46 protein-coding genes and 1 pseudogene (1 of these 47 running past the window's edge) are annotated in these 57671 nt (G+C 46.1%); 14 read left to right on the top strand and 33 right to left on the bottom strand.

Annotated features, from left to right (window positions below; translation table 11 throughout):
- From rsmA to EHQ17_RS07990, 8 genes are all read right to left on the bottom strand, one after another.
- A protein-coding gene (gene rsmA, locus EHQ17_RS08025; RefSeq protein WP_135591435.1) for a 16S rRNA (adenine(1518)-N(6)/adenine(1519)-N(6))-dimethyltransferase RsmA crosses the window boundary here: on the bottom strand, nucleotides 1-78 show its beginning. Its footprint begins 822 nt before the window's first position; only the first 78 of its 900 coding nucleotides appear in the window; its start codon is at nucleotides 76-78; the stop codon falls past the left edge of the window.
- Nucleotides 41-1984, bottom strand: a complete 1944-nt coding sequence (locus tag EHQ17_RS08020) for a ComEC/Rec2 family competence protein (protein ID WP_135591437.1) — start codon at nucleotides 1982-1984, stop codon at nucleotides 41-43. Before EHQ17_RS08020 ends, rsmA begins: the two co-directional genes overlap by 38 nt.
- Before the next feature lie 67 nt (nucleotides 1985-2051).
- Entirely contained in the window at nucleotides 2052-3020 is a 969-nt protein-coding gene (gene trpS, locus EHQ17_RS08015; RefSeq protein WP_135591439.1) for a tryptophan--tRNA ligase, read from the bottom strand.
- Nucleotides 3017-4843: a hypothetical protein gene (locus EHQ17_RS08010; protein WP_135591441.1), complete on the bottom strand. Its 1827-nt coding sequence runs from the start codon at nucleotides 4841-4843 to the stop codon at nucleotides 3017-3019. The genes trpS and EHQ17_RS08010 overlap by 4 nt, the downstream gene beginning before the upstream one ends.
- Before the next feature lie 5 nt (nucleotides 4844-4848).
- Nucleotides 4849-5442 carry a LolA family protein gene (locus EHQ17_RS08005; protein ID WP_135591443.1) on the bottom strand — a complete coding sequence of 198 codons (594 nt, stop codon included), beginning with the start codon at nucleotides 5440-5442 and terminating at the stop codon, nucleotides 4849-4851.
- A gap of 254 nt (nucleotides 5443-5696) precedes the next feature.
- A complete protein-coding gene (locus tag EHQ17_RS08000; protein ID WP_135591445.1) occupies nucleotides 5697-6656 on the bottom strand; it encodes an electron transfer flavoprotein subunit alpha/FixB family protein in 960 nt (319 codons plus the stop codon).
- Nucleotides 6657-6667: 11 nt separating this feature from the next.
- Entirely contained in the window at nucleotides 6668-7429 is a 762-nt protein-coding gene (locus tag EHQ17_RS07995) for an electron transfer flavoprotein subunit beta/FixA family protein (RefSeq protein ID WP_135591447.1), read from the bottom strand.
- 82 nt (nucleotides 7430-7511) lie between these two features.
- Nucleotides 7512-7814 (bottom strand): LIC10362 family protein, encoded by a 303-nt coding sequence (locus EHQ17_RS07990; protein WP_135591449.1) that lies wholly within the window; start codon nucleotides 7812-7814, stop codon nucleotides 7512-7514.
- An 80-nt stretch (nucleotides 7815-7894) separates the two neighbouring features.
- On the opposite strand from EHQ17_RS07990, the gene EHQ17_RS07985 reads away from it, so the two are divergent.
- Both EHQ17_RS07985 and EHQ17_RS07980 read left to right on the top strand, forming a co-directional pair.
- Nucleotides 7895-9079: an acyl-CoA dehydrogenase family protein gene (locus tag EHQ17_RS07985; protein ID WP_135591451.1), complete on the top strand. Its 1185-nt coding sequence runs from the start codon at nucleotides 7895-7897 to the stop codon at nucleotides 9077-9079.
- The gene (locus EHQ17_RS07980; RefSeq protein ID WP_135591453.1) at nucleotides 9076-9771 is read left to right on the top strand and encodes an O-methyltransferase; all 696 of its coding nucleotides are present in this window, start codon (nucleotides 9076-9078) and stop codon (nucleotides 9769-9771) included. The genes EHQ17_RS07985 and EHQ17_RS07980 overlap by 4 nt, the downstream gene beginning before the upstream one ends.
- A gap of 202 nt (nucleotides 9772-9973) precedes the next feature.
- Here the strand turns inward: EHQ17_RS07980 and EHQ17_RS07975 are convergent, their stop codons facing one another.
- The 6 genes from EHQ17_RS07975 to EHQ17_RS07950 form a co-directional block, all read right to left on the bottom strand.
- Entirely contained in the window at nucleotides 9974-10684 is a 711-nt protein-coding gene (locus EHQ17_RS07975) for a hypothetical protein (protein WP_135591455.1), read from the bottom strand.
- Nucleotides 10685-10974: 290 nt separating this feature from the next.
- Entirely contained in the window at nucleotides 10975-11892 is a 918-nt protein-coding gene (locus EHQ17_RS07970) for an ankyrin repeat domain-containing protein (RefSeq protein ID WP_135591457.1), read from the bottom strand.
- 145 nt (nucleotides 11893-12037) lie between these two features.
- Complete coding sequence (locus EHQ17_RS07965; protein ID WP_135591459.1) at nucleotides 12038-12595, bottom strand: hypothetical protein; 558 nt, start codon at nucleotides 12593-12595, stop codon at nucleotides 12038-12040.
- A gap of 161 nt (nucleotides 12596-12756) precedes the next feature.
- Nucleotides 12757-13281 carry an LIC10415 family protein gene (locus tag EHQ17_RS07960; protein WP_135591461.1) on the bottom strand — a complete coding sequence of 175 codons (525 nt, stop codon included), beginning with the start codon at nucleotides 13279-13281 and terminating at the stop codon, nucleotides 12757-12759.
- A 206-nt stretch (nucleotides 13282-13487) separates the two neighbouring features.
- Entirely contained in the window at nucleotides 13488-14648 is a 1161-nt protein-coding gene (locus EHQ17_RS07955) for an LptF/LptG family permease (RefSeq protein WP_135591463.1), read from the bottom strand.
- A gap of 73 nt (nucleotides 14649-14721) precedes the next feature.
- Complete coding sequence (locus tag EHQ17_RS07950; RefSeq protein ID WP_167881188.1) at nucleotides 14722-17043, bottom strand: M48 family metallopeptidase; 2322 nt, start codon at nucleotides 17041-17043, stop codon at nucleotides 14722-14724.
- Between the two features lie 200 nt (nucleotides 17044-17243).
- On the opposite strand from EHQ17_RS07950, the gene EHQ17_RS07945 reads away from it, so the two are divergent.
- Together EHQ17_RS07945 and EHQ17_RS07940 are read left to right on the top strand one after the other, a co-directional pair.
- Nucleotides 17244-17717 carry a HEAT repeat domain-containing protein gene (locus EHQ17_RS07945; protein WP_135591465.1) on the top strand — a complete coding sequence of 158 codons (474 nt, stop codon included), beginning with the start codon at nucleotides 17244-17246 and terminating at the stop codon, nucleotides 17715-17717.
- 194 nt (nucleotides 17718-17911) lie between these two features.
- Nucleotides 17912-18250: a helix-hairpin-helix domain-containing protein gene (locus tag EHQ17_RS07940; protein ID WP_135591467.1), complete on the top strand. Its 339-nt coding sequence runs from the start codon at nucleotides 17912-17914 to the stop codon at nucleotides 18248-18250.
- On the opposite strand, the gene EHQ17_RS07935 is transcribed toward EHQ17_RS07940, so the two are convergent.
- The 4 genes from EHQ17_RS07935 to EHQ17_RS07920 all read right to left on the bottom strand — a co-directional run bounded on the left by EHQ17_RS07935 (nucleotide 18232) and on the right by EHQ17_RS07920 (nucleotide 23533).
- The gene (locus EHQ17_RS07935; RefSeq protein WP_135591469.1) at nucleotides 18232-19581 is read right to left on the bottom strand and encodes an LA_0442/LA_0875 N-terminal domain-containing protein; all 1350 of its coding nucleotides are present in this window, start codon (nucleotides 19579-19581) and stop codon (nucleotides 18232-18234) included. The two genes, EHQ17_RS07940 and EHQ17_RS07935, sit on opposite strands and share 19 nt — an antisense overlap.
- 278 nt (nucleotides 19582-19859) lie before the next feature.
- Entirely contained in the window at nucleotides 19860-20399 is a 540-nt protein-coding gene (locus EHQ17_RS07930; protein WP_135591472.1) for a DUF1564 domain-containing protein, read from the bottom strand.
- A 165-nt stretch (nucleotides 20400-20564) separates the two neighbouring features.
- Nucleotides 20565-21620, bottom strand: a complete 1056-nt coding sequence (gene lpxK / locus EHQ17_RS07925) for a tetraacyldisaccharide 4'-kinase (protein WP_135591474.1) — start codon at nucleotides 21618-21620, stop codon at nucleotides 20565-20567.
- Between the two features lie 23 nt (nucleotides 21621-21643).
- Entirely contained in the window at nucleotides 21644-23533 is a 1890-nt protein-coding gene (locus tag EHQ17_RS07920; protein WP_167881187.1) for an ABC transporter ATP-binding protein, read from the bottom strand.
- Here EHQ17_RS07920 and EHQ17_RS07915 point away from each other — a divergent pair.
- Nucleotides 23533-25098 carry an ABC transporter substrate-binding protein gene (locus tag EHQ17_RS07915; RefSeq protein ID WP_135591475.1) on the top strand — a complete coding sequence of 522 codons (1566 nt, stop codon included), beginning with the start codon at nucleotides 23533-23535 and terminating at the stop codon, nucleotides 25096-25098. The genes EHQ17_RS07920 and EHQ17_RS07915 overlap by 1 nt on opposite strands.
- Here the strand turns inward: EHQ17_RS07915 and EHQ17_RS07910 are convergent.
- Together EHQ17_RS07910 and EHQ17_RS07905 are read right to left on the bottom strand one after the other, a co-directional pair.
- Nucleotides 25076-27505 (bottom strand): transglycosylase domain-containing protein, encoded by a 2430-nt coding sequence (locus EHQ17_RS07910; protein WP_135591477.1) that lies wholly within the window; start codon nucleotides 27503-27505, stop codon nucleotides 25076-25078. The two genes, EHQ17_RS07915 and EHQ17_RS07910, sit on opposite strands and share 23 nt — an antisense overlap.
- A gap of 165 nt (nucleotides 27506-27670) precedes the next feature.
- The gene (locus EHQ17_RS07905; protein ID WP_167881204.1) at nucleotides 27671-29527 is read right to left on the bottom strand and encodes an OmpA family protein; all 1857 of its coding nucleotides are present in this window, start codon (nucleotides 29525-29527) and stop codon (nucleotides 27671-27673) included.
- Nucleotides 29528-29640: 113 nt separating this feature from the next.
- Here EHQ17_RS07905 and EHQ17_RS07900 point away from each other — a divergent pair, with 113 nt between their 5' ends.
- A complete protein-coding gene (locus EHQ17_RS07900; RefSeq protein ID WP_135591479.1) occupies nucleotides 29641-31275 on the top strand; it encodes an ABC-F family ATPase in 1635 nt (544 codons plus the stop codon).
- 427 nt (nucleotides 31276-31702) lie between these two features.
- Nucleotides 31703-33907 carry an adenylate/guanylate cyclase domain-containing protein gene (locus EHQ17_RS07895; RefSeq protein ID WP_135591481.1) on the top strand — a complete coding sequence of 735 codons (2205 nt, stop codon included), beginning with the start codon at nucleotides 31703-31705 and terminating at the stop codon, nucleotides 33905-33907.
- Between the two features lie 131 nt (nucleotides 33908-34038).
- Here the strand turns inward: EHQ17_RS07895 and rdgB are convergent, their stop codons facing one another.
- Both rdgB and EHQ17_RS07885 read right to left on the bottom strand, forming a co-directional pair.
- Nucleotides 34039-34632 carry an RdgB/HAM1 family non-canonical purine NTP pyrophosphatase gene (rdgB, locus tag EHQ17_RS07890; protein WP_135591483.1) on the bottom strand — a complete coding sequence of 198 codons (594 nt, stop codon included), beginning with the start codon at nucleotides 34630-34632 and terminating at the stop codon, nucleotides 34039-34041.
- A 13-nt stretch (nucleotides 34633-34645) separates the two neighbouring features.
- Nucleotides 34646-34984, bottom strand: a complete 339-nt coding sequence (locus EHQ17_RS07885) for an STAS domain-containing protein (protein ID WP_100746916.1) — start codon at nucleotides 34982-34984, stop codon at nucleotides 34646-34648.
- Nucleotides 34985-35227: 243 nt separating this feature from the next.
- Here EHQ17_RS07885 and EHQ17_RS07880 point away from each other — a divergent pair, with 243 nt between their 5' ends.
- Nucleotides 35228-36337, top strand: coding sequence for a catalase family protein (locus EHQ17_RS07880; RefSeq protein ID WP_135591485.1), 1110 nt, complete (start codon nucleotides 35228-35230; stop codon nucleotides 36335-36337).
- Between the two features lie 2 nt (nucleotides 36338-36339).
- Here the strand turns inward: EHQ17_RS07880 and EHQ17_RS07875 are convergent, their stop codons facing one another.
- Entirely contained in the window at nucleotides 36340-36810 is a 471-nt protein-coding gene (locus tag EHQ17_RS07875) for a nuclear transport factor 2 family protein (protein ID WP_135591487.1), read from the bottom strand.
- Nucleotides 36811-37048: 238 nt separating this feature from the next.
- Between EHQ17_RS07875 and EHQ17_RS07870 the strand changes: the two genes are divergently transcribed.
- Both EHQ17_RS07870 and EHQ17_RS07865 read left to right on the top strand, forming a co-directional pair.
- Nucleotides 37049-37990: an MBL fold metallo-hydrolase gene (locus EHQ17_RS07870; RefSeq protein ID WP_135591489.1), complete on the top strand. Its 942-nt coding sequence runs from the start codon at nucleotides 37049-37051 to the stop codon at nucleotides 37988-37990.
- Nucleotides 37991-38029: 39 nt separating this feature from the next.
- Nucleotides 38030-39091 carry an SDR family oxidoreductase gene (locus tag EHQ17_RS07865; RefSeq protein WP_135591491.1) on the top strand — a complete coding sequence of 354 codons (1062 nt, stop codon included), beginning with the start codon at nucleotides 38030-38032 and terminating at the stop codon, nucleotides 39089-39091.
- A gap of 146 nt (nucleotides 39092-39237) precedes the next feature.
- Here the strand turns inward: EHQ17_RS07865 and EHQ17_RS07860 are convergent, their stop codons facing one another.
- From EHQ17_RS07860 to EHQ17_RS20140, 9 genes are all read right to left on the bottom strand, one after another.
- A complete protein-coding gene (locus tag EHQ17_RS07860) occupies nucleotides 39238-40302 on the bottom strand; it encodes an SH3 domain-containing protein (protein WP_135591493.1) in 1065 nt (354 codons plus the stop codon).
- Between the two features lie 86 nt (nucleotides 40303-40388).
- The gene (locus EHQ17_RS07855; RefSeq protein WP_135591495.1) at nucleotides 40389-40772 is read right to left on the bottom strand and encodes a hypothetical protein; all 384 of its coding nucleotides are present in this window, start codon (nucleotides 40770-40772) and stop codon (nucleotides 40389-40391) included.
- 36 nt (nucleotides 40773-40808) lie between these two features.
- Nucleotides 40809-43928: an efflux RND transporter permease subunit gene (locus EHQ17_RS07850; protein ID WP_135591496.1), complete on the bottom strand. Its 3120-nt coding sequence runs from the start codon at nucleotides 43926-43928 to the stop codon at nucleotides 40809-40811.
- 6 nt (nucleotides 43929-43934) lie between these two features.
- On the bottom strand, nucleotides 43935-47000 hold the full coding sequence (locus EHQ17_RS07845) for an efflux RND transporter permease subunit (RefSeq protein WP_135591498.1): 3066 nt from the start codon (nucleotides 46998-47000) through the stop codon (nucleotides 43935-43937).
- Between the two features lie 43 nt (nucleotides 47001-47043).
- Entirely contained in the window at nucleotides 47044-48588 is a 1545-nt protein-coding gene (locus tag EHQ17_RS07840) for an Ig-like domain-containing domain (RefSeq protein ID WP_246057465.1), read from the bottom strand.
- Complete coding sequence (locus EHQ17_RS07835) at nucleotides 48585-50171, bottom strand: Ig-like domain-containing domain (protein ID WP_135591500.1); 1587 nt, start codon at nucleotides 50169-50171, stop codon at nucleotides 48585-48587. Before EHQ17_RS07835 ends, EHQ17_RS07840 begins: the two co-directional genes overlap by 4 nt.
- The gene (locus EHQ17_RS07830; RefSeq protein WP_135591502.1) at nucleotides 50168-50827 is read right to left on the bottom strand and encodes a tetratricopeptide repeat protein; all 660 of its coding nucleotides are present in this window, start codon (nucleotides 50825-50827) and stop codon (nucleotides 50168-50170) included. Before EHQ17_RS07830 ends, EHQ17_RS07835 begins: the two co-directional genes overlap by 4 nt.
- A complete protein-coding gene (locus EHQ17_RS20145; protein WP_246057463.1) occupies nucleotides 50817-51473 on the bottom strand; it encodes a hypothetical protein in 657 nt (218 codons plus the stop codon). The genes EHQ17_RS07830 and EHQ17_RS20145 overlap by 11 nt, the downstream gene beginning before the upstream one ends.
- On the bottom strand, nucleotides 51470-52027 hold the full coding sequence (locus EHQ17_RS20140) for a tetratricopeptide repeat protein (RefSeq protein WP_246057461.1): 558 nt from the start codon (nucleotides 52025-52027) through the stop codon (nucleotides 51470-51472). Before EHQ17_RS20140 ends, EHQ17_RS20145 begins: the two co-directional genes overlap by 4 nt.
- Nucleotides 52028-52267: 240 nt before the next feature.
- Here EHQ17_RS20140 and EHQ17_RS07820 point away from each other — a divergent pair, with 240 nt between their 5' ends.
- The 3 genes from EHQ17_RS07820 (at nucleotide 52268) to EHQ17_RS07810 (ending at nucleotide 55833) form a co-directional block, all read left to right on the top strand.
- Entirely contained in the window at nucleotides 52268-52882 is a 615-nt protein-coding gene (locus EHQ17_RS07820; RefSeq protein WP_246057459.1) for a lipoprotein, read from the top strand.
- Nucleotides 52883-53027: 145 nt separating this feature from the next.
- Entirely contained in the window at nucleotides 53028-54341 is a 1314-nt protein-coding gene (locus tag EHQ17_RS07815; protein ID WP_135591506.1) for a TolC family protein, read from the top strand.
- Between the two features lie 13 nt (nucleotides 54342-54354).
- Entirely contained in the window at nucleotides 54355-55833 is a 1479-nt protein-coding gene (locus tag EHQ17_RS07810; RefSeq protein ID WP_135591508.1) for an efflux RND transporter periplasmic adaptor subunit, read from the top strand.
- Here EHQ17_RS07810 and EHQ17_RS07805 read toward each other — a convergent pair.
- Nucleotides 55830-56237, bottom strand: coding sequence for a hypothetical protein (locus EHQ17_RS07805; protein WP_135591510.1), 408 nt, complete (start codon nucleotides 56235-56237; stop codon nucleotides 55830-55832). The genes EHQ17_RS07810 and EHQ17_RS07805 overlap by 4 nt on opposite strands.
- A 740-nt stretch (nucleotides 56238-56977) precedes the next feature.
- On the opposite strand from EHQ17_RS07805, the pseudogene EHQ17_RS07800 reads away from it, so the two are divergent.
- A pseudogene (locus EHQ17_RS07800) lies at nucleotides 56978-57671 on the top strand (hypothetical protein); the annotation flags it as partial.

Below are 57671 nucleotides of genomic sequence, written 5' to 3'. Positions count from 1 at the left end.
CAACGGGGCCGAGGATTTGGACTCCAGAAATTTCCGGATCTCAGAAACTTTCCGAAACGGGTATTCTCTGGAGTTCATGTTTTTCCAGAAACACCCAACCTTCTCCCAACCCAAGCAGTTTTCGATTTCGATTCCAGATCCGCGAATTGTCCTTACTGCCGAAAGGGGTTTCCAATACGATCCAGCCCCTCCCTTTCGCGGTTTTACGCACGAGTTCCGTTAGGGAATCGTGTTTCGTGTGGAAAAGTAAAATTCGGGAATTTCCGGGTAGTTGGATGTCGCGGAACCTTTCCGATTTTCGTATATGTTTCGGATCTTCCGCTTGCACACGTTCCGCGTCCTTTCCCGAATACGAAATCGGAATTTTGGAATCGGAGCGGATACAACGCATCGCCCATTCGAGACAGGATCGGTCATCGACGAAAATTCCGCTTACGTCGATCCCGTTTCGTCGATCGCAAAAAAGTCCGCGTGATCGATAAAACGCTTCCGAAAGTTTTTTATATCCGTATTTGCATTTTCCGGAGAAGTATAGGGAGTTTCGGTTTCTCAACAGAAAAAAATATCCGTTGTTTACGATCCGATTTGTTTCCGGAAAATAATCCGCGGTTCGATATAAAACCGCGTGTACGAATATCATACATAGTACGGAAAACGCTCCCACGATGAAGGCGTTTTTTTTCCGGAAAAATCCCGGTTGTTCGGGAGGCTTCCATAGATCGATTCTGATATCCGAAAGTCGGTTCCTTTTTTTCCGCGAAACACAACGTTCCGAAACATACGCCGCGGCAAACGTCCAAAAACAAAGGAAGATCCATCCGATCATTCCGATCCAAATCGTATTGCCCATTTCCTTATAAAATCCGAGAGGCTCCGCAAGAGTATCGGAAATGCGGAATAGGATTTCGATCATAAATTCGGATACGTTCCAGCAAGGTCGAACGATCCAATCGATTCCGGTTTGTTGCAAGAGAAGAGAAATATAAATCGAAGGTAATACGATTCCGGCGAGAGGAACCACCATCAGATTGAGAAGTACGGAGCCGAAACTGAAGGAACCGAAAGAGTAGAGTAGAACGGGCATCGTTCCCAAACCGGCCGAAAAAGAAACGGAAAGATTTTCCTTTAATATCGAAATAAAACGGTTTTCTTCGTTCATAAAATTAAGAACGAGTTTGGTCGGATTAGAAAAAAGGAATATTCCCGCGACGGCCCCGAAGGAAAGACAAAAAGAAACCGAATGAAACCGCAACGGATCCCATATCCATAAAATCCACGCCGTATTCAAAAGTAGATCCGCAGGTCTAAGTTTCCTCAAAAACACTCCCTGCAAAAGGATTAAACCCGCAAAAACCCAAGCCCTCGCGAGAGAAACCGGATATCCCAGAGCCGAAAGATACAGAAATCCGGTCAGAAGAGGGACGATTCTTGCGATCACAAACGGAAGTCCGGGGATCCGTTTTAAGATCTGAAATTGAACCCCCATCCATATTCCCAAGTGTAATCCGGATGCCGCAAAAAGGTGTAATATTCCGCCTTGTTTGGCCTTTTCTTTGAAATCTTTGGAGAGACGTTTGGATTCTCCAAAAACCAAACCCAGAGCGATTCCTCGCGATTCGGAATCGAGTTCGGCGTTTTCCAGATCGGATCCTATTTTTTCCCGGAAGGATTTTTGAAAGTCCCGTTCGGTTTCCCCGAAGACGACCGTTTCCGTCCGGATTTTTCTTTTAGATTCTTCGATTTGGAATCGTTTCGGATTAAGAAAAATAATAATCGAAAAAAAGAATATTCCAAATAGTAAATATTCTAATTTTTTAATATTATTGTCCGATATGGCCCAGGAAGAGACCGCAAACAGTAGGATTCCCACGGTTAACGGCGATTTTCCCGGGAAAATCGCTTCTAATACCACGCCCATTAGGTTTCCCAGGGCGAATTTCGATACCGCCGAACAAGGCAACCAACCTCGTAAATGTCTGCTCATACCGGACCGGTTCCGGGATGAGTTCGAAAGTTCTAAAAAATCGGGATTTTTTCGACGAAACGTCTATTTAAAATCGATAGATTCCCAGTTCGTTGCGGACTCGATCCAATACGGAGGAGATCGTTTGTCGGGCCTTGTCTCGTCCCTTTTTAAGCGCGTCTCGCACGTAGGTCGGATCCGCGGCGATTTTTTCCCGCTCGGCTCGGTACGGAGCGAAGTAGTCCAGGATATTCTGCAGAAGATTTTTTTTGAGATCTCCGTAGCCGTTTCCAGGAGTCAGAAAACGTTCCCGTAGTTTCTGTTTTTTCGCGTCGTCGAGGAATAAGGAATGGATAGAGTAGATATGGCTTTTATCGGGATCTTTGGCTTCGTCCACGCCGGCAGAATCGGTCATGATGGACATTACGGATTTCTTAAGTTCTTTTTCGGAATCGAAAAAGTTGATCGTGTTTCCGTAGGACTTCGACATCTTTTGCCCGTCCGTTCCGGGAACCAAGGCGGTGGCCTCGTCGATTTCCGGTTCGGGGATTTTAAACACGGATCCGACTTCCCGATTGAAAGCCGCGGCGATATCCCTCGCGTATTCCAGATGTTGTTTCTGATCCTTTCCTACGGGAACCTTATCGCTGTCGAAGCCGAGTATGTCCGCTGCCATCAACACGGGATAAAAGAAAAGTCCTCCTCTCGGATGAAATCCTTTGGCGATCTTATCCTTGTAGGAATGCGCGAGCTCCAACTGATTGACGGAAATAAATTGACTGAGATACCAGGTCAATTCCGCCACTTCGGGAACTCCGGATTGAAGCCAAAACGTACATCGATCCGGATCGATTCCCAAAGCGAGAAAATCGCATACCGCGTTGTACGTGTTGTCCTTCTGTTTTTCCTTGGAGGAAAACGTAGTCAGGGAATGAAGATCCGCCACGAAACAGAATAGATCCGTAGTCGTCTGGTATTCCTTCAGTTTTCGTATGACCGAAAAAAAATTTCCTAAGTGAAGTTTGCCGGAGGGTTGGACTCCCGTCAGAATCCTCATGCTTCCTCCGATCTTGTGGTTTCGTAGGATTTACCGGCCAGCCGTTCGTATTCTTTCATCAATGAATTCAATTCCGTATCTATCTTTTTATGAAGCGTCAGTTTCGTAATCGTAAATTTGTCTTTGTATATCACCGCGTAGTTGTAGAGAAGTTTGGCCATTTCCAAAAACACGAAGTCCAGGGTTTTTCCGTTGAGTCTGTTTCCCGAAACGAGCGCGGAATCGCAGTAAGGTATGAAACGGTGGAGAATCTTGATTTCTTCGATCACCTTCTCTTTGGAAACGAGAACTCTCTCGTTCAACTTTCCGGTGGATTCGTATTGTTTTGCGAGCAGATGGTTTTCCACGAGGATGTTGATCTTTTCCGCGAACTTTCCCATAAACCCGGCAGCGTCTCCGAGAAGTTTCAGGAGGTTTTGCGTGATCTGATCCTCGACGCCTGCGGTCGAAGTGGTGTGTTCGTTGTACGTCGCGAAACTGTATTGGAAACTCGGATACTTTTTGTTAAACGCGTCCAACAAACGGAGCAGGTTGTTGATCTGTTCGATTTCGCTTTTAAAAAGTCCGGGTAACATGATGATCACGTCGCGGCTTTGGTTTTTCGTCCCGATTTTGACCGTTCCTTCGAGAATGGGAGCGTACGAAGCCTGAAAATCCCGAAGAAGAAGATACATCAGTTTGTGCGGGGTTCCCTTAAACGCGGATTTGATGGAAGCGGATTGCATGTTTTCGGGAACGTGATTTTCGAAATAGTCGTCTACGATCAGATTGAGAAAGTCGAAATTCATCCTTCCCTTGTCGTCGATTTTGAAATAACGTTCCCGGAGATTTTGCAGTTCCTCTTTACGGTTGAGTCTGGTTTGTATATCGTCCGCAAGACGGATTAAGGTCGTTTCCACTTCCTTTATGATGTCGGAAGAACCCTGGAATTTCATTTCGTTGATCGGCGGCACGTTGAGTTGTTGTACGATCTCTTCCCAAGTAATCATCCGTTTCGTGGCTACGATATGAAACGCACGAATCGCATCGGTCATTTTCGGTCTTCCGTTTTCCAAGTTGAGGCCGTACGACAAACCGGCCATAATCTGGGGAAGTTTTGGAACCAACTTTTCGTCCTTTTTGATCAGTTCCGGAACCTGGGTCATGATGATATCTTTGGAATCCTCGCGGCTCAGATGTCTGGCGTAGTATAACTCCAGTTTGGTGGCGCGATTGAGAAATATTTCCGGGGAAATCTCGTCGATAAAAAGGCTGTCGAGCGAGATTATGCTGTTTAATAGTTTATTAAAATTTAATACTACGTTGTAGACGAGCGGTTTCCAATATCTCCAACCTTGTTGTTCGCAAAAACGCAAGGCTTGAATCGTCGCGATAATCTGATCCTCTTTCAGAAATTTGAACAGGTTTTGAACGCTCGGAGCGATTTGCAGTTTTCTTCCTAAAAACCCGACTTCGATCGTCCCCGACTCCCTTGCGAACTTGTTGATAGCCGGATTTCCTCCGAAGAGGTTCGCCAAAAATCCGATTCCTGCGGAAGGGGGTTCGTTCCGTTTGGCGGTCGTCGATTTGGCTGCGGTTTTGACGGGTGTGGAACTTTTTTCGGAAGAGCGTTTCGATCTTTCTTCTTCTTCGGACTTTTTGTTTTCTTCCTGCTTCTTCTTGTCGAACTCTTCGTCCACCTTCTTCATCAAATCGATACGAATGAAAATATCGTTCGATTTCTGGATGACTTCGTCGATTTTCTCCTGATGTTCCGGACTTCTCTGTTTACGATATAAGTCCGCGAAAATTTTGTGAGCGTCGGTCCTAGAGTTGAAAGACAAGCCGTTTATTCCTTTTCGTTCAACGGATTTTCCACGATTTGTGCGCTGGAAGGCGCGCTGAAGTTGAACAAAGAAGCGGATAAACCGACGTTCGTCTGCACACCGGAAAAACTCACGGAAGTGTATTCTCCCGATCCTCTGTGTTTCATCCGTAAAGATTTTGGGGTATTGTCAGGGTTCATCGTAACCACGATTTCTTCGTATGTTTTTGTGGAGGATTTCAGCCGAATCGAACCGCCGACCTGAGTCACTTCTTCGTAGCCGCTGAGTAAACCGAAAACTCCGCCGGAAGTCCCGCGTAGATCCTGTTTTCCTACGATCGCTCGTGCGGGTGAATAAAACCAAAGAAATCTTCCGTTGGAGGATACGACCCTTCCGTCGGAAAATTTGACGTGTAAATAGTTAGGTTTCTTAAAAGAAAGTGTTCCGGAAAGTTCGTTATTGATCGTTACGCTGGCTCGTAAGGAGGAGATTTCTCCCATTCTTCCCAAAAGCGCGCCCAATCTGTCTCGTCCAGGGTCCCCTGAAACAGAAATGCCGCAGACCAAAATCAGTGCTGCGGCAACCCGGAGGATTCTCCTGATGTTCAAAAATGCCATAGTTTCAAACTATGGGCACAGGTTGATTATCCAAGTACTTTTTTTGAATAAAAACTCATGCTCAACTTCCTCTAACGCGATTTCGCTAATATCTCGCTTCCTAAGGGGCGCTCGATAGATCGCGAAATTCTCAATTCTGAGAATAACCAAAAATTACGCTCCGCTATTTTTGGTTTATTTCGCTCTCTGAACTCAATATCTCGCTTCCTAAGGGGCGCTCGATAGATCGCGAAATAGGGCGTTTCGCAGATTGATTATCCCAGTACTTTTTTGAACTCGGCTGTCACCGCAGGAACCACTTCGAAAAGATCACCTACGATTCCGTACGTCGCAACTTTGAAGATAGGAGCGTCTCCGTCTTTGTTGATCGCTACGATATACTTAGAAGATCCCATTCCCGCTAAGTGCTGAATCGCGCCGGAAATTCCGCAAGCGATGTAGCAGTTCGGAGATACGGTTTTTCCGGTTTGTCCGACTTGGTGAGAATGGGAAATCCAACCCGCATCCACGGCCGCGCGAGAAGCTCCGAGAGCCGCTCCGAGTGTGTCCGCAAGTTCTTGGAGAATCGGCCAGTTTTCCGGTCCTTTGATTCCGCGTCCGCCGGATACGATGATGGAAGCCTCGGTAAGTTGTACCTTAGATCCTCCACTCAAATCGGAAGATACGATTTTTACTTTCGCATCGCCCGCGGATGGAGAAGCCGCTTCCACCGCGCCCGCGCCCGCTTTTTGAGTGATCTCTTGGGAGTTCGGACGAACGGTGAACACTTGAATCGCGCTCGTAACTTTAAAGTTTGCGTATGCTTTTCCGGAATAGATCGGTTTTTTCGCCACGACCTTTCCTCCGTCCACGGAGAATCCGACCACGTCGGCGACGATTCCCGCGCCTACTTTTACGGCAACGCGAGGAGAATAATCCTTTCCTTGGGAAGTGTGCGGAAGAAGAACCACGGCAGGGTTTTGCGCTTTGATCACTTCGGCAACTTGATTGGAATAGGTTTCCGCGTTGTAATCACCCGAGTTTACGGTGATGATCGTATCAGCTCCTACCGCGGCCAATTCGGGAGCGTGTTTTTCCACTCCGCTTCCGATCAGAAGAGCTACAACTTTTCCTCCGATGGAATCAGCGATCTTTCTTCCTGCGGAAGTGATTTCTCTGGAGATTTTTTTCAGTTCTCCGTCTTTTAATTCGCCAACAATTAATACGTTGCTCACTGGTGTTCTCCTTATATAACCTTAGCTTCTTCTCTAAGAGCTTTTACGAGTTGAGACGCGAAAGCGTTCGCATCCGCAGCTTCCAATTTTCTACCCGGAATCCGAGGTGGAGGAGGTTCGAGTCCTACGACTTCGATCTTGCTCGACGGATTTCCGAGATCCGCGGCGGATTTCGTTTCCACCGGTTTTTTCTTAGCGGTCATGATTCCTTTGAGAGAAGGGTAACGAGGTTCGTTGAGTCCTTTTTGAGCGGTCAATGCGACCGGGGTGGAGGTTTCGATGGATTGTGTTCCACCTTCCACTTCTTTCGTAGCTTTTACCGCGGTTCCGTTGATTTCCAAACTTACCGCAAATGCTACGTGAGGAATGGAAAGAAGTTCCGCGACTTGAACTACAACTTGAGAAGAGTCCGTATCGATGGATTGTCTTCCTCCGATGATCACGTCCGCGTTTTCGCCTTTTGCGAAATTTGCGATCAGTTCCGCGGTGTTGTTCGTGTCGAAAGGAACGTAGTTGTCCACTTTGATATGAACCGCACGATCGGCGCCCATTGCATAAGCGGTTCTCAGAGCTTCTACGACTCTGTCCGGTCCGAGGGAAATCGCGATCACTTCGCCGCCGTGTTTTTCACGAAGCCTGATTCCTTCTTCGATGGCGAATTCATCGTAGGGAGAGATAATCCATTTGATTCCGGCTTCATTGATGGATTTATCGCCTACTTTAATGCTGGTTTCGGTGTCAGGTACCTGTTTCACTAATACGATGATTTTCATTTAAATGGGTACTCCAAAAAATTAGTGCTGTTAACACAAAAATCTTGTGTCTACGTAGTGCAAACCACTTTTTTGAGCGGGTTTACGCGCTCTCCGAGGATGTGAGAAGATATTTCAACCAGTAATAGGTCCAGATCATAAATCCGATTACGATCAGAACGTTCGCGTCCGTTTTTAAGAAGAACGCAAGTCCCCAAAACAGGGGAAGTAACATCCATGCGAAAAGAGACAGAAGTAGAAAAACGGAATTCCTCCGAAGAGGGAAACGAAAAGCGTTCTGAAACGTCGGACGCAGAGAAGACAGTTTTTTCGGTCCCTGAAACTCCTTATAAGATAGAACGAAAAAAAATCCGCAAAGGATTGTCAAAATCAGAGCGTAGATCATAAGATAGTTTTTGGAAAATAAAGATTCTCTGTCGAGCTTGTTTTGAGTGAAGGAAGAGGATACTAGAGAAGAGGATATCGATGAAAGCGTTGCTTGAAAAACCGAATGACTTATACAACCCGACCGAGAATCATCTCGCGCTTCGGGAAACCGTCGCAAAGTTCGCTAAGGAGAATATGGATGCCCAGGCGAAAGAAAACGACGAGCACGAAACCTTTAACCTTCCGCTCTTTCGCAGAATCGGCTCGGAGTTGGGACTTTTCGGAGTCACGGTTCCCGAAGAGGACGGAGGAATGGGAATGGACGCGGTGGCGGCCGTCATCATTCACGAGGAAATGTCCGCGTATGATCCCGGATTTATGCTTTCTTATCTCGCTCACGAAGTACTGTTCGTAAATAATTTCTATCACAGTTCCAATGCGGTACAAAGGGCCAAATATCTTTCCAAAGTGATTTCCGGGGAATGGATCGGCGGAATGGGAATGACTGAACCCGGAGCCGGAACCGACGTGCTCGGAATGCGGACGATCGCCACCAAAAAGGGCGACAAATACGTGTTAAACGGTTCCAAACAATACATCACCAACGGAAACACGGGAAGCGTTTTTCTCGTTTACGCAAAGCTGAGTAAGGATTCCAAAAAAACCACGGCGTTTTTGGTCGAGAGTTCGTTTCCGGGATTCAGCGTGGGAAAAAAAGAGGAGAAGATGGGAATGCGTTCTTCGCCTACGACCGAACTCGTATTCGAGGATTGTGAAGTTCCCGCGGAAAATTTACTCGGTCAGGAAGACGGTGCGCTCGTTCACATGATGCGAAATCTCGAAATCGAAAGGATCACTCTTGCGGCGCAATCTTTGGGAATCGCAAAACGTTGTGTAGACGTGATGGCCGATTATACGATTCGTCACCGGGAAGCCTTCGGAAAAAAACTCGCGGAGTTCGGTCAGATCCAAAGATTTTTGGCGGAATCCTACGCGGACTATCAAGCGGCGCGCGCGCTCGTGTACGACGTCGCTTCTAAGATCAATCCGGAGAATCGAAATTCTTTGGGAGCGGCTTCCGCAAAATTAGTCGCCACACAAATGGCGGAGCGCGTGTCCCGAAACGCGATCCAAGCTCTCGGCGGTTACGGGTATTGCAGGGAATATCCGGTGGAACGATTGCATAGGGATGCGATCCTTCTTTCGATCGGAGGGGGAACCAACGAAGCGATGCAGAAAAATATCGTCGCGGATCTCAAAAAGATTTACGGAGATCTCGGCTGAGTCGGAAGAACATTCGACTCACCGAAAAACTGGAAGAGTATATCTTCCGTAATTCCGTTCGCGAATCGCCCGCGTTCCGTAAGTTGAGAGACGAAACCGGAACGTTGGCGCAAGCCAACATGCAGATCAGTCCCGAAGAAGGGCAGTTTCTCGGCTTACTCGCCAAACTTTCCGGAGCGAAACGGATTTTAGAAATCGGAACCTTTACCGGATATTCCTCGTTGTGTTTCGCTTCGGCTTTGCCCGACGACGGAGTTCTTCTTTGTTGCGATATCAGCGAAACTTGGACGGATATCGCGCGCAAGTATTGGAAAGAGACCGGTCTGGAGCATAAAATCCGTCTGAGGCTCGGTTCCGCATTAGAAACTTTGCAAATTCTACTCGATTCCGATTCGTTTCCTGATTGGGCTTCCGGTTTCGCGTTCGGACGGTCCTCGATCGATTTGGTTTTTTTGGACGCCGACAAGGAAAATTATCCGCATTATTATCCTTTAATATTAGAACTTCTTAAACCGGGTGGGCTTTTGATCGTGGATAACGTGCTTTGGGACGGCAGCGTCGCGGATGTTTCCCATCAGGAACCTTCCACGATCGCGATCCGTAAACTCAACGAGACGATTTTTCGCGACAATTCCGTGGACATCAGTATGGTGCCGATCGCCGACGGAATTTCGTTGATCCGAAAATTATAGACGTGTTTCGATCCGCTTGATCGTTGTGCGGACCGCCGCAACTTCGTAAAGATCGCGGATGACGACTTCGGACGAATCGCGGATTCGTTCCGGCGGAAGAAGGTTTTTGTTCGAAATTTTTTCGGGTCCTCGCGGGGGTTAAGTTATAAAGAAACGTCCCAAACGATTTAAAGATTCATTTTCGAAATCTTTATCGAATTCTTCAAAAGCTGAAACCTACATATGGATAAAACATCTGAAAATATTCCATCGTTCCGAATCTTTGTTCGAGGTATTTTTGGTAGGCCCATACGTCTAAAACGCTTGCGGATGCGCCTAAACGAGGTTCGGTGTATACGAAAAAATCGACCTTTTGTTCCGCGTAATAACGGATGAATTGAACGCCTAAATAAATTCCGTTCGAAAAAACCCAGCGAAATCCGATTCCCAATCCGATCATACTCGCGCGTCTCGGAGTCGCGGTATAAGCGTAAGGACTTTCCTGAATCACGGATTGATGATTCAAAGGATTGACGGTCAGATATTCGTGAGCGGTGACTTTAAACAGTTGTTGTGAACCGATCAATCCGGTAAGATGCATCGGAATTTTATCGAAGGGAAACCAGTCTACACCCACCGAGGAGAAGTTGGCTTTTGCGTTCCATTCGGATTTTGTCTCCACGAGCGAGTTCGTATTGTCGTCGAAGGAAAGTCCGGTGATCGTTCCTCCGCGAAATGCGGCCGCGGTCAAAAATACGGATAGATTGGAAGTGAGATTATAGTTTATCCTCAATAAAGGAAGTTGCGGAAAAAAAATTCCTCCTACTTGGAGCCGCCTTTGCGTTCTTCGTTCCGCTTGCGCGGTTTCGGTAGGTTGTTCTTTCTCCTGTGACACGGCCGAAATGGACGGATAAACTACGAGAAGAAATAACATTATAAATTTTGAATATTTTGATTTGTTTGCGAATCGGAACATGGGTGATATTTACGAACTACAACCGTTCGAGTAAATGAAAATTCCGCAAAATCCGGAGGGAGCTGAATCTCTTTCTATAAGTTTGTTGTCGATTTTTAAGAGGGGAGCCGAATTTGGGACGCGTAATATCGTAAGGGCAGCTTGATCTTTGTGCGGACCGCCGCAACTTCGTAAGGATCGCGGATGACGACTTCGGACGAATCCACTTCAGACGAATTCTATGAATTGCTCGAAGTCGTTTTATCGTATTATTTTTTAGGTTTTTCTAATGTGTTTGTCGCGGCTCTTCTTTGGACGATCCACTCGGCGAGATTTTGACCCGACTCGGTCCATTCGAATTCCTGATAATGGAAGTATTCCTTTTCTTCCGCGCAGAACGTACGATTGCTGACGCGTTCCGGTTCCTTATACGCCGCTTCGAACAGATTCTCCGGCATGGAGGTTTCGTGTCCGCCGGCTATGTGTCTGTACGACGGATAGGTTTTGTTTTCTATCTTCTTGAGTGCGGATTTGGAAAGATCCAGATTCTTCAATCCCTTGGATTTTAGATAGGAGAAGAAGGAGAGGGCGGCTTTGTTTTTCTTATCTGACGTCAGCATGGTCTCGAAGACGTTCGCTCCGGTTTTAGGATCGTATTGATTTACGTTCGCACCTTTTTCGATCAGAAATTTAGCGAGGTCGTATTTTCCGTTGTGGATCGCGTTGTACAGAGGGCTTCTATAATAGGTGAATCCGGTTCGCTGGTGGTTGTTGTATCTGTATCCTCCGATCTTTACGTTCGCTCCGGCGTCTACGAGTAATTTGGCGGTTGCGACGTCCGCGACGAAAGACAACGGAGTGAATTTATCCCGCACGTATTCTTCGTGGTGTAATACGAGCCCTCCGATGCTCATAGTATTTTCGTAATCGCAGTCTTTTCCTCGAATGTTCGGGTTTGCACCTTTGGACAACAAGAGTTGTACGAGTTCCTTGTTGCCGGTCGCCGCCGCGGCTTCGAGCGGAGTTTCGCAATCGGATACGTCGTTGGGGTTTGCGCCGTCGTTGATCTTTTGGATAACGGCGGCGGTATTTCCGGACTTGATCATTTCCGCTGTGCTCGTGCAATTTGCGAAGACGATGGTCGTGCAGAAAAGAATCGTCGTTGTTACGGTTTGTTTGAATGTCATGGTTTTTCCTTTTGTATAAAAGATTCTTTGTGTATCGGGATCGGTCGTTTTTACGACCGTGCCCGATCTTGATTCGCGGAGTTTCGTCGGAATTCCGACCGGAGACTTACGACGAAACTCCGCGAGTTCCAATGCCGGCGGATTTTTAAAAAACCCGGAGCGTCACGTCTCCGGGTAAGGGATCTCCCACATGGAGGCCGCTCATAAAAATGATTCCGTCGAAGTCCTTTGAAAAATTAAATTCGACGCTCGCCTGAGAATTTGCGTTTACGTAAATTTGGGTGGAAGAAGCGAACGCGCTGTTTGGTCCGATAAACGAAATCGAGGATCCGTGACAACCGCCTTTGATGAAATTATAACCGAGTCCGCTTCCCACGCCTTGGTATTGGATATCGGTCGTAATCGAAGAAACCCGTAAGGTCTGCCCCGTCTTCGCCACCAGGCGGAGGATCGCTTTCGGTAGTACAGTGGAAGTACTCGACGAATTTGAATATTGCGGTTTATACACGAATTCCACGATGAGCCCGTTGTATGTATCCGAGATGACGTCGTTTCCGGTCACACAATCGTATTTCGTAAACATATCGATCAAAAGACTGTTTTCGATGTATGTGCTGAGTTCGTTTTCTTTTTTCTTCTCGTCGGGACAAGCTGTGAAAAAGAATAAAAGTAGGCAAAGAAGAAAAAGATATTTAAATTTCATTCCGACAGAGAGCGTTGAAGCGGTAGAGCGTCCATCGAAAATCGAGGAAAGGGAAGGGCAAAATATAATATGATGATTATCTTATATGGAAACGATCTTTCTCGAGGTGGATCAGAGGAACGGAAAAATAGGGGGAATTAGGATTCGAAATTCCCCGATTCTTATTCTTTAATCAGTCGTTCTATGGTTTTTTCGGAGAATTCTTTCATGGGGACACCTTTACCGACGATCGTTTCCAAAGACTTGGAGAAATTCTCCCGTCCTTTTAACATTCCCACCGAGAAGATGTTTTCCGATTCCACTTCCAGATTTCGGATCGAATCGTTGAGATGATTCTTTTTTTCCTGAATCTGTTGTTTGAGAACGGCTCGATCCATATCGGGAGTTTCGGTCAATTCCCGAAACAAAGGGGTTTCGCCGAAGAGGATGTTGATCAATTCGCTGTTAGGCGTATTGCCCTCGTTCAGAATACCGAGTTTCATCTGTTCTTTGGAAAATTCGCCCTGTAGTCCGGAAAGCGTTTCCTGTATTTTTAGGTAACGTGCCGTGAGTGCCGAAGAAAATTCGGTTTTATCCAGACTTCCTTGTCCTTCCGCATTCGTTACGGATTTTCCGGAAACGGAAGACCGTTTATCGCGGATGAGCTTTTCCGCCGAGCTGATTAGATTCGTGAGTGGAACTTCCATGTTCTTTCCTCCTCTCAGAATTTGAGATCCGGAAAGAAAACCCGTTTCGGTTTATACGGAGAAGGGACTTCTTTCCTGAAATACTCTATGTCGCATCAAAGATCTTACTTCTGGAGACAATCTATACTAGATATCGGACGGTATTCGGGAAATAAATGAATTTTTTTTTCCCATTTGGAAAAAAATTTACGAAATGACTTAAGATTTTATAGGTTCATGCGACGAAACATCCAGAAGCACAATCCCAAAAACAATCCGGGTGTGATCCAAACTCCCGCAAAAGCCGGTATTACGGCGTTTTCTCCCAAGGACTTTCCCGCCGAATTGAATATATAATAAACCAATACGACGCCTATCGTGATTCCCAGAGAAGCCACACCGGCCGTTTTTTTGGTGAAATACCCAGCGATCGTTCCGATCAAGGTTACGATGATGGTCATCATAGGAGTCGCGAACACCGCGTGTTTTTCCGTGAGCACGTCCCCGTAGGCGAGGCCTTTTTGGATTCTACGTTTTTGTTCCTCTTCGAGTTGGAAAAGATTCATTTCTTCGACCGAACCTGCAGGTACTTTGAAGTATTTCGGATCCTCGGGAAGTTCGTATTCCTTTTCCAAAAAGGTTTCCTGCGATACGAGTTTTAAGTCGTTGTCGAAATGCCATTCCTCCACCTTTTTCATCTTCCAGAGTTTGGTCTCGTAGTTGTACTTCGCCTTTAAGGAGGAGATTACCGTTTCGGGAGAGCCGTCCGGTCGCAAACGAATATAGTTGAACCCGCCGTTGATTTCGTCCTTATCCGGATCGTAGAAGTATAAGTAATAGAAGCCTTCCTTTCCTTTTACGTGGAATTGATATACGCTGTTGGCAAGAGTTCCCATTCCTTCGGTCAGCGTGTCGTGTTCTATCTTGGCCAATTTATTGACGGGACGTACGATCAATTCCGTTCCGAGCAGCATAAAGATCCACATCAGAATTCCGAAAGCGATCAAAGGAGTTACGATTCGGAAAAAGGAAATTCCCGCGGCCATCATAGATACGAGTTCCTTGTTCACGGAAAATTGTCCCACGGTGAAACAGATGGAGAACATCAAAGACATCGACACGACGGTGGTGGAGATGATCTTGGGAAGACTGTACAAGAGGAACAACGCGATATGATAACGGGGCGCTTTGGTCGTGGTGAAGTTTCTCATGTTGTCGTTTACGAGGGATAACAACATGATTCCCGTAAGCAGAATCACCGTTCCGATGAAGATTTTGAAAAATTCTCCGAAAAGATATCGATCCAGAATCTTAGGCGGAAAAAATTCCTCCTTCCACTTTAGCAGGTAGGATCTGATTTCACGCGGCTGGAAAGAAATTGCGGACATGTTTTCGGGAACCCGAGAACCATTCTGAAAGGGTTTCCGCAAATGGCAACCCCTTCCTTCGTCGCCGATTCGATCATCGAAATACCGCGAAACTCGTCAGATATAAGGCCCCGCCTATGATTCCCGCCGCCGCGATGAATCGTAAAAGCCCAGGCAATAATCCGTCCGCGGTTTGGAATCGATCCCAAAAATCCAATTTGGTCTGAAGTTTTCGTTCCTTTCCCGGAACGAGTTTCGGATATTCGGGCGCAGGTTTCGAAGGCGCGGGTGCGGTTCCGATCGTATATTTCGGATCGCGGATTTGTTCGGCGACTTTGGCTTCCGCAGCCAACAACGTTTCAAGGCTTTCCCTCTGTAAAGCGTAGAAGGCTCCGATGGCTTCGTCGATCCAGGAATCCACCACTTCCAACCATTGTTGCATGTTGTCTTCGGTGGCCGCCGTGAATCCGAATTCGCTGAACGCGGCGGACCATTCCGTCAGTTCCAGGCGGGAGAGTAGTTCGGAATCAAGGATTACGTTTTTCTTATGTTTGTGAATCAAGGCGAGCGCGTCATAAACTTGGTTTCCAGCGGAGACGAGACGTTTTAATTCCCGTTCGCTTACGTGGCGATCCGCGGTGACTATCGTATAAACGTTGTTCAGAAGTCCGCGCGCGTCTTCCAGGTCCGCCTGCGTATGATCGGCGTAGTGCAGAATTTCCAAAAGTCCGCGCAGGTATTCCGGCCAACCGGCGCCTATTCGTTCCGCGGCGCGTAGATGTGCGGTTCTACAAAGTCGATCGTGTTCGAATAAAGATCTTCGTTCCGTTTTACATTCCTTTTCCAGGTCTTCGATGACGACGGAAAGTTCCTTCTTTTTTAATTCGTTTCCTCGGAATCGTATGATTCCGTCCGGCGGAGTATAAAATCCGTCTCGGAGCGCGCTCAATAAGTTTTTTTCCTTTTCCAAAGAGCGTATTTTTTCCAGACGTTCGGATAAACTTTGCGGATAGATCGCATCTAACGTTTCCGGGATCGAATCGATTTCGGTCTGATAAAATTCTTCGGGAGATGACGCATAACGTGTGAACGATCGACCCAGATAGGAGCCCTTGTAACGGCTATTTAGATATTCCTTGGAGTAAAACTTTTCCACGGAAACCAGGATTTCCGGGTCGTGCTCGAATTCCGTCTGGAACTTGGAAAGAATTCGGTCCGTGAATTTTTCGCGTAACGATTCCGGGTCGTCGAAAACGAGCCAACTGCTTCGGTCGTCCAAGTCCGCGCGCACGTATTTTTTTTTGGCGTTGGCTTCCCGTTCGTGATTGTACGGATGCGTGGCCCACATACGAGGAGGTTGCGCGATTTCCGAGCTGAAGACTCTGTGTTTCTCGGGATTTTCCGCGGGAAGTTCGGGGACACGTCCGTAACTCGGGTTGTTCAAAATTCTACGCGATTGATCGATCACTTTGGTATGGATCGGAAAAATATCCTTCGCTACTTTTCCCGTGCGAATATGATCGAATAAGAATCCTTGTGTGGTTTCCCATGCTTCGTCCGCGGCTTGCAATTTATGTAATGCATGAATCAACGCGTCGCTTCCCGTTACGGAAACCGCGACCAAGTCAGCTTGAAATTCCATTTCGCGGGAAAGGGCGCGTTGCGCCAATACGATCAGGTTGAAAAAGGATTCCAACGCGGAACGTAGGGACCAGATGACGAGGCGTAATGTCCAACCGATCCACGCGACGCGGATATCGAATCGTGATACCGATGCAAGAAACTTATCGAGCGCGTCGCGTTTGCCGATCAAATGCGCGGCCACCTGTTGCGCGATGTAAACCCAATTTCCCACGGCCATACTACGTTGTGCGAAATGTCCGAACTCGTGTGCGAGGACGGCTTTGAGTTCGCTTATACTCAGAACGTTCACGAGCGCTAGGCCGATTTCGAGATTCTTTTTAGAAGGAAAAAAGAAATTGAGGACGGAAAGGTCGTAGAACACGCAGGCGTTCACCTGAGCCGACAAGAAAACTCGGTGAGGTTTCGGTGCGCCCGTTTCTTCGGCGAGTTTATGAAGGAAATGGAAAAGTTGCGGTTGGTTTTCCGCGGTGATTTCGAATTCGTCTTCCAGGGTTCCCTTTTTTACGAAGAAGAGGGCTTTGATCATGAACAACGCGACAAGACCGGAGCCGATTCCTGTGATTAGAGAATAAAATTCCGGACCGCGACCGGAAAACCCGAAACGGATCAGGGAATAACAAGCCCATACGAACCAACCGCTTAACGCGAGATATACGAGTATAAAAAACGTCAATCCCAGAACCGTCAGCCATAAATTTCGTTTGTGGGCCGGGCTGGGGTTTCCGAAATCGAAGGGTACGTTCACGGGGCTTGCTGGGTAAATATGATCCATTCGTCGGTGTCCTTTTCTTTCGGGATTGTTTCGAGTTTCGTATTTCTAGTAAAGTCGGAAAACGGACAGATTCGGACAAATCGTTTGGAAAAAACGAGGGATTTGAATGGGTGGTTGGTGCGCGCGCCGCAATTGAAGGAATATTTGGATTGACGGTTCCGTTTCGGCGCGCGATTCTTCCGAAGATAAAGGAGTCGTTCATGAAATTTCGTTCTATTCTTATCATTGCGTTTTCCGTTTTCGTGACTACGGGAACTCTTCTTGCCGAAAAGTCCACAGAGGAACATATCAAAACCTTATCTTCCGGATCCGATTCGGAGAAATACGAATCTGCGGTTGCTCTTGGAAAAGGTAAGGAGAAATCCGCCATCCCCGAATTGATCAATCTTCTCAATAGAAATAACGAACCTAAGATCGCGACCGCTGCGGCCATTGCTTTGGGAAGGATCGCGGAGTCAGGAGATTCCGCCATCGCTTTGAAAAATAAAATCATTTCCTCCGAAAACGGAGACATCGTTTACGCTTCCTTGGCTTCCCTTCTCAACATCACCACTAAAAACGAAAAGTTGGAGGATTCCACAAAAGAAGCGTTCGAGTTTGCGGATAAAAACAGAAGGGGGGACGAATACGTTTCCGACTTCCTGGATTTGATCAAAAAGAAACTCAAACTCTAACACGACGCTTTTCTCTTCGTCGATTTCTGAATTTAATCTTTTCGAGTCGTTAAACAAAGCGTGTTTTTCGTTTCGTGGTCGCGCACCGAGCACCGCCCGTCGTAGACGGGCGGCTTTACCCAAATATTTTCCTAGTCCTTCTTCGGCAGAAAACGGATTTTCCTAGGAGATGTCGTCCCGTCTTTCGAATGAATATGAGTAAAAAAGAATATTCTAAATTAGATTCCGGATATATGGAACAATCCGATATTTTAAGGGAATTTCGTTCCCTTCCCGGAGTCGGTAAGTCGATCGCAATGGATTATTGGAATTTAGGATTTCGCAGTTTGGACGAGATCAAAACCGCCGATCCGGAGAAGTTGTATCTTCGAATCTGCGAATACCACGGGACCCACGTCGATCGTTGTATGCTCTACGTTTTTCGTTGTGTTCATTATGCGTTGAACGTGAAAAAGCCGGAATCGGAAAAGTTAAAGTGGTGGAATTGGAAAGACGGAATTCTCGCTAAAAAAATTCAAAAGTCGAAACGATAATTCACGCCGAGTTGGAGATAACTCAGAGAGGTTTTCGATTCGTAAAGGATCGGGGTTAGGATGCGAGGTCCGATGAGTTTCGGTATTTCCTGACTCAAATCGGAGTTTCCTCCGTCCCCATCCGTGATATAACCGGATTGAAGTTTGTTTTTGAGAACAAGATTACTCGCTTCCATGAAAAGGCTCCAATTTCCGAAAATCCGATAAGAGAATTTCAGATTCACTTCTCTTCCTTTCGCGTTCCATTGATAGTCCAGGCCGGTTTGGGAAACGTTTCGATTGAATTCGTCCCGGAACTCTCGGTTGCGCAGGGAGGAAGGTCCTTTCATTTCCAAATGAAGGATTTGTCCTTGGAGCGAGAAACGTCCTAAAAATCTGAATTCGAACGCAACCCCGTAACTGTAGCCCTTTAGGGGATTTGAATATTCGCGAAAGCTAAAGCGATTCGGGTTGTTTCCAAGGGGCGTGACTTCGCCGAAACTATAAACTTCCTCCGAAGTTTTGGTCCATATCCGTTCCACGCCGCCTATAATTTGAAAATTCGCAATCGGGTTAGGATAGGGAGTAAAACCGAACCGGGAGGAAACTTTTTGGAATTTGGTGTTTCCGTTTCCGACGATCCAATTGTTCGAGGTTGTCTGTGAGCCGCCGTTATTGAAATTTAAGTTTTGAAATCCGAAAACTTCCAGATTTCCTTTCGCTTCGGTTCCTCGCAGTTCGAGTGAAAAACGATTCCAGGCGTAGTATAGGCGCGCCGTTGAACTTGTATTTTCGGTCCGATACGGGGTGAGTAGAATTTCGGACTGACTTTGCGAACCGCCGAAAAATAGAGCCGCATACTGAATCGTTTGGTAGAACGGTCTGAGTTCCGTTTGACTTTCCCCGCCTCCGATTCCCCAGGAACCCTCTAAGTAGTGTCGTTTCAAATCCGAAATCTCGCGTTCCCTTTTTTTAGAATTTTCTTCCGAAGATTTTATTTTTTCCGATTCTTTCGTTTGTTTTTCGGAAGGGAAGTCTTGCGCTCCCTTCTTGTCAACTTCCGCGGTATTCGATTCCTTTTGGGAATTCGTAGGAATTGGGGATCGTTCGTTTGGTGCGGCGGTTTTCGCAAAAGATATTTTCCGAATCAAGGTTTTAGGATATGTTTTTACGCTTCCGTCTTCTAATCTAAATTCTACCGTCTCCTTACTTTGGCCTACGATACTGCCTTCCATTTTTTCTCCGGATTTTAAAAGAATCGTTTCTGCGTTTAAGTCCGATTTGTTTCCCGAAAGTAGCAGCGCGAAGGATAAAGTGGAGAAAAATATCAGGTTGGAAATAAATTGTTTCATGCTTGATTCGGTTGAAATTAAAATTTTATCAGAGCGGGAATCCGACCGATGCCCCGTTCGTATTAGGAATCGTAACACAATCGTTGATTCATGCAATTCGATTTAGTTTTTTTAACGGTGTTAGAAATAAGGAAAAAGAAAGGAATTTTTCGGAAAACAAAGTTGTCTTTGCAATTTATCAAATGAATCGCCGGGGCGTGTTTGGACGGCCGAAAATTTTTCGGTTCGATTTTGCGATTCGATTTTTCGTGTTTTGTGGCTCGGGAAATTCTCTGTGTTTATGGGTCGAACCAATCCAGATAATCGATTACATAGAAAGTTGATTCCGGTTGGCATTTTAGGCTGCGTGTGATTCGATTATTTTGTAGATCGAGGTGGAGGATATAACTGTAGTTGCGGTGAAATGTTGGACCTCCATCGTTCATTGTTAGTACGATAGATTCCCCGACTCCGACTCTATCCAATGATAACAAATAATTAAATAAAAAACAACGGGAGACTCCGTGTACGTGAGCCAACATCCCCAAAAACGACCAAGTTCCGGAATTCAATCTCACGTTGATCCGGACCATCTTCTTCTTACCTTCGCTCGGTTGGTACAATGTTCTCCCCGCTTTTTTTCCGATACGAGGGATGGACGTCATATATTTTCCATAGATTGCCAATAACCCCGGAATTCGCTTGGGAAGATCCTTTCGATCTTCTTCCGGATACAACGAAAGGGTTTCTTCCGGAACCAGCAACGTCACGATTTCGCTTTCTCTTTCCCGCAAAACGGAATCGATCGTATGATCCGAACTTAATACTAATACGCCCATACTTTGGTCGGTTCCATACAACGATCGAATGTCACGTGTTCGGGCAAAAATATTTCGATTGTTATCGATAATTCCGACAAAGATTGCGCTTGTATTTCCGACGACGATAGGACAAACCAAAACGGATAGGACAGACAGAAAACAATCTAAGATCGAGTGAACGGCTTAACTACGATCTTCTTTTCTCCAGGCAGCGATCCGCTCCCGGAGCGAGGACAACAAACGTTCTTCCTTATCCAATTTACTTTCTAAAAAGAGGGTTCGCAAATTTTCGGGAGGTTGAGAAAGTTTTATCAAATCCTTTTCGGTGCATATAAGATAATCGAAATTTTTAGAGATAGTTCTCAATGCCGCTTCGTCTTCCATCGTATAAGAATGATGATCTCGAAACGTCCTGGTTTCCAGAAAAACGGGATGAAATCCTCGGATCATGGAAAAAAAAACCTCGGGATTTCCGATTCCCGTAAACGCGTACACTTTTTTACCGTACAACAACCTGGGCGAATCCACCGTCAACTCCGGCGATAACAACTTTCCCGGCTCGGAAGTAAACCGAAGTACGTCTCCCGAAAAACCTCTCTTAACGTTCTGAATCGTCCGCTCCGCAGAAGTTTCATATTTGGAGAATACGATCCAATCCGCCCTGGAAAGAGAAGAAATCGGTTCCCTTAAATTTCCTGCCGGAATTAAAAATCGCTCCTTATGAATTTTACTCGAATCCAAAAGTACGATATCTACGTCCCGGTCGAGCACGTGATGTTGGAATCCGTCGTCCAAAATTACGATCGTTTTCTCACGAGAAAGATATTCTTTTTTAAAACGAACAAACGCGGAATAACGATCCTTTCCGATCCAAATTTCTGCGAACGGAAGATGTTTTTTTAAAAGCAAGGGCTCGTCCCCCGCTTCCCTCGGCGTGGATTTGATGGTGACCCTCAACCCGTTCTTCGATCCCGTGGAACCGTAACCTCGCGAGAGGACGACGATCGGGATTTCGGGAAACTCCCGATGGATGAGTTTGGCGAGAAAAATCGAAAACGGCGTTTTCCCGGTTCCGCCCATCGAAAGATTTCCCACACTGATCACAAACGCTCCCGGAAGTCTTTTTTTCGAGGTCGATTTACGGTCCAACCAGAAGAGGCCGCGATACAAAAAGGAAAGGGCGTATAAAAGCGGGAATAGGATCGTTTGAAAGAGGGAAAAAAGGTTGAACGATTTCATTCTAAAAATTGAATATTCTGAAATTATAAAGTTTCTGCGTTCTCGGAAAATTGGATATCGTGCAACTTTTTGTATTTACCGTCGAGTTGAAGAAGTTCCGAATGTGTTCCCGATTCCACGATTTTCCCGTCCTCCATCGCGAAAATCTTGTCCGCAATTTGAACCGTCGAAAGTCTATGCGCGATGATGATCACAGTACGGTTTTTATAGAGCGATTCCAGGGCTTGCTGAACCAATCGTTCCGATTCCGTATCCAGCGCGGAAGTGGCTTCGTCTAAAATCAGGATTTCCGGATCCAGCAATAAAGCCCTTGCGATGGCGATTCGTTGTCGTTGCCCCCCCGACAACATCACTCCTCTTTCCCCGACCATCGTATCGAACCCATCTTCGAAGGAAAGGATGAACTCGGTAGCAAACGCCTGTTCGCATGCTTGGCGCAATCTTTCTTCGGAAACGTTCTGGTTTCCGTAACAGATATTTTCCCGTATCGTTCCGTTAAAGAGAAAAACCTGCTGCGCTACGATCCCGATTTTTTTCCGCAGGTTGCTCAGATCGAGATCGCGGATATCCACTTCGTCGATCAGAATCCTTCCGTTGTTCGGATCGATCAGCCTAGGTATCAAATCGACTAACGTCGATTTGCCGGCTCCGGAAGCGCCGACAAGCGCGATCGTTTGTCCTTTGACGATTTCCAGATCGATATCCTGTATCGCTGGGTTTTTCGCACCGGGATAGGAAAACGTCACTTTTTCGAAGCGGATTCCCTTCTGCATTTTTTTGATGAACTTGGGTAGGGTCGGATTTTTGATATCCGTTTCCTGATCGAGAAGTTCGAACACTCTTTCTCCGGCGGATATCGCGCTTTGGACCGAATTGGAAAGCATACTCATCTGTTTAAAAGGTCGCATTAAAAAAATGAGCGTTAAAAAGAAGGCCATAAACATTCCGCGCGAGAACGTTCCGTCCTCCATAAGATACGCACCGAAGCTGAGGAAAATCACTGCGACTATCGAGCTGAACAATTCCGTCAAAGACGGACCTACTTGGTGATAAAAATGTCCTTTGAAGGTTTTATCGGAAAGATCCTGATTCAGTCCCCAGAAACGTTTCGCTTCCGCGGTTTCCATCGAAAAAGCGCGGATGACGCGGATTCCCGAAATCACTTCCTGCAAATGTCCGTTTAACGAGGAAAGACGCTCCTGCTGGTTGCGGGTCGCCCTTCTTATTTTGTCCGCGAACGCTGAAACGGGCCCCATCACGAGAGGGACGATGATAAAAACCGCGAGGAACATTTTCCAGCTGAGATATAAAAGCAAAAGCAGATGCGTAACTATGTAGAAAAAGTCCGTGATCGCGTCTTTCAAATCGGAGCTGATCAGTTTACCGAGAACTTCCACGTCGTTGATGATTCGACTCATCAGTATTCCCGTCTTTTCCTGAACGAACTGATTGATCGGAAGAATTTGAGCTTTGGCGTACAGCTCGGCCCGTAAATCCCGAATCGCAAGATATCCCGCGGAGTTGATACAATAGACCGCGGCCGCAAGAAAGATCAGTTTGAGAAGATAAACGGGGAAGACGACGAAACAAAATAGAAGGACGAGTTCGTCATGGCTCATCGTCTTGAGCGATGAATTCAACTTCATCTTCCACTGAGCGAGGCTGAGTTCGAGAGATTCCAAGCTGGAAAAGGAATCTTTTTCCTCGTATCTTTGGATTAAGGCGCGGTCCTTTTTCGTTAGAGAAATTTCGAAATTCGTTTTTTCCCCGGTTCCTAAGGAATCGAAGATGGGAATTAAGGACGTAAGCGAAGCGCCGTTCAGAATCGACACCAAAAAAGACAATACGATCCCGGAGATCAGTCTGTATTTGTACTTGAAGGAATACTTTAGGAGTCGTTTATAGATGTTCATTGGAACGGAATCGTCTTTTGAATACTTCTCTACCCTTTTTTACAGGAATCCTCCTTTTGTCCCTTCTTTTTTCCGCTTGTGCCCCAAGCGACGCCGATCCGGAAGAATTGATTCTTTCCCTGCCTTCCGATCCTATCAGTTTGGATCCGTTGTTCGCTACGGATCTATCTTCGCGAACGCTCGGAAAATTTTTATATCCGTTTCTGTTTCAAAAAACTCCGGAAGGAAAACCGGCGTATCAACTCGTACGATCTCATCGGCTGGAAGGCTCCGGAGAAATCCGTTCCTTACGATTGAGTCTGCGATCTCATTCTTTGTCCGACGGAACCGAACTCGGTGCGCGGCACGTCAAAGAATCCCTGGATCGATTGAGAAACACTGCGGGGCCGAGAAAAATTCGTTATTCCTTTTTGAAGGAAGTGAACGTAATCGGTGAAAAGGATTTAGAATTGAGGATATCGGGAGGATTGAGACAAGCGGTGGATGCTCTTTCCCTTCCTCCGGCCGGGATCGTTTGTTGCAGGCGGCCCGGCGATTCGGAGCCGAAACCGGCGTCCCTGGAAACATTAGAAAATAATGATATAGTAACGTATCCGAAACCCGGGAAATACGTCCTTAAGGAATGGAAAAAGAACAATTACGTCCTTTTGGAAAGGAATCCCCATTGGCGAGGCGAACCTCTCCCCAAAAAAATCCGACTGAGAATTTTATCTTCCGCTTCCACGGGTCTTTTCCTTTTTTCCAAGGGAAGAATGGATCTGATGCGTCTTCCGAATTTTCTGCTCCGTAATCCGAACATACGATCCGAAAATCTCGCGTTCCGAAAAGGAGGAGGGGTTCAATACGTGGCCATACGGGCGAACGAACCTTGTTTCGATCTTCCGTTTAGAAAGGCGCTTAACGCGGCGGTCGATCCGGATTTGATCGTGGAAAAATTGTTGGAAGGAAATGCGGATCGGACGGTCGGTCCTATTCCTCCGGTCCATATTACAACTTCCATTATGAAAAAACTTTTTTCCAAAAGCGGAAGCGAAAATCGTCCCGAAAGGGAAGTTTCCCTCGACGCGGCCAAGGAGTATCTGAAACGTTCCTCCTGTTATCCTCGAATCCTGGAACGGGAAATCGATTTTAGAATGCGAGGAGACGACGAAAACAACGCCAACGGAGCGGCGATCGTCGGGTTTTTAAAAGAGTTAGGTTTAAAAGTGAAACTTCGTCCGATGGAAAAGGCCGCTCTTTACAAGGAAAACGCGGAGAATAAAGGAGACTTAACGTTATTGTTTTGGTATGCGGATCTGCCGGGGGCTTGGAATTTTATCGATCCTTTGTTTTCCGGAAAAGACAAGGGCAACGGCGGAAACAGAGCGCATTACGAACGAGCCGAATTGGAGGCGCTGTTCGAAAAGGCGAGGATTTCCGATTCCCTCGATCCGGAATCGGAAATTTCGGAAGCCCTGAAAATTCTACTGCGGGAGGTTCCTTGGATTTTTCTTTGGTCTCCGCATGAGACATTTCTAATATCAGAAAAATCTAAACTATATCCTAGTTTGACGGATTATCTTTAACTTCGGGAAGTTCCAGCTCCACTGAATCTCCGTCTCCGTCCTCCGAGTTCGGAGTCGTTCCTCTCGATTCCTCGGTTTTGATCTCATCTTGGGAAGGTTCGGCGGAAACCGTCGCACCCGCGGGAGCCTCGGGTTGTTCCCCGATATAATAGTATTGTCCGTAAAGAGGATGTGCGCAGACGACGGACGGATGTAGAAGTAGTCCGGTGTCTCCACAAACGTCCACTTTCACAAAATCGCCGTTAAACGGTTTGATCAACGTTTCCGAAAAGCCGATATTTCGCGCGACGTAACTTGCAAAGCGGAACCAGATGTTTCCGCTGATCGCGGAGCCTGAACCTTCGAAAGGAGCGCCGATGTCGTTTCCGATCCAGACCGTAGTGACCAGATCCGGATTGATTCCCGCAAACCAGGCGTCTCGAACCCCTTTGCGATTTCCCCATTTTTTACGCGCTTCTTTGGGGGATTGGACGGTTCCCGTTTTACCGCCCATCGGAAACGCATCTTCTTCTTTGAGTTTCAACTTCATCGTACCTTGTTCGCTCAATACGGCCTGCATCAAGTTGATCGTTTCCGCACAGGCCACGGGATCCAGAATCTGAACCGCTTCCTCCGGATCTTTTACGGGAGCCGAGAACATTTCGCTGCCTTCGAAATCGGTGATTCTCAAAATTTGGATCGGAGTCACTTTTTTCCCTCCGTTGGCGATCGTGGCGTAGACCAGGGCCAACTCCATCGGAGACAGTTCGCCGGAACCGAGCGCGAGGGAGAGATTCGGCTGGAACCTCCTTTCGAGCGTAGCCTTATCGATGTCTAAAATCGCGGAGATCTTTTCCAAAAAGGTGCCGACTCCGACTTCGTTTAACAATTTTACAGCAATCGTATTGATCGATTGTGCGAACGCGATCCTCGCCGTTACCTCGCCCTTATAACCTTTGTACCAGTTTTTCGGGGAATAACCTCGGATATTGATCTCTTCGTCCACAACTTTGGATGACGGGGTGATGATCCTATTTTCGAAAGCCAGCGCATAAACCAGACCTTTGATCGTGGAACCGGGCTGTCGCAGAGTGGAAACCGCACGGTTGAGTCTGAATATATTAGAAATTTTGTAACTACCTACCATCGCTTCGATATATCCGTTTCCAGGATTGATAGACATGAGAGAGCCGTTCATGTTGTCTATGATCGATTGTTGAATTCTGGCCTCTTCGTTATCCCCCTTTTTTAGATAGAGTGATTTTACCTCGTTCAATTTTTTACGGACGGATTCGATTCCGTCTCGTAGAGATTTTTCGGCCGCGTCCTGTTTGTCGTAATCCAAAGTGGTGTATACGTTCATTCCCCTGGTTTCTATGTCTATCTCCGAAAACGTATCCAGGATATGTTGACGGATTCCGTAGTTGAAGTCGGGGGCTAGGTTTACGGTGAAGTCTTTGTCGAAGCCGTATCTCGCGATATCGGAAGAGTAGAATTCCTTCTCCCCGTCTTTGGCCACTTCCACCTTGTAAAAGGATTTAAATTTCTTAATATTCGCGTCCACTTTCTGCGAAAAATTCCTTTCGACTTTGGAAGGAACCGGATGAAGTTGCGGATTTTCACCCATAGGAAACAACACGAGTTTCTGTCTTTTTAAGGCGATCTTGAGACTACGAACGGGATTATAATTGGAAGGGGCGGGAATGATTCCCACGAGCATCGCCGCTTCCGCCGGAGTCAGTTCGGCCGCGGCTTTGTTGAAATAATAACGGCTCGCTTCCTCGACCCCGGTATTACCTTCGCCCAAAAAAATCCTGTTTAGATACATGGATAGGATCGTGTTCTTGTCGAACTGACTTTCCAGATAGAAAGTACAGTAGAATTCCGTAATTTTATTGAATACGTTGCGCGCTCCTAGATCTAACGTGAGTTTGGCGAGCTGTTGCGTGATCGTCGAGCCGCCTTGTTTTTGGAACGTGGTCAGATTTATGATCAACGCGCGCAACAGAGCGGTGTAATTGACTCCGTGATGGTTGTAGAATTCCCGATCCTCCGAAGACAACAACGCCCAGACGATGTTTCCGTGTTCTTTGAGATTGTCCGTGCGGATCGGTTTGAATTTTCTTCTCGAGAATTCCCCGATCAATTTTCCGTTTCTATCCAAGATACGGATGGGGCGGATCTGACTGACCTCGTAGTAGTTGGTGACTTCGTTTTTGAATTTATCGAGATTGGCGACCACTTCCTCTTTTTTGGTCAACCAAACCACGTACGAACCCCCGATCAAAAAGGAAACGATCGCGAGCGCGGCGATACTTCCGTATCGAAACAACGGCCTCCAATGGATTTTCAAAAAAGTAAAAAGTTTTCTAATCGTTCCTAAGAAGGATTGGAGAAGGGTGAGAATTTTTCCGCTGTTTGACGTCATGAGTTTCCTCGGATCGAACGATCCCCGGGAAATAGGATAGAAACCGAGTCCGCTTTGTAAAGTATTAGAAATCGAATCGGAAGCGAAGAATTCCCGAATCGGTCAAGCGGAATTCTTCGGCGGATTTTCGTAGGAATTCCGGCAGCGGGGCCGGAATTCCCTTTTTTACTTCTTTTTTAGAATCGTGAAATTGACCCTTCTGTTCCTACGTCGATTTTCTTCCGTATCGTTTTTATTAAGCGGAATCCCGTCCCCGAAGCCGACCGTCTGAATCCGCTGCGCGGAAATGGAATGTTTTTTGGAAAGATATTCCGCTACGGCTTGTGCGCGTTTTTCGGAAAGGACCAGGTTGTCCTTCTTTTTTCCGACGTTATCCGTATGCCCTTCGATGCGTATTTCCACGTCCGGATTTTCCTTTACTATCTCCGCCAGGCGATCCAACTCCGGAGCGGACTCGGGAGCGATCTCGAAACTTTTACTTTCGAAAAATAAATTATTGATTTGTATCGATCCGTTTTCCCGAATATGCGGAAGTTTTAGTGTTACTTGGACGTTTTCGGTGAATTTGCGTTTGGAGGTAAGATCCAGATTTTGCGAAACCGGGATATAACCTTTCTTTTGCGCGTAGAAGCCGTAGTTTTCGCCGAACGGAAGTACAATCGAAAAGTTCCCCGTGGATGGATCACTTTTCGCACTTCCTATCTTTTCGCGAGACTTTAAGGATTCGTAATGTATTTCGGCCGAAAGCGGATTGTCCTCCGTGTCGGTTACCTTTCCTTGAACGACCACCACTTTTTCGGGGCGCATTTCCTTGGGGAGATACGCCATAAACAACTGACCTTCCTTGCTTATGAACGCCCAATCGCTGTTAGCCGGAATGGAGAAAAAACTTACTCCTTTGAGATTTTCGGAAACTTCAACCGGTTTGGACCATTGATCCCAACCTTCTCCGATCCTACGCGTCATATAAATAGAAAGTCCCTTATGTCCGTCGCTCGAAAAATACAAAGTACGATCGTCGCTCGCCAAAAACGGCGCCATTTCCTCGTGATCCGTGTTGATCGTTTCGCCCAAGTTGATTCCCAAAGAAAAACTTCCGTCGTTCTGCATTTTGCTGACGTAAAGATCCAATTTTCCTTTGGAATCCTTGTGTTGCGACGAATAGATCAGAATTCTTCCCGAAGAGGAAAGCGTCGATCCGCCGAACAATTCCTGACTGGAATCCCCCTTCTTTCGGTAGAGGTTATAAAAATCAGGAAACTTTAATATACTCGGCTTAGACCAGGAATCTTTTTCACGATGGCTTTTATAGAGGGGGACTCTGCGCGTGATCTGTTTTGATCGTTCGTCGAATTCGGCCCTGAGTTCCTCGATTTTTTTTCTGTACTCGTTCGAGTTTTTGGAGGAACGCGCGATCGTTTCGCTTTTCGTTTCGAATTCCTTACTCAGCTCTTCGATTAACTCGCGTTCGCCGAAGGTTCCGAAAACGAAAAGTTCGTTTCCTCCGGGAAGAGCCGATATGACCGCCGACGGCATCTCGTTGTTGAGAGGCGCTTCCATCTCTTTTCCGTCCTCCCAAAATCCGCTTTCGTCCATTTTGGAATACCAGATCTTCTGCGTTCCCGATTTTCCCCGTTTGATATATGCGGTCCAAAAAAGAAATTTTCCGTCCGGAGAAACGTTGGGATTGAAAGCCAAGAAGTTTCGATTCACGTAATCGGGAATCTTTTTGATCGTCCACGGTTTGATGTCTTTCGAAGTTTCGAACGGATACATTTCGTAGCGTATCGGATTACAAGCGGATCCTTTTCTACTGCATAGGATACGCACGGTCTTATCGTTCAGTTTGGAAAGCTCCGAAGTGATCTCGTTGGATTCGATCGGAATGAACGCGTTTTCCGTGCTCAGAAGTTTTCCGAATTGTAAAATCTTTCCGACCAATACCTGATCCTCCGTCTGAAGACCGGCCAAAAAAGGAACGCTGAGGAGTAGGGGGAGCAAGGATCGTATTTTGGAACGCAACATACCTTGTACCTTTCGGTAGAATTTCAGAACTTCTTAATTCTCCTTTTTCTTGGCAAAAAACCCTAGTTTGAAAATCATGGTCATGATTCTCCCCTGGCAGGTATTTCCATATGATCAGTACGTCCGGATTAACCCTAAACTTCGGTAAAAAGATTCTTTTCGAGAATGTGACGGTCAAGTTTAAGGAAAACTGCCGTTACGGTTTGATCGGCGCCAACGGCTCCGGAAAATCCACGTTTATGAAAATTCTCGCGGGTATGGAACAAGGGGCCAACGGTTCGGTTTCCATCGACGCGGGGATCAAGGTCGGATATCTCAAACAGGATCATTTCGAATTCGAAAACGAAACCGTTTTGAACAGCGTGATCATGGGCAACAAGGAACTCTGGGAAGTTTCCCAGGAACGGGACGCCATCTATTCCAAACCGGAAATGTCGGACGAGGATGGGATCCGCGTTTCCGAGTTGGAGGAAAAATACGGAGAACTCGGGGGATACGAGGCAGAAAGCACCGCGGGAGAACTTTTGGAAGGACTGGGAATTCCCACTTCCAGTCATACGCAGACTCTTTCCTTTTTGACCGGCGGATTTAAACTCCGCGTTTTGTTGGCGCAGGTTTTGTTTCAAAAACCGGACGTTCTTCTTTTGGACGAGCCGACCAACCACTTGGATATCAAGACCATTCACTGGCTCGAGGAATTTTTAACCAATTATAGGGGTGTAGTGATCGTGATCTCCCACGACCGTCACTTTATCAATTCGATCGCGACCCATATCGCCGATTTGGATTATCAATCGCTTACCATTTATCCCGGTAATTATGACGAATATATGGAAGCCTCCACGATGGCTCGAGAACGACTTCTGGACGAAAACAAACGGAAGAAGGAAAAGATCGCGGAACTTCAAGAGTTTGTCACACGTTTCAGCGCCAACGCGAGTAAATCCAAACAAGCGACTTCCAGACAAAAGCAGATCGAAAAAATCAAACTCGACGATATCAAACCCTCGTCCAGGGTCTCGCCTTATATACGTTTTAAAATGAAAAAACCGCTCGGTAAGGACGTCGTTCTTGCGGACAATATCTCCAAATCCTACGATCGTCCTATCTTTAAGGATTTTACGATCAACGTAACCAAAGGGGAAAAGATCGCGATCATCGGAACCAACGGAGTGGGGAAAACCACTCTGTTAAAAACTTTGATGAAACAGATCGAACCGGACAGCGGAAAAGTTACGATGGGAGAATCGGTAACGTCCTCCATCTTTCCCCAGGATCACAGGGAAGGAATATTAGAGGATGCTAATACTCTCGTCGAATGGCTTTACCGTTACGCCGATCCGGGAACCGAAATGGAGGAGATCCGCGCCATTTTGGGTAGAATGTTGTTCAGCGGAGATATGGCCAAAAAACCGACGAACGTTCTTTCCGGAGGGGAAAAATCCCGTTTGATCATCGGTAGAATGATCATTTCCGGAGACAATCTTCTCGCACTCGACGAACCGACCAACCACTTGGATTTGGAGACGATCGAAGCGCTCAATTACGCTTTGTCCGTTTTCGAAGGAACCGTGATTTTCGTTTCCCACGACCGGGAATTCGTTTCGTCCCTTGCCACCCGTATCGTCGAGGTTTCCACGGAAGGGATACGCGATTTTAAAGGAAGTTACGAGGACTTCCTCGAAAGGGAAGGCGCGGAATTTTACAAACGTCTATCCGGCGGACCTGTTCTCGCAGAAACCTAAAATCCTTCGGCCGATTCGACGAAACGGGTCGGCTCATTTCGCATTAAAAAATCGGAATCCGATTTTTCTTCCGGCTCTTTCTTATAATTTCGATTCCGTTATATCGTTTGGATCTACGATCCGCATCGTTTAAAATCCTATCTCCTTAAATTCCGTCGTCGATTCGAATCCTTTCTTCGGCGTAGTCGAAGCGACACCGAGTCATTTATCGTTTTTCGTTTTAGAGGAATGGATTCTTATAATTGTTAAACCGAAATCGAATCTGTTCGGAACTCATTTATAAATGCAGTCGCTTTTATGCTGAACCTATTGTAGTTTATTAAACGGGGAAACATCGATTTCGTATTAGCAAAACACGTAGTATGAAATTGATCGGCTTCCGCGACTTCCCCCTAATTCGCGGGACTTTACGGAATAAACAAACATCATGAATTCACATCCATTTCATTTCAGGAAAAAAAACGGATTTTTAAGGACCGTATTTAAGATTTTTAATAGATCGATTTCCCTTATTCTTTTCTGGTCCGTTACGTTTTTATCGGTGATTCCTTCCGATGAATTGAATGCGCAGGTGGAACTCGGAAATTTGAGGATTGAAAAGTCGGACCAAGACTATTCGATGAACGGGAAGTGGTATTTTAAACCTTCCGATAACGCCGCTTTTTCCGCGTCCGACTATTTTCACACACACTGGAATCTATTCGAAGCCGCGAAAAGTTGGCATCTCGAAGGTTACGATTACGACGGAGTCGGATGGTTTCGTATGAACTTCGTTCTTTCGGAGGAGTTTCGCGGTAAAAACGTCGCGATCATGATCCCTTATATCGAAAACGCCCACGAGTTTTTCGTTAACGGTGTGTTGATCGGAAAAAAGGGGAAGATTTCGGAAAGCGGTAACCTTTTGGAATCCGATACGAGAAACGACGTTTATACGGTCGATTCTTCGCTTCTTAAGGTCGGAACTCCGAATTCGATCGCGGTGCGGGTTCGAAGCGCGGGAGGATTGGGCGGTTTCGCGTTGACCGATTTTTTTATAGGATCGGAGGAGAATATCAAACGCAGGTTCAATCTGCATCTGATCTGGGCCTCCATACTTTTCGGTTTTTTCGTCTTTTGCGGTTTATATCATATACTTTTCTATTCGGTGAGAAAATCGGAGAAACATTATCTTTACTTCGGAGTTTTATGTATTCTCGCGGGAGTACAAACGCTCGGTTACAGAACGGTAACGTATTGGTTTTATAATAACGCCTGGCTGAATCAATTTCTGAACGGAACGGGGATCATTTTATTTTCCGTTTTTATGATCCTTTTCTTTCATACCTTCTTCCGTTCTTTGCTTTCTCCGATTTCGAAATTTTTCATGATATTACCTTCCTTGATTTACGTATGTTTCGTGCTTTCTTTCGTTCCCATTTTATCCGAGACGAAGGAGTATTTTTACGTCGGTTTGTTCTGGAAGAATCTACTTCCTCTTGCGATCGTGAATATTTTCATATCGATCGTATACGGTTTTTATCATACTCTTCGGAACCTCGACCGGTATAAAAACGAAGGTAAGGTTCTCCTGGTGGGTTTTACGATTTTATTTTTCAGCATTTTGCACGGTTTTTTCTCCTATATGGGTTATATAAATCAGAACTCCGTTATGGAAGTCGGCTTTCTGCTTTTTCTTTTTTCCATCGCGTTTTCGCTTTCGATCCGTTTTTCGCAGGTCCATTCCAAAACCGAATTGTTAAACGAACAACTCTATAATAAAAACGAAGAATTGACCAAACTCTATACTTCCTATGCGAGATTCGTTCCCCGGGAATTTTTGAACAACCTAGGAAAACATTCCATTTTGGACGTAAGCCTCGGAGATCAGATAGAAAAGGAAATGTCGGTCATGTTTTCGGATATCCGTTCCTTCACTGAACTATCCGAAAAAATGACGCCGGAGGAGAATTTCAATTTTATCAATTCCTATCTGAAACGGATGAATCCTATCATCCAATCCCATTCGGGTTATATCGATAAGTATCTCGGAGACGGGATTATGGCGTTGTTTCAGGAAAGTCCGGAAAACGCGGTGGACGCCGCCATAGAAATGCAGAATTATCTCATCACTTACAACCAATATCGTATGAAATCCAATTACGCGCCGATCCTGATCGGAATCGGAATACATTACGGAAAAATGATATTGGGTACGATCGGAAGCGACGAAAGGATGGAAGGAACCGTGATCTCGGACGCGGTGAACGTTTCTTCCAGGATCGAAGGACTGACCAAAATTTACGGCTCTAAAATCATAATCAGCGAACAGACCATGTATCGTCTTCCGGATCCGGACAAATATAACTACCGCCTTTTGGATTCGATCACCGTGAAGGGAAAAAGCGATCACCTCTGCGTCTATGAAATCATGGACGGAACGGAATCCGAGGTTTTAGAGCTCAAATTATATACAAAGCCGATCTTTGAAAAAGCGGTTCTGGAATATATGAAGCAGGATTTTCAGAGTTGTATCGAATACATGAGAAAGGTTTTGGAGATTTATTCGGACGATCGGGCCGCACACCTTTATATCCTGCGATGCGAGCAGGCGATGCGACAAGGGGTCCGAGACGCCTGGGGGGCTCCGATATAAACGGGCTATTCCCTTTTTCGAGCCTTCGTCCGGGAAATGGCCGGTTTTCGATGAAATCGGAATTAGAATTTTAGTTTATTATAAAATTATAATTTTATTTCGAAAACGAAAGTCGGATGGGAATCTTACGTTTAGAAGGAATACGATTCGAGAAAAGTCGAAAGCCCGTCCAGGGCTTTTTTCCTATGGGAAACCGAGTTCTTTTTCTCTTCAGGAACCTGAGAAAACGGTTTTCCGAAAGGAGGGTAAAAGAATACGGGATCGTAGCCGAATCCGTATTTGCCTTCGGAGTCGTATTCCTCCGAAATCACCCCCTCACACTTGCCTTCGAATGTTTTTTCCGTGTTCCCGTCCACGTAGGCGATCACACAGGCGTAGTGCGCGTTTCGATCCACCTCTGCTCTTAGTTTTTCTAAAAGTAAAAGCGCACGATCCCGATCGTTCCGTCCTTCTCCTCCGAAACGCGCGGAATAAACCCCCGGTTCTCCGTTTAAGGCTGCGACACAAATTCCCGAATCGTCCGCAATCGACGGCAAAGAGGTGATACGATACAATTCCCGTGCTTTGATCAGGGCGTTTTCCGAGAATGTGGTTCCGGTTTCTTCCGCGTGGAAATCGACGTTTAATTCCTTCGGAGTCAGGATCAGAACGCCTAACTCCGATAAGATGGAACTTACTTCCCGGACTTTATGTGCGTTGTTGGTGGCGAGAGCGAGTCGTTTCAACGAAGAAGGGGTGTTAGCGACTTAGTTTGAATTCGTCGAAAGCGTCTTCGATATTGGGAACCACCTTAAAGACCTTGTCCAACATCGTGATTTCGAACAATTGGAGCAGATCCTCGTCGTTTACGACGATGATGATGTCGCCTTCCGCACTTTTGAATTTCTTTTTATAGGAGACAATGATGCCTAACGCAGTGGAACAGATATGATTCACTTCCGTAAGATCGATGATGATCTTGGGGGACGGATCAAAGTTGTGTTCGCTCAAATTTCTATCCAATTCTTCGCTATCGGATTGGAGAATCGATCCTGCAATTTTGATGATGTGAATATCGTCTTGTACGGTTATTTCCATGTGAGTCCCGGTTACTTCTGTGGCTTTTTGATTTCGGTTTTTCAACCAAAAAAATAGCCGGGACGGGATTTTACGGCGTTTTTTTACGATTTCGGACGTATCCTATGTCGCCTGTTTGCGAACGACTTTCCGGCGCCGTTCTTTTCGATTCGATTTTCATTCTCTTAAGGAAATAAAAGAGAGGAATTTTTGCGGAATCCGTGATTCTCTCCCTTCATCCTTTAGAATCGATTGGAGCGGATGATGTTGAAAAAGATCGGATACATAACGATTGGAATTTTATTTTTACTCGGTGTTTTGTTTTGGGTCGGACAAGGGCCTAGGGTTGTCATTCCTAAAGACACAAAATTGGGCGCGGAATTTCAGTTTCCCGAAGAAGAAAAGACGGTTCGCGAGACCCTGGATCTTTTGATTTCCTCGCTTAAGGAAAAATATCCGGCAGGCTCCGAAGCGAAACGGGACGCTCATCCCTTCGCGCACGGATGCGTCAAAGGAACGTTCACGGTTTCGGATTCGGTTCCCGAGGAATTTAAATTTGGAATATTCAATTCTTCTAAATCGTTTCCGGTGTGGATCCGTTTTTCGAACGGCTCGATAACGAAAAAACCGGATCACGAAGGGGATATTCGCGGAATGGGAATCAAACTGATGGGAGTGGAAGGCCCGAAACTCGCTTCCGACGAAAAAAGAACGCAGGACTTTCTTTTGATCAATCATCCCGTTCTTCCCGCGGGCGATCCCGCGGAATATTTGGCCTTGTTCCGAGCCGCGTTCGCTAAAAAGCCGATGTCTTATTTTTTCGGAGGACTTCCCTGGAATTGGAAGTTGACCGCGCTCCGCGAATCGATCTCGATCCGAAGAAAAAAAATTCCGGACGTTTTGGAAATCCGTTATTGGAGTACGACTCCGTATCGGTTGGGTAAGGAATCGCTCGCGGTAAAATATTCCGCAAAACCCTGCGCGGAGCCGGTAACGAAACTTCCCGAAAACCCCGCGGACGATTATCTAAGACGGACGATGATCGATCATCTCAAAGAAAGATCCGCCTGTTTCGAATTCATGATTCAAAAACAAACGGATCCGATTTCGATGCCCGTGGAAGATCCGGCCGTTGCTTGGAACGAGGCCGATTCTCCGTTTCGAACGGTGGCGAAGATCGAAATTCCTAAACAGGAGTTCGCCGTTTCGGAACAGGACCGGGCCTGCGAAATCATGTCGTTTAATCCTTGGCATTCCCTTTCGGAACATCGTCCCTTGGGAGGAATCAATCGGGTGCGAAAATCGGCCTACGAGACGATTGCCAAATATAGAAGATCGCAAAACGACGTTAAGGCGGCCGAACCTTCGGAGTGAGTTTATCTCTGTCTTCTCATAAACAACTCCAGACCTTTTTTCGCTTCGGCTTTTACCTTGTTTTTTATGAACGGAAGAAAGCCGAAGAGAAGTCCGGAAATTCCCAGAGCCTGTCTGGACCAGCGATAAAAACCGAATCGATCCGTGTGTTTTACGATTTTACCGTCCTTGCAAACCAATTCCGCGCGGATCACGTTATGCACTTTGTTCCCGGTTTTTGAAAACGTATAAAATGCTTCCCAGGTTACCCGTGCGACGTCGCCTTCCGATTTGATTTCTCCGAACCTCAATTCAAGATCCTTGCCTCTGGAAACGAGCATGTTCCACATTCCCCTCGTTTCGGTCGCGTTTAAGCCGGTAAATACCGGATCGCTGAACGTCGCCGTATCGGAATAAAGGGCGCCCATCGTCGCGGCGTCTTTTTTTTGGAATGCTTCGTAAAATTCCCGGGCAACTTGTTCGGCTGATTTCATAGATTCTCCTCACTTGCGATATACGTTTCCGTTGTGGATTCGTTTTTTTGATTTCCGTTAAGGAACGACATGCGCGTCTTTTTGTAAATTTCTTTTCACGCTGTGACACGTTTGCCGAACATCGACGTAGGATTCCGGTTCCCGAATAAAAGATCGAGTGTTTATTTCTTATCTTTGTTTTTCGGATACGATTTCAAAATGACCTTGCTGAATCGCATCCTTTCCTTATTCTTCGGTTATGAAAAAAATCCTATCGCCCTTCTTCCGTTTTCTCTTATGTTCTTCGATACTTGTTTCGTGTGCGGTAACTTCGCATAACACACGATCCGTTCAACTAGGAAAACCGTTCGCTCCGCAGAACTTAAAACCCGAGGCGAAAGGTACGATTACGTTTCAAAAGTTCGTAGCGGCGGATTGGGCTACGGAGCGGGGAGGGTTGATCAACTTAAAGGATCCGAAAGCAGTCGGTCTTCAACCAGGTCCGGAAGCGATTCAGATTTATTTCTACGTGATCGATCATCCTAAGTTCGGCAGATATCTGATCGACACGGGGATTTCGAAAGTTTTCCGTAAGGATCCGAAAGAATGGCCCATCTCTTCGATCGTGGCTTCCGCTATGAATACGTCGGCTCTTAAAATTCAACTTACCGCCGAAGAATGGTTGAAGAAGGATTCCAAAAAAGTGGAAGGAATTTTTTTGACACACATGCACTTGGATCATGTTTTGGGAACCGCGGATTTTCCTGCTGGGACCACACTTTTCATCGGACCGAAGGAATCGACCGGTAAACGATTCCTCAATCTTTTCGTTCAAGGTACGACCGATGCCGTTCTGGGGGAAAATCCTAATTTATCCGAGTTGACGTTTTCCGAATCCGCCTCGACCGATTCCGGTTTTCCGCCGGCCTTGGATTTTTTCGGAGACGAATCGCTTCTCGTCTTTCACGTGGAAGGTCATACGAGAGGAAGTCTCGCGTTTTTAGTCAGGACGAATTCCGGCACACAACTGGTAGTAGGAGATACTTGTCATACGAGTTGGGGATGGGAAAACGGGGTTAGTCCCGGCGATTTTACGGAAGACCAGGAAAGGAACCAGCGGTCCCTCGATTTTCTGAAAAATCTGGCGGGTAGGTTCAAAACGATCGGGATTCATCCGGGTCATCAAAGTATATCAAAATAATAAAATTTAGAATTTTTTAATTTACTAATAGAGAAAAATATGAAGGAAATCGATCGTTCCAGGCCGGTTCTCGTCACAGGAGGAGCCGGTTATATCGCCTCCTGGGTTGTGAATTATCTTTTGGAGGACGGCGTCTCCGTGAGAACCACGGTTCGAGACAAATCCGACGCGTCCAAACTAGGACATCTTTTGAAATTGGCGGAACGTTTTCCGGGAAAACTGGAGTTTTTCGAGGCGGATCTACTGAAGGAAGGTTCGTTTTCTGATGCGATGAATCGAAACGGCGGCGTGGAACTCGTCATTCATACGGCGTCTCCGTTTTTCATCGACGGGATTAAAAATCCGCAGAAGGAATTGGTCGATCCCGCGTTACAAGGTACGAGAAACGTTTTGAATTCCGTGAATCAAAGTCCTTCCGTCAAACGTGTGGTTTTAACTTCGAGCGTCGCCGCGGTAATGGGAGATAACGCGGATGCCGATGCGGTTCCGAATCGAACGTTTACGGAAGAACATTGGAACACTACGAGCAGCTTAAAACATCAGCCGTATCCGTATTCCAAAACTCTCGCGGAACGGGAAGCGTGGAAAATCGCGGAGGCTCAGACCCGCTGGGATTTATTGACGATCAATCCTTCTTTCGTGATGGGGCCTTCCTTATCGGAAAGGGCGGACGGTACGAGCGTGAATTTTATGCGATCCATGATCAACGGAAAGTTCGCTCCGGGTGTTCCCGATATGACGATCGGTTTCGTGGACGTCCGCGACGTCGCGCGTGCGCACATTCTCGCCGGGTTTACTCCGAAAGCGAAGGGGAGACATATCGTTTCCTCGCAAACGATGAAGTTTTTGGACGTCGCCGAAACGATCCGGAAGAAATACGGAAAACGATTCCCGGTTCCGAAGAGTTCTCTTCCGAAATTTCTAACGTATCTGATCGGGCCATTTTTCGGTCTTTCTTGGGAATATATTTCGCATAACGTGGGAGTTTCGTTCCGACTTGATAACTCCTATAGCAAAAAGGATTTGGGATTGTCGTATCGAAATCCGGAAGATACGTTCTACGAACACATCGAGCAGTTGCTTTCTTCGGGTTTGGTGTGAATCGTTCCGTAAACCCGGCTCTAAAAATTCCTCCGGGTATACGAAACGATACCCGGAACAGGGATGCGGTCGTGATCCGATCCGCCTTCTTTCGGAATCGGTTTCAAACCTCTAATCGCAGAACGCAGACCGATCCGAAGGAGATTTCAACAAGCGTCTCCTCCTGTGAGAAACATCGATTGTAGCTTTCCGTTTTTAAGCCGCATGAATTCGTCGATAAAACCGTCGTATCCGTTGTGGTGGATGATCAGGATCGGTGTTCCGTTTTCGTCCAAATCGAACGCGTCTAGGAAATGATATTGACCTCCGTAGAATGTTTGTTCTCCAATTAGAGTATCAAACTTTTCGAATATTCTTTTTCCGAGAACGTCTCCGTTTAATTCGTACAACGCCGCGTAATACGACTTTTCCTCAACTTCCACTTTAATCGCATAACGGACGAAAACGTATTCCTTATCGGGAGATAAGATTTTGTATAGTTCGCCCCGTTTTAAAAATTTCAGCTCCGCCTGTTTCGGATGTTTTTTTCTGAATACGGCGGTAATCGATTCATCCAATTGTTTGGCCGTTTTTTCCGATGGCGTATAACGTTCGGATCGGACTTTACCTTCGATTTTGGATCCGAAGATTCCGAACGTGGAGGTTTCCAGCGTGTTTATTTTTCCGAAGGCGAAAAGCGAACCCTTTAGAACTCGGACTTCCTGACAACCGGTCGTTTCCTTTTTCTCCGGGTCGAACTCGCCGACGACGTTGGTGCTTTGGTAAACGGTCGCCTTTTGTCTGTTTTGCGTCTTCAGTTTTTCCAAATAATACGCTTCCGCTGAATGATCGTTAGCCGAAAGCCATTCGTTTTTAATCCGAACTGCGAGCGATCTAAACCAGGATCCTTCCGTGCTCGTATAAACGGATCCGAATAGGATCGCGTTATCGAGATCTGCGGGAGGTTTTTTGCTTAGGAATTCCGCGGCGGCGTATCCTTTTGCTCCGGTGCGGGTCGTAATCGCAAGCCATTCCTCGGACTGGGCGTCTTCGTTGATCGAAACGATTTCCCCTTTTTCCAATTGGAATAGGATCTTTCCGTCCTTAGGTTTTTCCCGGACGTTCAACTTGCCTTCTATCGTGACTACGTATCTAGGGGACTTTTTTTCTCCGGCGTTTAACGCGGTAAAGACGAAACAAACGGTAAATAACGAAAGAATTTTCCACTGCATTCCGAAAAGGAGAATCGGGATTCTTACGTTTTCAAGATTTATTTCGCGTCGTATAAAACCGATTTATAATTTATTTCTAATTTTCCCTATCGGGAGATGAGAATAAACCAGAAATAGGAGAAGGCGACGATGACCGAAACGTATCCGAGTATGTAAATCCAAAGCCTATGTCGATAAACGAATTTGAATAAGGCCGTATCGTAGACGGAGGAGGCGTTGCGGAAAATATCCTGTTCGTTTTCGGAATCCTCGGGAAGTTCGTTCTTCCAGGAAGAGACGGTTTTTTCGAAATCCTTTCCGAATGCGCGTTTCGGGATCGGAGTGTCGGAGTGGAAGTTCAACAGGTTGCCCTGGCAGATTCCGCAGTCCTTGAAATGTTTTTTGAGATAAATCGGTATTTTGTTTCCAGAATATAATAATTCCTTTAAATACTCCGGTTCAAAACATTCGTTCTCGCTGGTGTTTTCCATCTTTTTGGCCTTCGTTACGTTAAAATCGGATATCGCTCATCGTTTCTTCTTTTTTTCCGCAAGAGGAACACTTTCGTATTCGTCGAACAGATAAGGAACTACGATCTTAAAAAATGCGGGAAACAGGAAAATCGTTAAAACGGTCGAAATGGACAAACCGGACACTACCGTTACCGCCAGAGGCCTCCAGAGTTGACTCCCTTCTCCCGAATCCAATACGGACGGGAATAAACCCAGCACCGTGGTGATCGTCGTGATTAAGATCGGTCGGATTCGTTCTTGGATTCCGGTCGATAAAAGCTCGTCCAAATCCTTGTATCGAATGTTCGATTTGAATTTTTCCAGAAACGTCTCCGCGATTAGGATCGAGTTGTTTACCGTTATTCCGGCCAACATTACGAATCCTATATATACGGAAATGTTTAAGGACATTCTGAAGACGAATAAAGTGAGTATCACTCCCGCCGCGGAAAAGGGGATCGTTAGGATGATCAAAAAAGGAATCAGGAACGACTCGAACAGAGAAGACAGAATGCAGACGATGATGATGAACGCAAGTACGATCAAGGATATCATCTCCATTCTACTTTCCTTCAGTTTTTTATAATTTCCGGTGACTTCATACTGGTAATTTTCGGGGAAAGAAACCTTTTTTAAGGCGGCTTCAATTTTACTCACCGCGGTGCCCGTGTCTATGTCTCCCAGTTTGGCGGTTAGGCCGTAGGTTTTCCTTTTGTTCTTTCTGTAGATTCTCGATTCCGCTTTTTCCTTACGGACGGAACTTAGTTCGACTAACGGTATTTTGGCGACTTTTTCGGATCTGGAAGAAGGGATAAATACCCCGAACACGGATTCCGGCCCGTCCCGATCCTCGCTTGAAAAACGAACGCGGATGTCTATCTCCCTATCCTTGTCGTAGAATTTGGTTGGTATAGAACCGGTATATGCGGTTTTCATAAAGTTCGCGATTTGATTGGGTAACAATCCGGATTGGGAAGCCTTGATTTTATCAATCGAAAACGTAATCTGATCCTTTCCTTCCTTAAAACGAAGAGCGACCTGTTGTATACCGGAAATTCCCCCGATTTCTTTGGCGCATTCCCTTGCCAGTGACTTAATGGTTTCCGCGTCGTCTCCGATTATCTCGATGTCGATTTCTTTCGAACCTTCGCCGGCGCCAGACTCCGTGTAAAAAACGAAAGCGTTTTGTAACTGATCGGTTTGTTCCTTTAACTCGGTTATTATTTCGTTCGTGGATTTTCCGCCGCGTTCGGACGCCGGTTTGAGTTTGATCATCAGATCAGAATGCCACTTCTCCACTTTCGAAGAGACCTTTTCCACGTAGGGATTTTGGCCGATGACCTTTTCCACGTTTTTCGTGATTACATCCGTCGCATCCAAATGGGTTCCGGTTTCCACCTCGAGAGAGGCGCTGATTTCGCTGGAATCCGTCGGGTCTATATATTCCTGTTTTAGGAAAAACGAAAATCCGAGGCTTACCACGATAACGATCGTGGAATAGAGGATCGTTTTTTTGTAGTTCCTTAGGAGGAGATCCAGCACTTGCGCCAGTTCGAAACGAGGTAAATTAAATTTTTCGTATATTATGAATTCTAGTTTTTCTTTGAAAGCGTATATTCTGCGTTTTGCGGACCGGGGTAGGTCCAAAATTCCGAATCTTTGGTCCTTGGTCAGAATAAATTTAGCCAATGTGGGAAGAAAGGTGAGCGACACGATCAGTGAAGTGATGAGAGATGCGGAGACTGTGATCGCCAATCCTCCGTAAAGATCCCTCAATTCCCGCGAGCTGAAAAATATTGGAAAAAAAACCGCGATGCTGGTTAATACTGACGCGAACAATTCCTTGGATAAACTGGAAGCGGCTTCCAATATCCCTTCCTGTTTGAAGCCGTCCTTTCCGTGAAGAAAAAAAATCCTATCGATTACGACCACGGAACAATCCACGAGCATTCCCACGCCCAGAGCAAGTCCGCAAAGGGAGATAACGTTGATTCCTACGTTGAAAAAATACATCAGACCGAATGTGGAAATGATCGAAAGAGGTATGGATATGGAAACGAGCAAGGTCGCGTATAAATTCCGCAGAAACAGGAACAATACGATGACCGCGATGATTCCGCCCGAAACCGCCGAGTCCACGACTTTTGCGATTGCGGTTTTGATGGTTTGCGATTGGTCGTAGTTTACGCTCTGTTTGATGCCGTCTATGTTGATCAGGTCGAGTTCCTTTCTTAGGTCCTCGCAAAGCGCGAGAGAATTTGCGTCGCCCGCCTTTTGAACGTAAACCGACACGACTTCCTTTCCGGCGTCTCTCGCGATGTCCTCCTTCTCTCGAAAGCCGTCCTGAACCTTTGCGATGTCGGAAAGATAAACGACTTGTTCCGATTTGCCCACAGAGATCGGAACCTTTCCTATCTCGTTGATCTGAAGTAGTTTTCCGATCACCCGTATGTTGATATAATTGTCTCCGACCATCAGGTTGCCGGCGGGAACGTCCACGTTTGCGGTCCTGATTTTGGAAAGCACTTCCTCCAAGCCGACTCCGGTTTGAAGAAGTTTGCCCTTATCGATGTCGATGTTGACTTCGCGTTGGAATCCGCCTCCTACGTGGATTTCGCTGACTCCGTCGATTCGTTCGAATCTTTTTTTATACTTGTTCTCTCCGAATTCGCGTAGCTCCTTCAGTTTGTATTTTTCGGATTCGAGTTTGACGATAAAGATCGGGCGATTCGTCGGATCGTATCTGAGGATGGCGGGTTCTTCCACCTCTCGCGGAAAGTTTCCCCGGATCAGATCGATACGCGACCTCACTTCCAAAGAACGATATGCGATCTTTGTTCCGGGTTTGAATATGACGTTGATTCTGGATTCTCCCTCCTCCGAAGAGGAAAGTATATCCTCGATTCCGCCTACACCCGATATCTGTTCTTCGATCGGTTTGGTGATGATCTCCTCGATCTTACTCGGAGAGATTCCGGGATATCTGGTCAGAATGGTGATCGCCGGAGAATTGGAAGGCGGCATCAAGGATACGGGAAGTCTCGGAATCGCAACCGCTCCGAAGATTCCGATCCCTAAAAAAAGCATAAAAGTCGTTACATGTCTTCTGTATAATATTCTAATTAACGAATCCATGTTTTACTACTTCGCGTTCCGTTTTACCACGGAGAAATAGGCCGCCGGAATTATCACCACCGTAAAAATAGTCGAGGCGGTTAGCCCTCCCAAAACCGCCAATGCCATCGGCTCTTGAGGGGATTCCCCGCCGATCGCCAATGCGGCGGGAAGAAGCCCCAACACCGTCGTCAGCGTTGTGTTTAAGATCGTATCGATCCTTCTGTAAATCGTGGAATATACGATTTCTTCTACACTTTTATGGAGATCGGCCATGGCGAAGAATTCGATCAGAATGATGGCGTTGTTCACCACCAATCCGCTCAACATCACCATGCCCATTCCGGAAACGATGTTCAACGTATTTCCGGATAGTATCAAAAACATCAAAGAACCCGAACCTACCATTACGATGGACACCATCACTATCAACGGAAGAATCAGGTTTTCGAATTGGGAAGCGAGGGTCATATACACGAGGATGAGCGCGAATATTCCCGCCCATGTCAGCGCCTCGAAGGACTTGTTCGTTTCTTTCGCCATCTCTCCGGGTAGTACGGATATGTCCTTGTCCTTTTCGAACTTGGTTATGATCTCAGAAATTTTACGCTCCAATACCTCCGCGGATTCCTTAGGAACGGCGGACACGATGGCGATTCGTTTCCCTTCCAGACGCATGATCTTTCGCAAGGACCTTGCGGGAGATACGTCCGCGACCGCGTCCAAAAAAATATTCTTTCCGGTGGGCAATCGTATCGGTATTCCCTGAAGGGAATCGAATCCTATTCGATCGGTGGATCGAAAACGAACGAGCACGTCGTATTCGAAATCGTTCTCGCGAAAGCGGGTCGCGATATCTCCCTTGATCGAGGTTTTCAGAGTCGTGGCGATGTCCTCCACAGTTAATCCGAAGTAAGCCATCTTCTCCCGATCCAAAACGACCTTAAGCTGCGGCGTTTCCTCCCTTGCCGTGGAAGTTACCGAGATCGCTTCGTTGGTGGATGCCAGTTCGTTTTCGACTTCGCTCGCGATCTTTCTGATCAAGTTCAAATCCTGACCGGATATCTCCACGGAGACACCTCCGCCTCCGGAGCCGAAAATTCCTCCCAATACGCTGCTGGCCATTCTTGTGGCGATTTTGGAGCCGTAATTTTTTTCTATCTCGGAAAGTATTTTAGAAAAATCTAATAGAAAATCCTCGGCCTTTCGTTTATCCGCGAGTTTGACGAAAACGGTGGCGCGGTTGAGTCCGAAATCGCCTTTCGGATTGAGGATGATGTCCTTTTCCTCGTATCCGACCCTGGAAAATGCGGTGTCCACGGTTTTGTCTTCGCTGAGTTTTTTGGTGATGTCGTTTACGATTCTTCTGGTGAAGTCGAGGTTCGATCCTTCGGGTGCTACTACGTCTATGTAAAATTCTCCCTGATCGATTTCGGTTAACATTTCTTTGGGAACAGCGAGAAAAAATACGAACGCGGCGAAGACCGACGCCAATCCTACGTAAACGGCGAACGTCCTTCTTTTAATGAAAAAAACGGCGACCGAAGAAAAGGCGCTTCTTACTTGTGTAAGGATTTTTTCCCGCGGTATTTCTATAAAATCGGGGAATTTTCCGAGACCGGTGGAGAAAAATTTATACTGCGCGAGTACGGGCACCAAGGTCGCGGAAGTAAACAACGACGAAATCAAGGAGAAGGAGATCGTCAATGCGAACTCTCCGAAAATTTCGGCCGCGATCCCTTCCACGAATATGATCGGTAAAAAAACCACGACGCTCGTGATCGTGGATCCCAGGATCGATCCGAAAACTTCCTTGGTTCCTTCTATACTCGCAAGGATAGGATCGGAGATACGTTTCTTTTTTTCGGAGATCGCCTCGAGGACCACCGTCGCGGAGTCCACCACCATTCCGACTCCGATGGCCAATCCCCCGAGAGACATCGTGTTGATCGTTAAACCGAACCCGAACATCATCAAAAAGGTCGCCATTACCGATATCGGCACTGCGCTGATCACCACGATCGGTTCCTTGAGATTTCCTAAAAAGAAACTAAGGACCATATAACAAATTACGACGGCCAAAATTCCCGCCCAAGCGACGGACGCGATCGAATCCTCGATCAGGATGGATTGATCCGAGATGATCTGGAATTGAAGTTTGTCTCCGAATTTCTCGTTCAGCTGTGCGATCAAATCACGTAGATCGGAGGCTACGGAAACCGTGTTTTTTCCTGATTCCTTTTTCAGAATCATGGAGATACATTCTTCGTCCATAAGACCGCTCACGCTGGTACGTTCCTTATACGTATCCTTGATTTCGCCTACGGTCCCCAGATAAATCGGAACTCCGCCTTTCGTCACTCCCACGACCGTGTCTTCGATCGCGGAAACGGACGGAAACAATCCGTCTGTTCGGACGAGAATTTCCTTGTCTCCTTCGCGGACGTTGCCCGCAGGAAATCCGAAATTGCTGGAATCGATCTGGTTTACTAAATCTTGAATTTTTAAATTATGAGCTTCTAATCTACCTTTGTCTACGTTGACTTGGATCTGTCGTTCGTATCCTCCGGAGAGGGAAATGGCGGCGACTCCGTCCACACGCTCAAAATACGGGATTACGTTTTTGCGTAGAAAAAGACGCACTTCTTTGAGGTCGATTCCCACCGCTTTGACCGCGATCTGCATGATGGGAGCGCTGTTCGGATCAAAACGTATGACGATGGATTTTTTTACGTCCTGGGGAAGCGAACCTTTGACTAAGTCCAATTTTTCCCTGACTTGAATGAGCGCCTGATCGATTTCCGTTCCCCAGCGGAACCGTACGGTTACGATCGAAATTCCTTCTATGGATTCGGAGAGGATTCGATCCACTCCGCCCACGGAAGAAAGGATTTCTTCGATCGGTTTCGTTACGAGGGATTCGATCTCGGCGGGGGCGACGTTGCTATAAACGGTTACGATCGTAAGCGAAGGAAAACTCACGTCCGGAAGAAGTTCCATCTTCAGTTTCGTGAGCCCGACATATCCGAACAAAATGAGTAAGAAGAAGATAACCAGAGTGGTTACCTTTCTTCTTAGAAAAAATTCGATCACCTACGGAATCTCGCCTTATATTAAGAAATTATTATGGACCGATTTACGGAACCGCTTGGAAACGGACGGAATAATCGTTCTGCATATAATTGTTGTACGTATCCTTGACTCCGTCGGTCCCGCCCTTTACGGTAAAGATATACGTGTTCGGACTTTCGGTTAAGTTGAAGATCGAGGTTTTGTATATGTTGGCGGCGCCTCCGATCTGAGGAAGCAGGAGGTACGGACTTCCCGAGTTGGGTCCGAAATCGAAATTCACGGAGAATTGGACGGACATCAGAACCAAATTCAAATCCGTATCCAAACAGGAAGTACTCGAAGCCCCTCTACAGAATACGACGTGGAAGGCTTTCGTTCCTGCCGAATTATAGTTGTAGGTCGGACCGACTCCGCCGTCGTGAGTGATCGTACTGATGATTCCGTCCTGAAGTCGTAAGGTCAAAGCGGTATTCAGATAGATGCCCCTTACGAACAGAAATTGACTTCTGGGACCGTTTACGTTCGCGTTATAGGTGTACGTTTTTACGAGGCTGTTTCCTTGTGTGTCTTTGATCGAATTCGTAACCTGTATCTGATAGGTTTGGTTGGCCGCCAGATTGGAATTGGGTTGGATGATAAAACTTCTATTCGTTCCGCCGGAATTTTCCGTGATCGTAAACGGAGCCGAAGGGTTGAACGTGATCCCGGTCAACAAAGTGGACGGTTGTATCGGTTCGGAAAAATCGACCACAAACTGATCCGTCTTTTCGAAATTGTCCACAGGAATGAATTCGTTTAACAAAAAGTCGGTGACCGTGGTGGATCGTATCCCGATGAGAGCCGGTTGAACGAAATCGTCGCCTACGGTGAATCCGATTCGATACGTCTGCAGCAGAGCGTTGCCGATGCTGTCTTTGATCGAATTCGGAACAGTAACGCTGTAGGTGGTTCCGAACGTTAACGGTTGAACGGGAACGAATTCGAACGTGGTACGGTCCGGAGAAACGATCGTAGCCGGTAAGTTAAACGGTATGGAAGGATTGGTGGTCACTTCGGTCAACACCAGATTTACGTTCATCGGTTTGGAGAAGCGCAGTGTGATACGGGAATTGGTCTGGACTCCGATGGCTCCGTTGGAAGGAAAACTTCCCAACAGAGTCGGTTCGATGGTATCCGCGTTGTAATTAAAACGAAGGATAAAATCCTCCGTTAAGTTTTTTCCGATAGCGTCCTCCGCTTGCGACTTGGAGACGGTGAGGGTGTAGATTCCGGGTTCGGCCAGGGCCACGGAGGGTTGAAAATACAACGTGGAACCGATCCAGGAATAACTTCCCGAAATGGAAGCCTGAGAACTTCGCAACGATACGGCAGATTCGGTGAACGTTTTGTTCATATCCCTGGAAAAAGAAATGGATATGGCGGCTCTCGGATCCGTAATCGTCTGTTCGTTGAGAGGCCAGCTTCCCGTAACTTTAGGAGGTTCGCTTTCTCCGCCTAACACGGCTACGCCGGGAAGAAAACTCAAAGGACCTTTTCCGTTTTCCAGCATTTGGCTGCAGTCCGCAAAAAGGGAGGGAATGAGAAGGAAGGCGAGGATTATCTTTTTCATAGTCTTTCGAAGAGGAAAATCAGATCATTGGGCATATAGTTGTCGTTCGTATCCCTGATTCCGCTCGCTCCTCCTTTGAGTCGTAACTTGTATTGAGTTCCGGTTTGGACGTTTTTGATTCCCACTTCGAAGTAACCTGCCGTGTTGCAGGTCGCTCCGCAGTTGTAGTTTTTATAAAAGATATTCGGCGATCCAGTGCTCGGGCCTCCCGAAAAATAGGAAACCGCAACCTGATCGTAAATGTCGTTGTCGCCGGAAGTTTGTAACGGGACGTTGCCCGCCGTGCTGAAATTGAATCGGAACGTATAATCTTTGAGAGCGCAAGAGGTGGAAACGATCGATATCTTATAAACCCGCGTCGGGTCCAAGGGAACCGCGGGAGCGTTCGCGTTTCCGTCGGCTGCGTCCGCACAAAGTGCCGTTACGGAATTATTGACGATGCCGGTTACGCCGACGGGCATACTATCCTGAACGTTATCGATTTTAAAATCGATGATGAACGAATTTTCCAGAGGCATATTCCCCGTATCTGTGGCAGAAGAGTTGATGTTCAACCGGTATGTGGCGCCTTGCGTCATTTTATCCGTAGGAGTAAAACGAAGAATCGTGGTCGAACCCCAAGTAAATTGTCCCGGGATGGACGGCGTGAATTGGATCGCGTTTTGGGTTTTGGTCTGATCCATAGGTTTAGAGAACGTGAATTGAAGCGAACTCGTTTTGGAAACTCCGGTCATCAGAGGATTGGTCGCGGGAACCGGTAAAAGCACGGGCCACGCCGGAATCGGAGCCGTGCTGTTGATCCATTGTATATCCTGAATATAAGGATTTAATGATGCAACTCCCGTATAAAACAGGATGGAATAATCCCTGTCCAAGGCGTTCCCCACGGAATTGGTCGCGGATCTCAGGATTTTGAGCGTATACGTCGTGGACGGATCGAGGTTTTTGGTAAGAGCCAAGGTCAATCGAGTGGAATCGGCGTTCCATTGTTTGACGAAAATCGCCGGGCCTCCCGTCACGGAAACCGCGTCCGCGGTTTTAATCCTGTCCATAGGTTCCGAAAATTGAATGTAAGGATTGGAATCCACCGCGAAACCGTAGACGATCTGATTGGCTACGGGCGGATTGGAATCGGCCACAAAGGGCTGCGGTCCGAAACCGGTTGTGTAAAAGACGGAAAGAAAATTCTCCGACATAAAGTTTCCGCGGAGATCCTTTACGACGTTGCGATTGAGGCGGATTTCGTATCTTTTCCCGGAGGTGAACGAGGTTTTCGGAACGATTTTAAGTAGGATATCCGATGTCCAGATATAACGAACCGAACTGTCTCCGGCCACGGCTCCGAGAGTGATTCCGGTTTCCACGGAGTTTTTGTCCATGGGTTGGGAGAATAGAATCGAAACTTCCCCGTTGACGGACACGTTTTGTTCGTTCGTGCCGGGCGTGATCAGTAGCACGGTAGGAGGTTCGAATTCTCCGCCGTTTGCCAACCCGAGGTATTTAAGTTTGTCGCCTAAATCCCCTAAGTCGGCGTTACAATAAGAACATAAAAATATTATAAAATATTGAACTACCTTTTTCATTCCGCTTTTTCGAAGAGGAGACTTTTTTCCAAAGCCGCTTTTTCGGGTAACCCGGCCACCTCATACAATTTTCCGAGATCGCGATGGATCTTATCGAATCCGATCTTGATCATTTTGGCCCGGTTGTACTCGATCAAAGCCTCCTTCAACATTCCCTCTTTTTCATATATTTTTCCCAAATAATAGTGCGCGTCGAAAAAGGATTCCTCCGTTTCCAGGATGAATTCGAGCTCCTTTTTGGCTTCTTCCAATTTTCCTTCCTGCAACATATGAATCCTCGCCAACCAAAAGCGTATGGTCGAGTTTCCGGGAAACTGGGATAATCCTTTTTGAAACGTTTCCTCCGATTCCTTAAGATGGCCGAGGAAAAAATGACTTTTACCAAGCATGATATATCCCGGTAAAAAGTCCTTATCTTCTTCCGTCACTTGTTGGAAAAGATCCACGGCTTTTTCCAAGTTACGAGATACGTATTCTTTTTTTCCTTTCTGGAAGGTTTCTAAAACGACTTGTTCATCCTGTTTGCAGAATAGGATCGAAGAAAGTAGGATCGAAAAACAAATCGGCAAAAAGAAACGCCGTGTGTTTTTAAATTCGTTCTTTCTATATGTCGTCGTTTTAGTTTGGTTCGTAATTCTTACGGGATTACTTTTCATACAACTCTTCGGTAAACACTTCCTTTTGAACGATCCGCACCTTGTTGTTCTGTCTCATTTTTCCGATGATGATTTTCTTTTTTTCCTGCGCGAGGGAGATCCTTTCCTTGACTTTCAAAAGGATGGCGGTGTTTTTTAGTTTCTTTTTGATTTCCGCAGGATTTTTTTCCTTCATCAATTCCTTGTTTTGCGAATAGAACTTATCGATCAATTCGTCGGAAACTTCCACCTCGCTCGAATTTTCGGCTACGTCGAATTCTCCCGATTCCTTGGATAAATAATAGGATATGACCGCCTTTCGAACAAAGGGCCAGAGGTATTTCTGCGCTTCCGCCGAGTTGAGATCGGTCTTTGCGATCGCTTCGTTTAACAAAATGCTTTCTTCGATATATCTCTGCAGTTCCGCTTCTATTTCTTCGGGCGTGACCGGTTCGAATTTGCCGGCGATATGTTTTCTTTCGAAGAAGAATTCCTTACGGAAATTTTTCGCAGAGAACTCCGCTTCGTTCAGATAAAACAAAGCCGGCGTTCCCTTTCTATCTCCGGTTCTTGAAGAAGCGAATTTTTCCAGATCGATGGAGCCGCCGCAGGAGATTAGGAATAACTGGAAGAATAACGGGAATAAGGCCCAATTCGTATGTTTCAAACGCCTAACTCCTTGATTTTGGCATATGCGTCCTTGATCTGCTGGCCGAATTGAGGAGGCGCTTCCTTTATAAAGGTTTCGTAATTCTTTTTCGCTTCGGCTTTTTTGTTCAGTCGAGTATTGACGATTCCTAAGTTGAAATGGATTTCCGGCATCGTTCCGGGAATGGAAGCCGCCTTTTCGTAGTAACGCAATGCGTCCGCGTTTTTCTGCAGATTTTGATAAGCGACACCGAGATTGAAGTATCCCCTTTGAAAATTGGGATCGATTTCCACCGCTTTCGAAAAATAAACGATCGCTTGTTCGAATCGATTTCTCGGAATTAGCGTGACTCCGACGTTGTTTGCGTAGTTCGGTTCTTTGGGATTTAAACGATGAGCTTCCTTAAAGTATTCCTCCGCTTTCTCGTAATCTCCTAATTGTAAGGCTCCGATTCCATACGCGTTTTGTTTCTCTGCATCATTCAAGAGTTCGTTCTCCTTACGCTTGGAACAATCACTAAGAATCAAAATAGACAATAAGAGCAGGCATAACTTGGCTATGTTTCTTTTCATCTTTCGTTTCTTATATCCTTCTTGTTAAAACAGAAAGCCAATTTAGTCGGAAAAAAGTCAATCTTTTAGACCTTGAAATAACATTTTATTCGTATTAATTTCTCTTTGTTGATTTTTCAGGATACATTTGAAGCATTGAACTTAATAACGCGCTCAATAATAGTTTTTTCATCTCCGAAAATACAAATATCGCTAAGAGAAATTATGTTAAATATTCGTTTTCGATTACTTTCAAGGTTTATGTTTCCCGCGCTTTTTTACGCGCTTTTTATAAACGGATGTACGCAGTCGATGCGCTTGTATCACGACTTAACGTATACCATAACTTTATCGGAAGTGGACTCGTCGGCGCTCGTAAGCGGAAGTCAATTCGGTATCGTTCGATTCCTTTCTAAGGCTTCCAATCAACCGGACATAATATCCTCCGTGTTTTCCGATAATCTTCTTTTCTTTCTTCATAAAAACGGTTTAAAGGGAACGATTTTAAACGCCGACCTTTCGACGAAAGCTCCCGATATGCAGGCGGGAGCGAATGCGAACGCTTCCATCGTTTCCGTTTCCCAAAAACAGAACACTTCGTATCTTTTGAGTGCGGAGCAGGTAAAAGAAATTTCCGCGCTTACTAACGCCGATTACGTGATCACAGGTTTTGTACACGAAACAAAAGCGGGAAATTTTTTGGATCCTGTCCAGAGTTCGGGGATTATCGTATATGTATATAGTAAGAACGGATCGCAAGTGGTTCAGATGCAATTCATCGGGAACTCGCCTTTGGAGTTATACGACAACAGCTCCGAAGTGGCCCGCGTGTTTGCGAACAAGATTTCCGATTTAGTTCGAAATAAAAAAAGATAAACGAGTGTTTTATCCGAGTTCGAGGGAGTGATTGGTCGAGGTGGCGAGCCGTTTTCCAGGAAATCTATTTTTTAAAAAGCCGTTCACAATAAGCGCCTGGTTCGTTTTATTTTTTTTCGGTAGTTCCCTGAACGCCAGGGAGAAGATGATTTTAGACATAGTCGCCGCGGAGAAATTGGGCATCGAAAACAGCCCGGAAATCCGTCTCATCAGTTCGCAACAACAGATCAAACGTCTGCTTCTCAATGAAAACTGGAGAGCCTATTTTCCGACCGCGACTGTTCGTTGGGATCGTTCGCAGAACGTGGTGACCAACGCCGACGACAGCCGCAATCAACGTTTGAGTTTGAACATCGATCAGGTGATCTTCGACGGAGGAAGGCGTTCGCTGGCGTTGGACGCGGCGATGAGCGATCTCGCTTTGGCGAAATACGATCTTCGCCTTGCTTTGAACGAACTTCGGTTTAAAATCAGATCCAAATTCTACGAAATTCTCAGCCGTAAATCCGCGATCGAAGTTTACGATCGTTCCATACAAAGACAAAAACAACAGCTGGAATTGGGTAAACGAGAATTGGAACTCGGAGAAAGCACCGTGATCCGGATTCTCGAAGTGGAAAACCGTCTGAACGAAATCAAAATCCAATACGAGAACGCGAGGATCGAATACAACAATCTTCTCGAGGATTTTAAGATTCTTCTTCGTCTTCAAGCCAACAGCGAATTGGAATTGAAAGGCGATCTTTTGAATTCCGTTAAATACAATTTCGTGGAACTTCAGGAGATGAATCTCATCTCGCTCGCAAGAAAATATAGGGTCGATTTCGATCGTGCGAAGGCCAAGGAACTTCAGACCGAATCGCAGCACCGTTATGCGAAATCGTTTTATATTCCCACGGTGTCTTTGGGAGGTTTTTACGGTTATTCGGGGGCGGAATATCCTCCGAGACAACCGGAATGGGGTTTGAACTTTCGGATCTCCATGTTGTTGGGGCCCAATCAAGTCACCGATTCATCCAACTTCGTTTCCAGAAGGGACGACACGGACCGATCGCTTTCCTCCTCCACAACCGTTTCGATCTACGATCAATTGTCCTATAAAAGGCAGATCGTTTCGACGGGGATAGACGCGTATCAGGCCAAAATCGCGAGTAAACAGTTGGGCGACATCATCGAAACGGAGATTCGTAAATCGCTCCGTGGTCTGAACATCAGCTGGCAAGCCATGAAACAAGCGGATGAGAATATCGTAATATTCGAAAAAAGACTTCAAATCCAGGAATTGCAGGTGAAACTCGGCGAAGCGACTCGCCCCCAACTGGCGGAGACGGAGATCCGCTTTCTGGAGGCGAAAAACGCGCAGATCGGCGCCCGTTTGAAGTATTTAAACGCAATTGCTCAGATGGAATTGTCCACGGGTTTGAATCTGGACGATCTGCATTTATTCGAATTACAATAAGAGGAAAACTAAAATGGAAAACGGATTTCGACTTAAGTATGTATGGATTCTTCTTTTTGTATTCTTCGTTTCGGATTGTAAAAAAGGCGCGAAGAAGGACGAGACCCCCGCTTTGGAGGATCGGATCAAACTCGCCAAGATAGAGTTGAGCGAATCCAGTTCCGGTTTGAAGGTTTTGGGTTCGGTTTCCTTTTTCAAAAAGGCCGAAGTCACCTCCAAAATTTTAGGGAGAATCAAACAATACTTTAAGGAAGAAGGGGACAACGTCGCCTCGGGAGAAGTGCTCGCGCAGATGGAAACCCTGAATCTGGAAATCCAGTTGTCCAAGGATAAAGCGAGCGTCGAGGTGCAAACCCGTCAGAGAGATCTCGCTTCCGCTAAACTTTTCATCGCGAAACAAAGGGTCGAACGAGAACTTGCCAATATCGAAAAAGCGGAGGCCGACGTTCGGGATTCGAGAGAAATCCGAAATAACCTTTTACGAAGCGCGGAAAACAAGAAAAAATTGAACGAGGCCGGAGCGGTTTCAGAGACGGAGTTGAAATCGGTGGAAACGTCCTTGAATTCCGCGAACATATCCTTGTTTAAGGCGGAGAAAAATCTTGCGAGTCTTCAACTTGGATACAGACCGGAAGATTTAAAAAAAGCTAATATTCCTATGCCTAAAACTAAAGCGGGTCTGAAGGACGCGTATATCAAACTCAATACGATGATCGAAAGTGCGGAGTTCGATATGTCCGAAGCCAATCTTAAGTCCACGCTTAAGAATATGGAATCCACGGAACTTCTTTTGAAGGAAGCCAAAATCCGTAGTCCTTTGACCGGGACCGTTGCTTCCAGGATTAAAGAACAGGGTGAAGCTGTTAAAGAAGGGGAAGCGCTTTATATCGTCGTAGACACGTCGAAGGTGATTTTAAAATTCAACGTAAGCGAATCGGAACTTTGGCGTCTAAAAAAAGATCAGAAGGTGAACTTCATCATAGACGCTTATCCCGGACAGGAATTCGAGGGAAAAGTTTATATCATCAGCCCGATCGTGGATCCGCAAAGTAGAACGGTGGAAGTGAAGGTTCTCGCACAAAACGATAAAAAACTCCTCAAACCGGGTATGTTTACGCGTGGACATATTCTTCAGGAAGACGTGAAAAAGTTGTCGTTTCAGATTCCGATCAAGGCCCTGATCAAAGGCAAGGAAGGAAAAAAAGCCACCGTTTTTACCGCGAATGACGAAGGACGTTTGTTCGGTACCGAAGTGGAAATCATCAAAGAAGAAGGCGATTTTGCGGAAGTGGTCGGGAATCTCGAAGTGGGACGTTATGTTGCCGTTTCCGAATTGAACGAATTAAAAGACGGCCAGCGGGTCAAACTTCCTAAGCCGGCGGAAAATAGTGCGGCGCCCGCCGCTCCTATTTCGCCTAACGTCGATCCGGGAACGAACGCGGGCGGCGGAAACGATTCGGGAAGTTCCGAAGCGGATAAAAAGAAAAATTAATTACAATTTACTAATATAGTGAGGACGTCGGTTCTCGCTATGCTGCCCACTCCGTTGGGAATCGAACAGAATTTATTGACCGGTTGTTGTAGGACTGTGACCGAATACGAGTCCCCGTCCTTGTATGTCTGCGCGAATTTGAATACGCCGTTGATGTTGATCGTCAATACATCCGTGTTGTTGTTTCGAAGTATGAGATTGTTGGATAATCCCAAGCCCGTGACGGTTCCCCCTACGAAAAAAGAATCGTTATTTCCGTTTTGATTTTGTTGCGAGCTACTTGAGGTGGCTAAAGAGAACAATCTGGATTGGAAGTCTTTTTCCCTTTGGTCTTCGGACGGTTTGCAGTCGAATAAAACGGCAACGCAGAGTAAGAAAGAGGCTATCGTTAACTTTAGATTCATCCTAGTTGGTATCGAGTTTTTTGAAAACTGCGGACTTCCCTTTTTTCATTTTATCATGCGAAGTGAGATTTTTCTTTTCGATTTTGTTCGGGTTCGGGGTTCTTTAAATTTACTTTTTCATTTGGATTCTTGATTTTGTCACGCTCGGTTTTGTGGGATCTCCCTCGATTTTTGTTATTTCTCGGGTTGTTTTTGGGGCGGGAGCGGGTTGAACGGAAAAAAGGGATTTTGAAAAGTCTTGCCGGTTGTTTGGAGGCTTTTTTCCGAGGAATGTGTGAGTTCCCACACCAGTTGTAGTAACAAAGTATTGAGTTGGATTCCGTGATCGATTGAATGGAGTTCGCCAGCCAAAGGGCAAACCGTGCTGGAAAAGAAAACGTTAACTTTGTTTCCCTTTGTCCGGTACGTATGACTTCCGTATCGGTATTTTTAGAAAAGAATTTCTGTTTGGACCGTCAGGCCAGATTGTCTGGAAATAGTATGGTTGTAGGATCTCCTATGTAACTTCTTTGAAGAATTTTTTTGTTCCGAATTCAGTGAAGTTTCTTCCGATATTTTTATATTTGAATCTCTTTGAACATCAACTTCGTGTGAGTTCCCACGTTTTTTAAACTCTTTTAAAAATCGCATATATCGAAATATAATAAGCCATGTTCTTTTGATGAATTCGTGGCTTCTTTCTGCTCACATTTGTTGACTTGTGGACTTCGTATTTTTTAGCATTCCAACCGAGGGGCGGTTTGGTCATTTTTTTGCAAAATTTGAAACAAGGAAGAATGCCGGTCGGTTTAGGCTTTCGTCTCATTTTGGCATTTCTTTGTACGATTTCTTTTTCTTGGAATCAAATCGAAGAGAAGAAAAAAAACGGTTATATCCCCATGGAAAAAGCGGAGTTCGAATATGAATGGGAGGCGGCGTTTCCCGTTTCAGTAGAAGGGGAATCGATTCCGTCGTTGACCAATCCAAATTCTATTTCTAAGTCGATCTCTTTGGACAAGAACGTGTCTGCGTTCGAAGTTTTGGAAAGAACGGATTCAGTTTTCGAATACGTTTTCGAAAATGACAGACTCACGTTGCAATTTGAAACCTTTCTCAATACGATTTGTGATAGATCCGCTTTTTTCGCAAAGTTTCAATCCTTCTCAAAGTCTCGTTCCGAATCGGAATTGGATTCTTGGGGACATGACGCGAAGGAAAAAGGGCTCGGAGTGGACGATATTCTTGTCGTAGCTTGGTCGCCCAATATTTCGGAAACGTCGGAATTTAAACCGGATTTCTCGATCAATCGCAAAACATATTCCATTTTTGTTATATATTGGAATCGCTCTTTTTTTGACGGAATACCGTTTTCATTGCAGAGAGCCTTAATTCCCGGTAAACTTTCGCGATATTTTGCTTTGTTGTTTCATTTTCCTCCTCATTTCAATTTAGGAC

The sequence above is a fragment of the Leptospira gomenensis genome, from assembly GCF_004770155.1.
Lineage (GTDB): Bacteria > Spirochaetota > Leptospiria > Leptospirales > Leptospiraceae > Leptospira > Leptospira gomenensis.
This window is presented reverse-complemented; position numbering and strand designations above follow the sequence as displayed.

What these genes read in the sequence shown, in the direction of transcription:
- EHQ17_RS08005 (WP_135591443.1), bottom strand. Translation starts at nt 5,442, where the DNA reads ATGGCATTTTTGAACATCAGGAGAATCCTCCGGGTTGCCGCAGCACTG.
- EHQ17_RS07895 (WP_135591481.1), top strand. Translation starts at nt 31,703, where the DNA reads ATGAATTCACATCCATTTCATTTCAGGAAAAAAAACGGATTTTTAAGG.
- trpS (WP_135591439.1), bottom strand. Translation starts at nt 3,020, where the DNA reads ATGAGGATTCTGACGGGAGTCCAACCCTCCGGCAAACTTCACTTAGGA.
- EHQ17_RS07955 (WP_135591463.1), bottom strand. Translation starts at nt 14,648, where the DNA reads ATGTCCGCAATTTCTTTCCAGCCGCGTGAAATCAGATCCTACCTGCTA.
- EHQ17_RS07920 (WP_167881187.1), bottom strand. Translation starts at nt 23,533, where the DNA reads ATGAACATCTATAAACGACTCCTAAAGTATTCCTTCAAGTACAAATAC.
- EHQ17_RS07855 (WP_135591495.1), bottom strand. Translation starts at nt 40,772, where the DNA reads ATGGAAAACACCAGCGAGAACGAATGTTTTGAACCGGAGTATTTAAAG.
- EHQ17_RS07870 (WP_135591489.1), top strand. Translation starts at nt 37,049, where the DNA reads ATGAAAAAAATCCTATCGCCCTTCTTCCGTTTTCTCTTATGTTCTTCG.
- EHQ17_RS07810 (WP_135591508.1), top strand. Translation starts at nt 54,355, where the DNA reads ATGGAAAACGGATTTCGACTTAAGTATGTATGGATTCTTCTTTTTGTA.
- EHQ17_RS07950 (WP_167881188.1), bottom strand. Translation starts at nt 17,043, where the DNA reads ATGGATCATATTTACCCAGCAAGCCCCGTGAACGTACCCTTCGATTTC.
- EHQ17_RS07850 (WP_135591496.1), bottom strand. Translation starts at nt 43,928, where the DNA reads ATGGATTCGTTAATTAGAATATTATACAGAAGACATGTAACGACTTTT.
- EHQ17_RS08020 (WP_135591437.1), bottom strand. Translation starts at nt 1,984, where the DNA reads ATGAGCAGACATTTACGAGGTTGGTTGCCTTGTTCGGCGGTATCGAAA.
- EHQ17_RS07900 (WP_135591479.1), top strand. Translation starts at nt 29,641, where the DNA reads ATGATCAGTACGTCCGGATTAACCCTAAACTTCGGTAAAAAGATTCTT.
- EHQ17_RS07910 (WP_135591477.1), bottom strand. Translation starts at nt 27,505, where the DNA reads ATGACGTCAAACAGCGGAAAAATTCTCACCCTTCTCCAATCCTTCTTA.
- EHQ17_RS07965 (WP_135591459.1), bottom strand. Translation starts at nt 12,595, where the DNA reads ATGAAATTTAAATATCTTTTTCTTCTTTGCCTACTTTTATTCTTTTTC.
- EHQ17_RS07975 (WP_135591455.1), bottom strand. Translation starts at nt 10,684, where the DNA reads ATGTTATTTCTTCTCGTAGTTTATCCGTCCATTTCGGCCGTGTCACAG.
- EHQ17_RS07820 (WP_246057459.1), top strand. Translation starts at nt 52,268, where the DNA reads ATGTTTCCCGCGCTTTTTTACGCGCTTTTTATAAACGGATGTACGCAG.
- EHQ17_RS07960 (WP_135591461.1), bottom strand. Translation starts at nt 13,281, where the DNA reads ATGGAAGTTCCACTCACGAATCTAATCAGCTCGGCGGAAAAGCTCATC.
- EHQ17_RS07985 (WP_135591451.1), top strand. Translation starts at nt 7,895, where the DNA reads ATGAAAGCGTTGCTTGAAAAACCGAATGACTTATACAACCCGACCGAG.
- EHQ17_RS07875 (WP_135591487.1), bottom strand. Translation starts at nt 36,810, where the DNA reads ATGAAATCAGCCGAACAAGTTGCCCGGGAATTTTACGAAGCATTCCAA.
- EHQ17_RS07880 (WP_135591485.1), top strand. Translation starts at nt 35,228, where the DNA reads ATGTTGAAAAAGATCGGATACATAACGATTGGAATTTTATTTTTACTC.
- EHQ17_RS07860 (WP_135591493.1), bottom strand. Translation starts at nt 40,302, where the DNA reads ATGCAGTGGAAAATTCTTTCGTTATTTACCGTTTGTTTCGTCTTTACC.
- EHQ17_RS07840 (WP_246057465.1), bottom strand. Translation starts at nt 48,588, where the DNA reads ATGAAAAAGATAATCCTCGCCTTCCTTCTCATTCCCTCCCTTTTTGCG.
- EHQ17_RS07815 (WP_135591506.1), top strand. Translation starts at nt 53,028, where the DNA reads ATGATTTTAGACATAGTCGCCGCGGAGAAATTGGGCATCGAAAACAGC.
- EHQ17_RS07885 (WP_100746916.1), bottom strand. Translation starts at nt 34,984, where the DNA reads ATGGAAATAACCGTACAAGACGATATTCACATCATCAAAATTGCAGGA.
- EHQ17_RS07995 (WP_135591447.1), bottom strand. Translation starts at nt 7,429, where the DNA reads ATGAAAATCATCGTATTAGTGAAACAGGTACCTGACACCGAAACCAGC.
- EHQ17_RS07940 (WP_135591467.1), top strand. Translation starts at nt 17,912, where the DNA reads ATGAGTAAAAAAGAATATTCTAAATTAGATTCCGGATATATGGAACAA.
- EHQ17_RS07830 (WP_135591502.1), bottom strand. Translation starts at nt 50,827, where the DNA reads ATGAAAAGTAATCCCGTAAGAATTACGAACCAAACTAAAACGACGACA.
- EHQ17_RS07930 (WP_135591472.1), bottom strand. Translation starts at nt 20,399, where the DNA reads ATGGGCGTATTAGTATTAAGTTCGGATCATACGATCGATTCCGTTTTG.
- EHQ17_RS07990 (WP_135591449.1), bottom strand. Translation starts at nt 7,814, where the DNA reads ATGATCTACGCTCTGATTTTGACAATCCTTTGCGGATTTTTTTTCGTT.
- EHQ17_RS07835 (WP_135591500.1), bottom strand. Translation starts at nt 50,171, where the DNA reads ATGAAAAAGGTAGTTCAATATTTTATAATATTTTTATGTTCTTATTGT.
- EHQ17_RS07935 (WP_135591469.1), bottom strand. Translation starts at nt 19,581, where the DNA reads ATGAAACAATTTATTTCCAACCTGATATTTTTCTCCACTTTATCCTTC.
- EHQ17_RS20140 (WP_246057461.1), bottom strand. Translation starts at nt 52,027, where the DNA reads ATGAAAAGAAACATAGCCAAGTTATGCCTGCTCTTATTGTCTATTTTG.
- EHQ17_RS07970 (WP_135591457.1), bottom strand. Translation starts at nt 11,892, where the DNA reads ATGACATTCAAACAAACCGTAACAACGACGATTCTTTTCTGCACGACC.
- EHQ17_RS07945 (WP_135591465.1), top strand. Translation starts at nt 17,244, where the DNA reads ATGAAATTTCGTTCTATTCTTATCATTGCGTTTTCCGTTTTCGTGACT.
- EHQ17_RS07865 (WP_135591491.1), top strand. Translation starts at nt 38,030, where the DNA reads ATGAAGGAAATCGATCGTTCCAGGCCGGTTCTCGTCACAGGAGGAGCC.
- EHQ17_RS07805 (WP_135591510.1), bottom strand. Translation starts at nt 56,237, where the DNA reads ATGAATCTAAAGTTAACGATAGCCTCTTTCTTACTCTGCGTTGCCGTT.
- lpxK (WP_135591474.1), bottom strand. Translation starts at nt 21,620, where the DNA reads ATGAAATCGTTCAACCTTTTTTCCCTCTTTCAAACGATCCTATTCCCG.